General features: G+C 62.9%; 54 protein-coding genes, 1 tRNA gene and 3 pseudogenes. 32 read left to right on the top strand and 26 right to left on the bottom strand.

The features are described 5' to 3' along the window. Nucleotides 1-298: 298 nt before the first annotated feature. Nucleotides 299-1,144, bottom strand: coding sequence for a caspase family protein (locus tag HY852_RS27770; protein WP_291608205.1), 846 nt, complete (start codon nucleotides 1,142-1,144; stop codon nucleotides 299-301). A 411-nt stretch (nucleotides 1,145-1,555) separates the two neighbouring features. Between HY852_RS27770 and HY852_RS27765 the strand changes: the two genes are divergently transcribed. The 4 genes from HY852_RS27765 to HY852_RS27750 all read left to right on the top strand — a co-directional run bounded on the left by HY852_RS27765 (nucleotide 1,556) and on the right by HY852_RS27750 (nucleotide 7,735). Continuing rightward, a complete protein-coding gene (locus HY852_RS27765; RefSeq protein ID WP_291608178.1) occupies nucleotides 1,556-3,289 on the top strand; it encodes a hypothetical protein in 1,734 nt (577 codons plus the stop codon). Between the two features lie 159 nt (nucleotides 3,290-3,448). Further along, nucleotides 3,449-4,174 carry a thermonuclease family protein gene (locus HY852_RS27760; RefSeq protein WP_291608177.1) on the top strand — a complete coding sequence of 242 codons (726 nt, stop codon included), beginning with the start codon at nucleotides 3,449-3,451 and terminating at the stop codon, nucleotides 4,172-4,174. Between the two features lie 78 nt (nucleotides 4,175-4,252). Beyond that, entirely contained in the window at nucleotides 4,253-5,440 is a 1,188-nt protein-coding gene (locus HY852_RS27755) for an aminotransferase class V-fold PLP-dependent enzyme (protein WP_291608176.1), read from the top strand. Nucleotides 5,441-5,611: 171 nt separating this feature from the next. Then, the gene (locus tag HY852_RS27750) at nucleotides 5,612-7,735 is read left to right on the top strand and encodes a S9 family peptidase (protein WP_291608175.1); all 2,124 of its coding nucleotides are present in this window, start codon (nucleotides 5,612-5,614) and stop codon (nucleotides 7,733-7,735) included. A gap of 42 nt (nucleotides 7,736-7,777) precedes the next feature. On the opposite strand, the gene araD is transcribed toward HY852_RS27750, so the two are convergent. Continuing rightward, the gene (gene araD / locus HY852_RS27745; protein ID WP_291608174.1) at nucleotides 7,778-9,514 is read right to left on the bottom strand and encodes an L-arabinonate dehydratase; all 1,737 of its coding nucleotides are present in this window, start codon (nucleotides 9,512-9,514) and stop codon (nucleotides 7,778-7,780) included. A 285-nt stretch (nucleotides 9,515-9,799) separates the two neighbouring features. On the opposite strand from araD, the gene HY852_RS27740 reads away from it, so the two are divergent. Both HY852_RS27740 and HY852_RS27735 read left to right on the top strand, forming a co-directional pair. Next, nucleotides 9,800-10,222, top strand: coding sequence for a response regulator (locus HY852_RS27740; protein ID WP_291608173.1), 423 nt, complete (start codon nucleotides 9,800-9,802; stop codon nucleotides 10,220-10,222). 67 nt (nucleotides 10,223-10,289) lie between these two features. Then, entirely contained in the window at nucleotides 10,290-13,781 is a 3,492-nt protein-coding gene (locus HY852_RS27735) for a PAS domain S-box protein (protein ID WP_291608172.1), read from the top strand. An 87-nt stretch (nucleotides 13,782-13,868) separates the two neighbouring features. On the opposite strand, the gene HY852_RS27730 is transcribed toward HY852_RS27735, so the two are convergent. After that, entirely contained in the window at nucleotides 13,869-14,504 is a 636-nt protein-coding gene (locus HY852_RS27730) for a response regulator (RefSeq protein ID WP_291608171.1), read from the bottom strand. 216 nt (nucleotides 14,505-14,720) lie between these two features. On the opposite strand from HY852_RS27730, the gene HY852_RS27725 reads away from it, so the two are divergent. Further along, nucleotides 14,721-14,978 carry a hypothetical protein gene (locus tag HY852_RS27725; RefSeq protein WP_291608169.1) on the top strand — a complete coding sequence of 86 codons (258 nt, stop codon included), beginning with the start codon at nucleotides 14,721-14,723 and terminating at the stop codon, nucleotides 14,976-14,978. A 21-nt stretch (nucleotides 14,979-14,999) separates the two neighbouring features. Here the strand turns inward: HY852_RS27725 and HY852_RS27720 are convergent, their stop codons facing one another. The 5 genes from HY852_RS27720 to HY852_RS27700 all read right to left on the bottom strand — a co-directional run bounded on the left by HY852_RS27720 (nucleotide 15,000) and on the right by HY852_RS27700 (nucleotide 17,805). After that, a complete protein-coding gene (locus HY852_RS27720; protein ID WP_291608168.1) occupies nucleotides 15,000-15,506 on the bottom strand; it encodes a response regulator in 507 nt (168 codons plus the stop codon). Between the two features lie 172 nt (nucleotides 15,507-15,678). Further along, nucleotides 15,679-15,999 (bottom strand): PilZ domain-containing protein, encoded by a 321-nt coding sequence (locus tag HY852_RS27715; protein WP_291608167.1) that lies wholly within the window; start codon nucleotides 15,997-15,999, stop codon nucleotides 15,679-15,681. Nucleotides 16,000-16,002: 3 nt separating this feature from the next. Further along, nucleotides 16,003-16,878, bottom strand: coding sequence for a protein-glutamate O-methyltransferase CheR (locus HY852_RS27710; RefSeq protein WP_291608166.1), 876 nt, complete (start codon nucleotides 16,876-16,878; stop codon nucleotides 16,003-16,005). A gap of 33 nt (nucleotides 16,879-16,911) precedes the next feature. Next, a complete protein-coding gene (locus tag HY852_RS27705; RefSeq protein ID WP_291608165.1) occupies nucleotides 16,912-17,301 on the bottom strand; it encodes a response regulator in 390 nt (129 codons plus the stop codon). A gap of 30 nt (nucleotides 17,302-17,331) precedes the next feature. Then, on the bottom strand, nucleotides 17,332-17,805 hold the full coding sequence (locus HY852_RS27700; protein WP_291608164.1) for a chemotaxis protein CheW: 474 nt from the start codon (nucleotides 17,803-17,805) through the stop codon (nucleotides 17,332-17,334). 634 nt (nucleotides 17,806-18,439) lie between these two features. Here HY852_RS27700 and HY852_RS27695 point away from each other — a divergent pair. After that, nucleotides 18,440-18,739: an Hpt domain-containing protein gene (locus tag HY852_RS27695; RefSeq protein ID WP_291608163.1), complete on the top strand. Its 300-nt coding sequence runs from the start codon at nucleotides 18,440-18,442 to the stop codon at nucleotides 18,737-18,739. Between the two features lie 141 nt (nucleotides 18,740-18,880). Beyond that, on the top strand, nucleotides 18,881-19,129 hold the full coding sequence (locus HY852_RS27690) for a hypothetical protein (protein ID WP_291608162.1): 249 nt from the start codon (nucleotides 18,881-18,883) through the stop codon (nucleotides 19,127-19,129). Between the two features lie 38 nt (nucleotides 19,130-19,167). Here HY852_RS27690 and HY852_RS27685 read toward each other — a convergent pair whose 3' ends face one another. Beyond that, entirely contained in the window at nucleotides 19,168-19,764 is a 597-nt protein-coding gene (locus HY852_RS27685) for a helix-turn-helix transcriptional regulator (protein ID WP_291608161.1), read from the bottom strand. 333 nt (nucleotides 19,765-20,097) lie between these two features. Here HY852_RS27685 and HY852_RS27680 point away from each other — a divergent pair, with 333 nt between their 5' ends. Next, nucleotides 20,098-21,261 (top strand): hypothetical protein, encoded by a 1,164-nt coding sequence (locus HY852_RS27680; protein WP_367116435.1) that lies wholly within the window; start codon nucleotides 20,098-20,100, stop codon nucleotides 21,259-21,261. 769 nt (nucleotides 21,262-22,030) lie between these two features. Then, nucleotides 22,031-23,239: an EAL domain-containing response regulator gene (locus HY852_RS27675; protein ID WP_291608159.1), complete on the top strand. Its 1,209-nt coding sequence runs from the start codon at nucleotides 22,031-22,033 to the stop codon at nucleotides 23,237-23,239. Between the two features lie 61 nt (nucleotides 23,240-23,300). On the opposite strand, the gene HY852_RS27670 is transcribed toward HY852_RS27675, so the two are convergent. Then, nucleotides 23,301-24,050, bottom strand: a complete 750-nt coding sequence (locus HY852_RS27670; protein WP_291608158.1) for a glucose 1-dehydrogenase — start codon at nucleotides 24,048-24,050, stop codon at nucleotides 23,301-23,303. Nucleotides 24,051-24,143: 93 nt separating this feature from the next. Next, on the bottom strand, nucleotides 24,144-25,580 hold the full coding sequence (locus HY852_RS27665; RefSeq protein ID WP_291608156.1) for an aldehyde dehydrogenase family protein: 1,437 nt from the start codon (nucleotides 25,578-25,580) through the stop codon (nucleotides 24,144-24,146). Between the two features lie 347 nt (nucleotides 25,581-25,927). Here HY852_RS27665 and HY852_RS27660 point away from each other — a divergent pair, with 347 nt between their 5' ends. After that, on the top strand, nucleotides 25,928-26,809 hold the full coding sequence (locus tag HY852_RS27660; protein WP_291608155.1) for a DMT family transporter: 882 nt from the start codon (nucleotides 25,928-25,930) through the stop codon (nucleotides 26,807-26,809). 63 nt (nucleotides 26,810-26,872) lie between these two features. Here HY852_RS27660 and HY852_RS27655 read toward each other — a convergent pair whose 3' ends face one another. Continuing rightward, complete coding sequence (locus HY852_RS27655; RefSeq protein ID WP_291608154.1) at nucleotides 26,873-27,115, bottom strand: transcriptional regulator; 243 nt, start codon at nucleotides 27,113-27,115, stop codon at nucleotides 26,873-26,875. Between the two features lie 99 nt (nucleotides 27,116-27,214). Beyond that, on the bottom strand, nucleotides 27,215-27,424 hold the full coding sequence (locus HY852_RS27650) for a cold-shock protein (protein ID WP_291608204.1): 210 nt from the start codon (nucleotides 27,422-27,424) through the stop codon (nucleotides 27,215-27,217). 346 nt (nucleotides 27,425-27,770) lie between these two features. Between HY852_RS27650 and HY852_RS27645 the strand changes: the two are divergent. The 3 genes and pseudogenes from HY852_RS27645 to HY852_RS27635 all read left to right on the top strand — a co-directional run. Then, nucleotides 27,771-27,881, top strand: a pseudogene (locus HY852_RS27645) (30S ribosomal protein S21); the annotation flags it as partial. Nucleotides 27,882-28,084: 203 nt separating this feature from the next. Beyond that, nucleotides 28,085-28,300, top strand: coding sequence for a hypothetical protein (locus HY852_RS27640; RefSeq protein WP_291608153.1), 216 nt, complete (start codon nucleotides 28,085-28,087; stop codon nucleotides 28,298-28,300). Between the two features lie 347 nt (nucleotides 28,301-28,647). Then, the gene (locus HY852_RS27635; RefSeq protein ID WP_291608152.1) at nucleotides 28,648-28,884 is read left to right on the top strand and encodes a hypothetical protein; all 237 of its coding nucleotides are present in this window, start codon (nucleotides 28,648-28,650) and stop codon (nucleotides 28,882-28,884) included. 226 nt (nucleotides 28,885-29,110) lie between these two features. Here HY852_RS27635 and HY852_RS27630 read toward each other — a convergent pair whose 3' ends face one another. The 8 genes and pseudogenes from HY852_RS27630 to HY852_RS27595 all read right to left on the bottom strand — a co-directional run bounded on the left by HY852_RS27630 (nucleotide 29,111) and on the right by HY852_RS27595 (nucleotide 36,799). Continuing rightward, complete coding sequence (locus tag HY852_RS27630; protein ID WP_291608151.1) at nucleotides 29,111-29,305, bottom strand: hypothetical protein; 195 nt, start codon at nucleotides 29,303-29,305, stop codon at nucleotides 29,111-29,113. Nucleotides 29,306-29,348: 43 nt separating this feature from the next. Beyond that, nucleotides 29,349-29,591 (bottom strand): hypothetical protein, encoded by a 243-nt coding sequence (locus tag HY852_RS27625; protein WP_291608150.1) that lies wholly within the window; start codon nucleotides 29,589-29,591, stop codon nucleotides 29,349-29,351. Between the two features lie 59 nt (nucleotides 29,592-29,650). Then, the gene (locus HY852_RS27620; RefSeq protein WP_291608149.1) at nucleotides 29,651-30,949 is read right to left on the bottom strand and encodes a glycoside hydrolase family 130 protein; all 1,299 of its coding nucleotides are present in this window, start codon (nucleotides 30,947-30,949) and stop codon (nucleotides 29,651-29,653) included. 33 nt (nucleotides 30,950-30,982) lie between these two features. Continuing rightward, nucleotides 30,983-33,268: a glycosyltransferase family 4 protein gene (locus HY852_RS27615; protein WP_291608148.1), complete on the bottom strand. Its 2,286-nt coding sequence runs from the start codon at nucleotides 33,266-33,268 to the stop codon at nucleotides 30,983-30,985. Then, the gene (locus HY852_RS27610; protein ID WP_291608202.1) at nucleotides 33,265-34,203 is read right to left on the bottom strand and encodes a class I mannose-6-phosphate isomerase; all 939 of its coding nucleotides are present in this window, start codon (nucleotides 34,201-34,203) and stop codon (nucleotides 33,265-33,267) included. The genes HY852_RS27615 and HY852_RS27610 overlap by 4 nt, the downstream gene beginning before the upstream one ends. Before the next feature lie 326 nt (nucleotides 34,204-34,529). Then, nucleotides 34,530-34,649, bottom strand: a pseudogene (locus tag HY852_RS27605) (signal transduction histidine kinase); the annotation flags it as partial. Between the two features lie 599 nt (nucleotides 34,650-35,248). After that, a tRNA-Ser gene (locus tag HY852_RS27600) sits at nucleotides 35,249-35,338 on the bottom strand. 330 nt (nucleotides 35,339-35,668) lie between these two features. Beyond that, nucleotides 35,669-36,799, bottom strand: a complete 1,131-nt coding sequence (locus tag HY852_RS27595) for an ROK family protein (protein ID WP_291608147.1) — start codon at nucleotides 36,797-36,799, stop codon at nucleotides 35,669-35,671. A gap of 334 nt (nucleotides 36,800-37,133) precedes the next feature. Here HY852_RS27595 and rplU point away from each other — a divergent pair, with 334 nt between their 5' ends. The 3 genes from rplU to HY852_RS27580 all read left to right on the top strand — a co-directional run bounded on the left by rplU (nucleotide 37,134) and on the right by HY852_RS27580 (nucleotide 38,595). Continuing rightward, entirely contained in the window at nucleotides 37,134-37,514 is a 381-nt protein-coding gene (gene rplU, locus HY852_RS27590; protein WP_291608145.1) for a 50S ribosomal protein L21, read from the top strand. Between the two features lie 92 nt (nucleotides 37,515-37,606). Next, on the top strand, nucleotides 37,607-37,879 hold the full coding sequence (rpmA, locus tag HY852_RS27585; RefSeq protein WP_291608144.1) for a 50S ribosomal protein L27: 273 nt from the start codon (nucleotides 37,607-37,609) through the stop codon (nucleotides 37,877-37,879). Nucleotides 37,880-38,001: 122 nt separating this feature from the next. Next, nucleotides 38,002-38,595, top strand: a complete 594-nt coding sequence (locus tag HY852_RS27580) for a GNAT family N-acetyltransferase (RefSeq protein WP_291608143.1) — start codon at nucleotides 38,002-38,004, stop codon at nucleotides 38,593-38,595. 43 nt (nucleotides 38,596-38,638) lie between these two features. Here the strand turns inward: HY852_RS27580 and HY852_RS27575 are convergent, their stop codons facing one another. Beyond that, complete coding sequence (locus HY852_RS27575) at nucleotides 38,639-39,553, bottom strand: DMT family transporter (RefSeq protein ID WP_291608142.1); 915 nt, start codon at nucleotides 39,551-39,553, stop codon at nucleotides 38,639-38,641. 265 nt (nucleotides 39,554-39,818) lie between these two features. On the opposite strand from HY852_RS27575, the gene HY852_RS27570 reads away from it, so the two are divergent. The 14 genes from HY852_RS27570 (at nucleotide 39,819) to HY852_RS27505 (ending at nucleotide 52,622) form a co-directional block, all read left to right on the top strand. Continuing rightward, a complete protein-coding gene (locus tag HY852_RS27570) occupies nucleotides 39,819-40,298 on the top strand; it encodes a MaoC/PaaZ C-terminal domain-containing protein (RefSeq protein WP_291608141.1) in 480 nt (159 codons plus the stop codon). Between the two features lie 94 nt (nucleotides 40,299-40,392). Beyond that, the gene (locus tag HY852_RS27565; protein WP_291608140.1) at nucleotides 40,393-41,082 is read left to right on the top strand and encodes a hypothetical protein; all 690 of its coding nucleotides are present in this window, start codon (nucleotides 40,393-40,395) and stop codon (nucleotides 41,080-41,082) included. A 132-nt stretch (nucleotides 41,083-41,214) separates the two neighbouring features. After that, nucleotides 41,215-42,255 (top strand): GTPase ObgE, encoded by a 1,041-nt coding sequence (gene obgE, locus HY852_RS27560; RefSeq protein WP_291608139.1) that lies wholly within the window; start codon nucleotides 41,215-41,217, stop codon nucleotides 42,253-42,255. A 163-nt stretch (nucleotides 42,256-42,418) separates the two neighbouring features. Next, nucleotides 42,419-43,561, top strand: coding sequence for a glutamate 5-kinase (gene proB / locus HY852_RS27555; protein WP_291608138.1), 1,143 nt, complete (start codon nucleotides 42,419-42,421; stop codon nucleotides 43,559-43,561). A gap of 185 nt (nucleotides 43,562-43,746) precedes the next feature. Beyond that, nucleotides 43,747-44,337, top strand: a complete 591-nt coding sequence (locus HY852_RS27550; RefSeq protein WP_291608137.1) for an N-acetyltransferase — start codon at nucleotides 43,747-43,749, stop codon at nucleotides 44,335-44,337. A gap of 100 nt (nucleotides 44,338-44,437) precedes the next feature. Then, nucleotides 44,438-45,730 (top strand): glutamate-5-semialdehyde dehydrogenase, encoded by a 1,293-nt coding sequence (locus tag HY852_RS27545; protein ID WP_291608136.1) that lies wholly within the window; start codon nucleotides 44,438-44,440, stop codon nucleotides 45,728-45,730. Between the two features lie 36 nt (nucleotides 45,731-45,766). Further along, nucleotides 45,767-46,390, top strand: a complete 624-nt coding sequence (locus tag HY852_RS27540) for a nicotinate-nucleotide adenylyltransferase (protein ID WP_291608201.1) — start codon at nucleotides 45,767-45,769, stop codon at nucleotides 46,388-46,390. 175 nt (nucleotides 46,391-46,565) lie between these two features. Next, nucleotides 46,566-46,922, top strand: a complete 357-nt coding sequence (rsfS, locus tag HY852_RS27535; RefSeq protein WP_291608134.1) for a ribosome silencing factor — start codon at nucleotides 46,566-46,568, stop codon at nucleotides 46,920-46,922. Between the two features lie 48 nt (nucleotides 46,923-46,970). Further along, the gene (gene rlmH / locus HY852_RS27530; RefSeq protein ID WP_291608133.1) at nucleotides 46,971-47,453 is read left to right on the top strand and encodes a 23S rRNA (pseudouridine(1915)-N(3))-methyltransferase RlmH; all 483 of its coding nucleotides are present in this window, start codon (nucleotides 46,971-46,973) and stop codon (nucleotides 47,451-47,453) included. A 79-nt stretch (nucleotides 47,454-47,532) separates the two neighbouring features. Further along, complete coding sequence (locus HY852_RS27525) at nucleotides 47,533-48,846, top strand: peptidoglycan DD-metalloendopeptidase family protein (protein WP_291608200.1); 1,314 nt, start codon at nucleotides 47,533-47,535, stop codon at nucleotides 48,844-48,846. Beyond that, the gene (locus HY852_RS27520) at nucleotides 48,843-50,201 is read left to right on the top strand and encodes a S41 family peptidase (protein ID WP_291608132.1); all 1,359 of its coding nucleotides are present in this window, start codon (nucleotides 48,843-48,845) and stop codon (nucleotides 50,199-50,201) included. The genes HY852_RS27525 and HY852_RS27520 overlap by 4 nt, the downstream gene beginning before the upstream one ends. A 143-nt stretch (nucleotides 50,202-50,344) precedes the next feature. After that, complete coding sequence (locus HY852_RS27515; protein WP_291608131.1) at nucleotides 50,345-51,541, top strand: divergent polysaccharide deacetylase family protein; 1,197 nt, start codon at nucleotides 50,345-50,347, stop codon at nucleotides 51,539-51,541. 70 nt (nucleotides 51,542-51,611) lie between these two features. Continuing rightward, nucleotides 51,612-52,118: an RNA pyrophosphohydrolase gene (locus tag HY852_RS27510; protein ID WP_291608129.1), complete on the top strand. Its 507-nt coding sequence runs from the start codon at nucleotides 51,612-51,614 to the stop codon at nucleotides 52,116-52,118. A gap of 6 nt (nucleotides 52,119-52,124) precedes the next feature. Continuing rightward, nucleotides 52,125-52,622, top strand: coding sequence for an RNA pyrophosphohydrolase (locus tag HY852_RS27505; protein WP_291608128.1), 498 nt, complete (start codon nucleotides 52,125-52,127; stop codon nucleotides 52,620-52,622). Between the two features lie 140 nt (nucleotides 52,623-52,762). On the opposite strand, the gene HY852_RS27500 is transcribed toward HY852_RS27505, so the two are convergent. From HY852_RS27500 to HY852_RS27485, 4 genes and pseudogenes are all read right to left on the bottom strand, one after another. Beyond that, nucleotides 52,763-53,170 (bottom strand): F0F1 ATP synthase subunit epsilon, encoded by a 408-nt coding sequence (locus HY852_RS27500; RefSeq protein WP_291608127.1) that lies wholly within the window; start codon nucleotides 53,168-53,170, stop codon nucleotides 52,763-52,765. Nucleotides 53,171-53,197: 27 nt separating this feature from the next. Beyond that, nucleotides 53,198-54,628 carry a F0F1 ATP synthase subunit beta gene (gene atpD / locus HY852_RS27495; protein ID WP_291608126.1) on the bottom strand — a complete coding sequence of 477 codons (1,431 nt, stop codon included), beginning with the start codon at nucleotides 54,626-54,628 and terminating at the stop codon, nucleotides 53,198-53,200. A gap of 88 nt (nucleotides 54,629-54,716) precedes the next feature. Further along, entirely contained in the window at nucleotides 54,717-55,595 is an 879-nt protein-coding gene (locus tag HY852_RS27490) for a F0F1 ATP synthase subunit gamma (protein ID WP_291608125.1), read from the bottom strand. Between the two features lie 142 nt (nucleotides 55,596-55,737). After that, nucleotides 55,738-56,380: pseudogene (locus tag HY852_RS27485) on the bottom strand (F0F1 ATP synthase subunit alpha); the annotation flags it as partial.

The following is a 56,380-nucleotide window of genomic DNA, read 5'->3' as shown; positions in this document are numbered from 1 at the left end:
CGCTTGTAACGGACCCGTTGCGTCGATGCTGCGCGGAGAGCCCGGGCTGCCCTCGAGTCAGAGATCTCGGTTCAACCAAAAATTATGCCCCGGCCCACGGAGCATCATTTCATGATGCACTGTGTCCGAGGCATGGAAATTCAGAGATGTGCCCTAAAGCGCGACCGCTTTAGATGGATCCTCGACGCGCTTGAGCTCGTTGTTTGAGCATGATCTGCACGCAAACGCTTTGCGTTTGTCGCGCGGAAAACCGCTACGCACTTTGCGCCAACGCGGCCCTTCGGGTCCGGATCATGCTCTAGCCGCCGGCGCCGAGGCGGACTTCCTCGAGCAGCGAAGACGAAACCGTCGGGACCTGTTCGCCTTCCGAAGCGCGCGAGATCGCCACGCGAGTCTTGTTGAAGACGGCCTCGGCGCTGGCCTGCGTATCGAGGTTGTTGAGCAGCTCGGCGATGAGCACGCTGTACTCGCCCCTGGCATCGTCAACCAGCTTGCCCGGCGAAGCGGAGGACAGGATCAGCGCGTTGTCGGGTGCGTGGATCGGCGCCAGCCCGTGCGAGTAGGTGCGGAACCGGCGCTCATAGGGATTGCGGCGCGAGGCGTCGACCACCGCCAGCTTCGCGCGGGCGCCCTGCTCCTTCATCATGCCGAGGACGGATTCGATCGAGACGCCGTTGCGACGGACGTCGGATTCCTTCCAGATCGTGGCATCGACCGGGATCATGTAGCTCTCGCGGCCGGCCTGCACGCCATAGCCGCCGAAGAACAGCATGACGACGGAATCGTGCGTGATCCTGGACTTCAGCCGGGCAATCGCGCGAACCATGTCGTCCTTGCTCGCGTCCTCGACCATGTCGACGTCAAAGCCGTTCCGGCGCAGCGCGGCCGACAGCGCGCGCGCGTCGTTGATGGACTGGGTCAGCGGCGCATTGGCATCGGGGTAGTGACCATTGCCGATGACCAGCGCCAGACGGGAGGGTTGCTTGGCCCGGTCGGCGTTCTGCTCGGTCGATACCGCCTTCGCGGCATCCAGGGCCCGCATGTTGAGCGCAGCATGCGCGCCGATCGCCAGCGACACCGTGCCGACCAGCGCGGCCACGATGGCGATCGTCCGGCGTGAGATACTCTGCTGCGTTACATGCATCACGGTTCATTCCTGGTCAGGGCCGAAGGCGCGGCTTGCGTTAGTCGCGCGTGAGCTTCCTAGGGTTTCACGGGATGGACGCGGGTGTGCCGCGAGATTGCGTGCAATTTGCGGCGCCGCAACAAACAAACCCTTAACCCGATACGGCCGTCCCGGCAATACGCCGTCCCGATTTTCGGTTAAACCATTGAATAGATTCGACAATTCTGGGGTGTCGAATGGGCGATTTTTTCCACCTTTCGGTTCCGGTCCCGCGCGCTAGGATGCCTCCCGCCGGATTGACGCCGCCGTGACCTTGATCACATTTGTGTTCCTGCCGATAAGGGTAGCTTTTCAAGGACTTGCGCGGTCCGGGAGGGTTCCCTCACCGACCCCCAAATCCAGGCTGCGAAGCGCGCGACAAGGGATTTCATGAGCTTTCACTATTTCGCCGGGGCCGCCTACCGCGCGCTGACGGCCCGGAAGAACGGCCCTTCCCTGTACGAGGTATGCGACCCAGTCCTGCTGAACCAGCGAGGCGGCGATGCGCATCTGATCAAGTTCTACAAGACCGCGCTGGGTAATCCCGCACTTCGGGCGCTGCTGCGCCGGGCGGGATTGCCCGAGCTCTCCGACGGGGCACGGCTTTCGAACCTGCGCGAGGCGTTGATCCGCGCCCGCGACGACGCCGCCCCGGATTGGGAGACCATCGGCCGTCCCGTTGCCGACCTGCTCGACACCATCCAGCTCGAACATCCGAAGCCAAAGCCGGCACTGGCCAACGGATCGGCGCCACAGCTTGGCGACATCGAGAGCGTCATCCGCGCCTGCGGCGACCATCTGCTACGTTCCTACCGCACCAACGGCTTCATTCCGACGTTTGCGGCCTTCAACCTGATCGGCGATCCCGACCTGCGCGGCAGAGAGCTGATCATGGCGCTCACGGGCCTGAACTCGCGCGGCTACAAGAATTCCTCGCTCATGTTCAATCTCGCGCGCGTCTTCATCGCGCGCTCGAACGTGCGCAACCTCATCCATCCGCCATGGACCGGCATCGCCGAGCCGATGTGGGAGCCGGTGCAGATCCGCCACCGCTCGGCCTATTACGACGCCTTCTTCATCGAGGCGCTGCTCTCCTTTCTCGAATCCGGCCTTGCCTCACCGGGCGACATCGCGGCGGGCAAGCGCGCGGTCGCCGACATGGTCGACTTCTGCATCAACATCAGCCGCGAACAGGTGAAGACCGACGACGGCACACGCTTCGATGTAATCACGGCGCTGGCGCCGGCGCCGCATCCGCGCTTTTCGCGCTTCTTCGCGCAGATCAAGCAGGACCTCGGCTTCGGCATCTATGTGCCCGATTGCGATACCACCGCCTGCTCCTTCTCGGCCGCGACCCAGGCGGGATCGACCGATCCGATCCTTTCCCAGCCGCTGCTCGACTTCTACGCCACCTACCAGGTGCGCGCCGGCATCAACGAGCCGCGGGTCACGGTGCCGCTTAACGATAACATCGAGTACGAAGGCGGCGTTGCGACCTGGATCGACAACCTTGCGGGCGAGCGGCCCTATGGCAACGACCTCGACCCGACGCTCAATCTCGACGTCCTCGAGGTCAGCTTCCGCAACTTAAGTCGCTGGAAGGTGCTGGAGACGCCGCAGCGGCTCGCCACTGTCCACCGCATCATCGCCTTCCAGAAGCGCCTCGCGGCCAGCGGCGCGTTCGCCGACCCGCGCTCGCATATCTATTATCTGCCCGAGCTCTACTGCGCGTATTTCGGCCGCTGCTATGCTGCCTTCCGTGCGCTGCCGCCGGCGGCGCAACAGGCGATCGACCCGGGCGGCAGCTTCGAGCTGATCCGCGCCAGGGTGCTCGGCTATGTGCAGGACGAGTTGATCGCGCTCGAGATGAACGTGTTCGACGCGGCGCTGGCGCTGATCGCGCTCAGCCAGCTCGGCGCCGATCCGAAGACCTTCGCCCCGGCCCTGCACCGCATCGTCGGCCAACTCGGCGAGGGCGGCCGACGCGGCCCGTACCTGGCCTATGAATGGAACAAGATGAAGACACCGACTCGCATCCTGGTCGGCGGCCCCGAAGTTACCTCCGCCTTCGTGCTGATGGGCCTGGCATTGGCCAGACGGCGAATGGTTGGCGAAAGCGGATAGGATGGCGAGAAGAGATCGAGGAGAACCGATTCGCTGCTGGCTATTCGTCGCAATGACGCGAAGTTGAAAGCGCAAGGTGCTGCAGCCGCTGGTCTGCCGATCAAAATCAAATCACAATCGGCGCGTTGTCAGGAACTATCTTCATACAACGCGGCCCACATGTCCCGAGAACTCGTCCTGGCGATTTGCATCCTGCTGTCGCCCTGCATTGCCAACGCCACCGATGTCACCGGCACCGCCAAGATCCGTGAGGCCGACCAGGTCCAGATCGGCAATACCCGCATCCGGCTCGGCGGCATCGACGCGCCGGCCGTCGACCAGCTTTGCCTCAACACCAAGGGCGAGCGCTGGACCTGCGGAGTTGCCGCGCGCGACGAATTGATCAAGCACGCCGACAACAAGAGCTGGACCTGTCACACCCGCTCAGTCGATCGGCGCGGCCGCACGATCGCGCGCTGCGAGGTCGGCGGCGAGGACATCCAGAAATGGCTGGTGCGAAGCGGCTGGGCGCTGTCCTACAGACGCTTCTCGCACGACTATGACGCGGACGAGGCCGCGGCGCGCGAGGCCAAGGCCGGGATGTGGCAGGGCGCGTTCATCGCACCGTGGGACTGGCGCGTGCGCAACAAGAAGACGACCATCCTCGGCGCCATCAAGCCGCCGGAGCACGCCCATGCGATCCTTCTTGCCTCGGCTTCGGGACCGGTAGCACCCTCGCCCGACTGCACGATCAAGGGCAACGTCAACAGTGCCGGCGAATGCATCTATCACACACCGTCCAGCCGCTGGTACACGCAGATCAGGATGAAGATCTCTAAAGGCACGCGCTGGTTCTGCTCGGTGGAAGAGGCCGAGGCCGCCGGCTGCCGCCACACGCGACGATAAGGCTTTTCTTGCGCGGCAACGGCGCGTAAAAAGCCTCAAATACCTATCCAGCCTGTCAAGTTTCAGGGAAGAGCAACAATGACCGTTCGCGCGGGCAGGGAATTCTTGGCCATCCCCGGGCCGACCACTATGCCCGACGAAGTGCTGCGGGCGATGCATCGCCCGGCGATCGACATCTATTCCGATCAGATGATCAATCTGACCGACAGCCTTCTGCGCGATCTGTCGAAACTGTTCGCCACCAAGGGCAAGACCTACATCTATATCGCCAACGGCCACGGCGCCTGGGAAGGGGTGCTGAGCAACGTGCTGTCGCGCGGCGACAAGGTGCTGGTGCTCGAGAGCGGCCGCTTTGCGATCGGCTGGGGACTTGCCGCCGCGGCCATGGGCGCCGACGTCGAGGTCCTGAAGGGCGACTGGCGGCGCGCGATCCGTCCGCACGAAGTCGAGGCGCGCCTCAAGCTCGACAAGGAACACAAGATCAAGGCGATCCTGGCGGTGCAGGTCGACACCGCGTCGGGCGCCTACAACGACATCGAGGCGATCGCGAAAGCGATCAAGGCGGCCGGCCACCCGGCCTTGTTCATGGTGGACACGGTCGCTTCCCTCGCCTGCATGCCTTTCGAGATGGACCAGTGGGGCGTCGATGTCGCGATGTCCGGCTCGCAGAAGGGATTGATGACGCCGCCGGGACTGGGCTTCGTCGCGGCCAACGCGCGCGCGCTCGAGGTGCACAGGAAGGCCGGTCTGCGCACGCCCTATTGGGACTGGACCGAGCGCGAGGGCAGCGAGCATTACCGCAAATATGCCGGCACTGCGCCGGTGCATCTGTTGTTCGCGCTGCGCCAGGCCATCGACATGATCTTCGAGGAAGGCCTTCCAAACATCTTTCGTCGGCACCAGTTGCTTGCCGAAGCGGTGCGCCGCGCGGTCACGGTGTGGGCCGAGGGCCAGGTGCTCGGGCTCAACATCGCGGAGGCCGGCGAACGCTCGGACACCGTAACGACCGTGACCGTAGAGGCCGGCCATGATCCCGCGGCACTGCAGCGTTACTGCAAGGAAAAATGCGGCGTGGTGCTGGGCACCGGCATCGGCGATCTGCATGGCCAGGCGTTCCGCATTGCCCATATGGGCCATGTCAACGCGCCGATGATCCTGGGCACGCTGGGCGTGGTCGAGGTCGGCCTCAACGCCCTTAAGATCCCGCACGGCAAGGGCGGCATGGAAGCCGCCATCGCGTGGCTGGGCGAGCAGGTGAGCGCGTAGCCCGTCATCCGTCACCGCTCACCCCCAACCCTCTCCCCGCAAGCGGGGCGAGGGTGTGCACCGCTCACGCGGCTACGAGTATCAGCATCGTCGATAGGCCCTCTTCAATCGGCCGCATTCGATCCGATATAGAGGCAGCCTGACACAAGCAGGATCGAACGAGGATTCGACGTGACCGAACCAGCTATCGAGGCCATTTCCAGCCAGATCAACCCGCCGGTCGCGCCGCGGCGACCCCGTTCCTTTACCCGGCACGGCATCACGTTGAGCGATGACTATGCCTGGCTGAAGGACGAGGACTGGCAGGAGGTGCTGCGCGAGCCGTCGCGCCTCGATCCCGACATCCGCAAATACCTGGAAGCGGAGAATGCCTATACCGACAGCCTGCTCGGCCACACCACGCCGCTGCAAAAGAAGCTCGTACGCGAGATGCGCGGACGCATCAAGGAAGACGATTCCAGCGTGCCGTCGCCCGACGGGCCTTACGCCTATTTCCGCAAGTACCGCGAAGGCGGGCAACACGAAATGTTCGGCCGCATCCCGCGCAATGGCGGTGAGAGCCACATCGCGCTCGATGGCGATGCGCTCGCCAAGGACCACCAATATTTCCGGTTCGGCGGCAGCCGCCATTCATACGATCACAACCTCCAGGCCTGGAGCGCCGACACCAAGGGTTCCGAGTATTTTTCCATTCGCATCCGCGACTGGGCGACCGGCAAGGATCATCACGATGTCGTCGAGGAGACCGACGGCGCGGTCGTCTGGACCAGGGATTGCAAAAGCTTCTTCTACGTCAAGCTCGACGACAATCACCGCCCGCTGCAGGTGTGGCGGCATCGGCTGGGTACGGCACAGGCCGACGACGTGCTGGTCTATGAAGAGAAGGACGCCGGCTGGTTCACCCATATCCATGAGAGCACCAGCGGGCGTTTCTGCGTGATCGCCGGCGGCGACCATGAAACGTCGGAGCAGCACCTGATCGATCTTGCCGATCCGGACACACCGCCGCGCCTGATCGCCGCGCGCGAGAACGGCGTGCAATATTCGGTCGCCGACCGCGGCGATGAATTGTTCATCCTGACCAACGCCGGCGATGCGATCGATTTCAAGATCGTGACCGCGCCGCTTGCATCGCCCGAACGCGCCAACTGGCGCGATCTGATCCCGCACCGCGCCGGCGTCTACATCATCGAGCACGACCTGTATTCGGGACACCTCGTGCGGCTACAGCGCGAGAACGCGCTGCCGGAGATCGTGATCCGCGACCTCGCGACAGGGGACGAGCACAGTATCGCCTTTGACGAGACAGCCTATTCGCTCGGCACCATGGGATCGTACGAGTTCGACACGACGAACCTGCGCTTTTCCTATTCGTCCATGACCACGCCGTCGGAGGTCTACGACTACGCCATGGCGACGCGCACGCGCATCTTGCGCAAGCGCCAGGAGATTCCCTCCGGCCATAATCCGGCCGACTACGTCACCACGCGCATCATGGCAAGATCGCATGACGGCGCCGAGGTGCCGGTCTCGATCCTCCATCGCCGCGGACTCAAGCTGGACGGATCAGCGCCGCTGCTGCTCTACGGCTACGGTTCCTACGGCATGGCGATGCCGGCCTCGTTCTCGTCCAACCGGCTGTCGCTGGCCGATCGCGGCTTCGTCTACGCCATCGCCCATATCCGCGGCGGCGCCGACAAGGGCTGGGGCTGGTATCTCGAGGGCAAGCGCGAGAAGAAGACCAACAGTTTCGACGATTTCGCCGCCTGCGCCCGCGCGCTTTGCGATGCCGGCTACACCAGCGCGAAACGCATCGTCGGACATGGGGGCAGCGCCGGCGGCATGCTGATGGGCGCTGCCGCCAACCGATCCGGGGAATTGTTCGCGGGCATCGTCGCCGAGGTACCGTTCGTCGACGTGCTCAACACCATGCTCGACGACACGCTGCCGCTGACGCCGCCGGAATGGCCGGAATGGGGCAATCCGATCGAAAGCGAGAAGGACTTTCGCACCATCCTGTCCTACTCGCCTTACGACAACATCGCGGCCAGGGAATATCCCGCGGTTCTCGCCATGGGCGGATTGACCGATCCCCGCGTCACCTACTGGGAGCCGGCGAAATGGATCGCGCGGCTGCGCGCTACGATGACGGGCGGCGGCCCGGTGCTGCTGCGCACCAACATGGGCGCCGGTCATGGCGGCGCCTCGGGCCGCTTCGACCGTCTCGACGAGGTCGCGATCGTGTACGCGTTTGCGCTGTGGGCCGTGGGATTGGCCGACAAGGCAGAGGCCTAACGCCCGCTTGGCGCAGCTCCGCCCGGAACGAAGCGCATCAATTCAATAGATCGCCGGTTCGCCGACCGGCGCGCCGAACGAGGTCTCCAGAAAATCGAAATCGCAGCCGTCGTTGGCCTGCTTGATGTGGCGCGAGAACATCCAGCCATAGCCGCGTTCGAAACGCCGCTCCGGCTGTTTCCATGCGGCGCGGCGCCGCGCCAGCTCGTCTTCGGGTACGTCGAGGCTGATGGTGCGTGCAGCCACGTCCAGGGTGATGCGGTCGCCGTTCTCCACCAGCGCCAGCGGTCCGCCGATGTAGGATTCCGGGGCGACATGCAGGATGCAGGCGCCGTAGCTCGTGCCGCTCATGCGCGCGTCGGACATGCGCACCATGTCGCGCACGCCCTGCTTCACCAATCTAGTCGGGATCGGCAGCATGCCCCACTCCGGCATGCCCGGCCCGCCTTGCGGCCCGGCATTGCGCAGGATCAGCACATGATCGGCGGTAACGTCGAGATCGGGATCATCGATCGCCTTCTTCATGGACGGATAATCGTCGAATACGAGGGCAGGCCCGCTGTGCGCGAGAAAGCGCGGATCGCAGGCGGAAGGTTTGATCACGCAGCCGTCGGGCGCGAGATTGCCCTTGAGCACGGCGAGCGCGCCTTCCTTGTAGATCGGGTTGTCTACAATGCGGATCACGTCGTCGTTGTAGACTTCGGCGTGCGCGATGTTCTCGCCGAGGGTCTTGCCGGTGACGGTGAGGCAATCGAGGTGGAGATGTTGCCGGATACGGCTCATCAGTCCCGGCAGGCCGCCGGCGTAGAAGAAGTCTTCCATCAAATAGGTGTCGCCGCTCGGCCTGACGTTCGCGATCACGGGCACCTTTCGGCTCGCCTTCTCGAAATCGTCGAGGGAGATGTCGATACCGGCGCGGCGCGCCTGCGCGATGACATGGATGATGGCATTGGTCGAGCACCCCATCGCCATGGCGACCGCGATGGCGTTCTCGAAGGCTTTGCGGGTCTGGATTTTCTGCGGGGTGAGGTCCTCCCAGACCATCTCGACAATGCGCCGCCCGCACGCCGAGCTCATGCGGATGTGGCCGGCATCCGCGGCGGGGATCGAGGAGGCGCCGGGCAAGGTCATGCCGATCGCCTCCGCGATCGCGGTCATGGTGGAAGCAGTGCCCATGGTCATGCAGGTGCCGTAGCTGCGGGCGATGCCCGCCTCCATGTCGACCCAGTACCTGTCTGAGATCTTTCCGGCGCGCCGCTCGTCCCAGTATTTCCAGGCGTCGGAACCCGAACCGAGCGTCTTGCCCTTCCAGTTGCCGCGCAGCATGGGACCGGCCGGCAGATAGATCGCCGGGATGTTCATGGAGGTCGCACCGAGCAGCAAGGCGGGCGTAGTCTTGTCGCACCCGCCCATCAGCACCACGCCGTCGACGGGATGGCTGCGCAGCAGTTCCTCCGCTTCCATGGCGAGCAGGTTGCGATACAGCATCGTGGTCGGCTTCAGGAGCGATTCCGACAGCGACAGCGCCGGCAGCTCAATCGGAAAACCGCCCGCCATCAGCACGCCGCGCCTGACGTCCTCGACGCGCGACTTGAAGTGCATGTGGCAGGGCTGGGCATCAGACCAGGTGTTGAGGATCGCGATCACCGGACGATCCTTCCACTCGTCGGGCGCGTAGCCCATCTGCATGGCACGCGACCTGTGCCCGAAGGAGCGGAGGTCATCGGGCTTGAACCAGCGCGCGCTGCGCAGCGTCTCCGGCATTTTCTTCTCGGTCATGGCACCCCTCGCGAAAGAGCCAAGGTCATCTCACGGCAAATCCCCGCGGTGCAAGTCTGTTGCAATTTGTGGGGCGCGCACAGCAGCTCTCCGACGGTTGCATCCAACCGCTGCACAGGGCCACGGTTGTGCCGGCTGGGCGAGCGGGCCGGCGACGAGCTGACCGTCGCCGCAACTTCCGCCAGCGCTTGCGGGCGGGCCCGAATTGGAGTGAAACTCCCACGCGGCAAGTTTTGCAGAGATGTCGGATCAAGAGTTCATCATCGGGCTCGGAGCATTGAAATCTTGGCCAACATCCTGATTGTGGATGACGATGTCGCGGTACAAGCGACGATCCGGCTGGTGCTGGAACGGGCTGGACATCGCGTGACGACAGCCAGCGACGGCAAGAAGGCAATCGAGCTGTTCGAAACCGGCGCATTTGACCTGATTTTTCTCGATATTTTCATGCCTGGAATGGACGGATTGGAAACGATGCGGCTGATCCGCCGCCAGCAGCCGGGCATTCCGATCGTTGTCATTTCGGGCCGTCCGATTGCTCCCGACGGCTATTCCGAGCCGGATTTCCTTGCTATGGCCACCAAGCTGGGTGCGATCGCGAGCCTGCAGAAGCCGTTCAAGCCGGCTGCGCTGCTTGCTGCGGTTGAAACGAGCCTCGCCGCCGCGGAACCGACGAAGTCGGGCCCGGGCACGACGCTCATTACATGACCCTCAAGCAAGCCGTTCGTCGCCGGCCGAAACGCGGAAACGACACCTTGTCTCTATGAGGGCCCGGATGAAGCTTGCCACCAAACTAGCCGTTGCAATGATTCTGCTGGTTGCGGTCACGGTCGCCGCCGTCGGCTGGGTGAGCTCTCGCAGCCTGGAACGGGCGCTGCTGCCGCGGGTGGTTGACCGGATCGAAGCCCAGTCGCAGCTTCTTGCCACCGAACTCGAATCCTACGTCGCCGGCGCACGGGGCGACATCGCAAGCTTTCGTTCGACTGCGCTGAACAGCCTGATACAGGCACATCTCGCCGGCGGCCGCGACCCCGTCGAGAAGACGACCGAAAAGACCTGGCACGACCGGGTCGCGACACGCCTTGTGGCCATGGTCGAAGCCAAGCCCGCGTATGCCGCGTTCCGCGTCATCGGCCTCGAGGACGGCGCGCGCGAGATTGTCCGCGTCGATCGCTCGGGAAGCAGCGGCGCAGTGCGGGTCGCACCCGAAAGCGAACTCCAGCAGACGAGCCAGCAGGCGTTTGTCACCGAGACGGGCCGCATGTCTCTCGGCGAGATCTACGTCTCGCCGCTCACGCTCGAACAGGACCGCGTGCAGGGCGCGATGCCCATCATCCGGATCGCCACCCCGGTCTTCGCACCGGAGGGTAAGGCGTTCGGTATCATCGTCGTCGATGTCGACATGCGTGCGGCATTCGAGCGGGTCCGCGCCTCGGTCCAGCCGGGTGAACAAGTCTACATCGTCGGCCGCGACGGCGACTATTTGGTTCACCCCGATCGGGCCCGCGAATTCTCCGCGCACTCGGGCAAGACCCAATGGCAGAACGATTTCCCGTATTTCGCGGCACTCGTGGGAACGCAGCAGAGCATCGGAGAGGTCATTGATGACCGCGATGGACGCCTGGCCGGCGCCGCGCTCGCCTCGACCCTTCTTGCCGGCAAGGAGTGGATCGGGGTGATCCAGGCCGCGTCGAACGCGAGCTTCATGGCACCGGCGCTGGCCATTCAACAGATCAGCGTGGCCGTCGGGCTGATCGCGGTCCTCGGCGCGGCCGTGCTGGCAGTGCTGCTGGCGAGATCGCTGACTCGCCCGATAGGGCAATTGACCGCGGCGGTGGACAGCGTCGGGCGCGACGATGAAAACCCCATTCCCGTCGATGCGGCTGGCGAGACCGGCGTACTCGCACGGGCTTTCGCCCGGATGATGGAGGAGACCAGGACGAAAACCGCGGCGCTGGAGCGCGAGATACTTGAGCATCGCATGACCGAAGCCGCGCGCGATCACCACGCGAGGCGCGAGCGACTGTTCAGCGCCGCCGTGCAATCGTCGGCCGACGCGATCGTCACAAAGAGCCTTGATGGAACCATCACCGGCTGGAATCCGGCCGCCGAACGCCTGTTCGGGTATAGGGCCGACGAAGCGGTTGGCAAGAGCATCCATCTCATCGTGCCGCCCGAGAGAATCGCTGAGACACAGGAATGTCTGCGTCGCATCGCCAACGGCGAGCGCCTTGAACCTCACGTCACCGTACGCTTGCGCAAGGACGGCAGCCGGGTCGAAATTTCGCTCAGCGTCTCGCCAATCAAGAACCCGTCCGGGCAGATTATCGGCGCGTCGAAGATCGCACGCGACATCACCGAATCCAGGAGGACGGAGCGGGCGCTCCAGCGCGAGATCGAGGAGAGGCGACGGATCTTTGAGAGCTCGCAGGACCTGATCCTGGTCCTGGATTCGCACGGTGCCGTGGTGCAGGTCAGCCCTAGCTGCCAAGTCATCCTCGGCCATCGGCCGGAGGAAATGATCGGCCACGCCTGTATCGAATTCATCCAGCGCGACGACATCGACATGGCGCGCGAGGATCTGCGCGCCGCCCGTCGCGGCATGCGCTCCAGAGCCTCCGACACGCGATTCCTGCACAAGGACGGCCATCCGGTGAAGCTGTCCTGGCTCGGCTCGTGGTCCGAGCCGGTCAAGCGTTACTTCTTCGTCGGCCGCGACATGACGGAAAGCCTGCTGGCCCAGGAAAGCCTGCACCAAAGCGAGCACCTGTCGCGCAACATCATCGAGACCGCGCTCGAGGCCTTCGTCCAGGTCGACGACAGTTTCAGGATCCTGAACTGGAACTCCCAGGCGGAAAAGATCTTCGGGTGGCCGAGATCGGAAGCGCTCGGCAAGGAGGCCATCGAGCTCATCGTCGCGGAGTCTGCTCGCGAGACTGTAAGGGCCGAACTGTCGAGAACCGTCCACGACGAGGCAGGAGAGGTTCTCGGTCGTCGCCTAGAGATTACGGCAAGACGCCGCAACGGGAAGGAATTCAGGGCGGAAGCCAGCATTACGGCGCTGAGGCGCCGCGACGGCATGCTGTTCAACGGTTTCTTCCGCGACCTGACCGACAAGATCGCCGCCGAAGAGAGGATTCGCCACTCGGAAAAGATGGAGGCCCTGGGCCAGCTGACCGGCGGCGTCGCGCACGATTTCAACAATATCCTGACGGTCATCACCGGCACGATCGAGATCCTGGCGGATGCGGTAGCCAGAGAGCCGCAGCTTGCCGCCATCACCAGGATGATCGACGAAGCGGCTGCGCGCGGCGCCGAGCTCACCCAGCACCTGCTTGCCTTCGCGCGCAAACAGCCGTTGCAGCCACGCGAGATCGACGTCAACCACCTGATCGTCGACACTGCCAAACTGCTGCGCCCGACTCTCGGCGAGCAGATCCAGATCGAATCGGTCTTCGAAGCCCCGACTTGCGTGGCAATCGTCGACCCCAATCAGCTGACGACGGCAAGCCTCAACCTGGCGCTCAACGCGCGCGACGCCATGCCGGACGGCGGCAAGCTCATCCTGGAGGCCGGCTCCGCCTATCTCGAGGGCACCTATGCGGCGACCAACGACGTTCGGCCCGGACAGTATGCGGTGATCGCCGTCAGCGATACGGGCTCCGGCATTCCGCCAGCCATGCTCGACAAGGTCTTCGATCCCTTCTTCACCTCAAAAGGTCCGGGCAAGGGTACCGGCCTTGGCCTGAGCATGGTGTACGGCTTCGTGAAGCAGTCCGCCGGGCACATCAAGATCTACAGCAAGCCGGGTCACGGAACCACGATCAGGATGTACCTTCCGGCGGGCCAGAGTGCGGTCGGTACCGAAGACGACATTTCGCCGCAGGCAATCGAGGGCGGAAGGGAAACGATTCTCATCGTCGAGGATGACAGGCTGGTGCGCGAGTATGTGCTGACCCAGCTGCATTCAATGGGCTATGTCACGCTGGAAGCGGCAAACGCTGCGGAAGCCCTGGAGATTGTAGGCGGCGGCAAGCAATTCGACCTGTTGTTCACCGACGTCATCATGCCGGGCGCGATGAACGGCCGCCAGCTGGCGGACGAGGTGAAGAAGATCCGCCCCGGATTGAAGGTATTGTACACGTCCGGCTACACCGAAGACGCCATCATCCATCACGGCCGGCTCGATTCGGGCGTGCTGCTGCTGCAAAAGCCCTATCGCAAGTCGGACCTCGCCAGGAGTATCCGCAAGGCGCTGGACGGCTGAGAGCGGCACAGCGAGGACGGCGCGCATCTGCCATCGCTTTAATGGCGCGCTGCATGCGGCGCGCCTTGCGCCGCGCTGCTTGCCTTATCAGGAAGCGCGCTGCGCGGCCGTCATCACGATCCGGATCAGATCGGCGGCGTTGCGGGCGCCGAGCTTCTTCATGATGTTCGCGCGATGATCCTCGATGGTGCGCGGGCTGATGCCGAGCGCGCGGCCCGCCTCCTTGTTGGACGCGCCGGAGGCGAATTGTTCAAGCACCTCACGCTCGCGCCGCGTCAGGGGCTCGCGTCCCGGAAAATGCAGCGAGCCGAATTTCGGCGCCGCATGTTCGGCCTGCCGCTTTGCATAAGCCCCGATCGCCTCGTTCAACCGGGCCACGATCTCGCTGCCACGAAATGGCTTTTCGATAAAGTCGAGCGCGCCGTTCTTGATGGCGCTGACCGCCATGGCGATATCGCCCTGTCCGGAGATCATGAAGATCGGCGCGGGATAATCTTCGCCATGCAGTTCCTTCAGGATGTCCAGGCCGGATTTGCCGGGGATGTGAACGTCGAGAAGAATGGCCGCAGGCGTCCGGGTCCGCGCCACCGAGAGCAACGCAGCGCCGTCGGCGAAACAGATCACCTCATAGCCCGCCGCCGACAGCACCATCGACAGAGTGTCGCGAACGGCCTGATCGTCATCGACCACGAAGATCTCGCCACGTGAGGTTTTCTCCGACATTTCAACCATCCTGAGTGCCGTGGAGCAGATATGCCCACACCGATCGCGCATGTCCTGCGGCGAACATCACGCTCACCGTATTTGTACGGGAGGTGAACTCAACCGACAAGTAGCCGAAAGAGTCCCAGGCCGTGAGCCGGAGAGAAATATGCAGGCAGAGCGCGGGACTCGTCATCGTCACCGCTCGGGATCGCGATGACAGCGAACATTTGATCCTTGCCCGATTTAAAGTTCCTGATCGAGCAGGTCGCAAGCAGCATCGCCCGGCTTGACCAGGCGATCCGGTCGGAGACTGTGTCGGAAAATCAGGACAGCTCCACTGCCATGATCCTGGACGATGTCACGCCCGGCTATCGGCCAGCAAGCGCGACCCTCAATGCCTGCAAGGCTGAGCTTGAGTCCGCAATGCAGTCGCTCCGCGACGCCGGCGTGCCTGAAGATGGAACCGAGATGGAGCTCGTCCTGACCCTCTAGGGTAGAAGACGAGGCCGAAGTTCAGGTGCGGTGGCGCTCAGCCACCGCGTCGACGGCGACGCCGCCCCAGGTGTGGATGGCGGGCAGCCCCATCGCCGCTTTGCCGAGATTGGCAAGGGAAATGCGCAAGGCCGCCAGATCCAGCGGCTTCGGCAGGCTCTGGAGCTCCACACCGAGCGATCGCGCATAGCTACGCGCCGCGCTCCGGCGGGAGCCTTCCATGCCGCTTACGACAATGACGGCGCCGGCGTATTTCGCCTCGGCCATTTCGCGCAGGACATCAATGCCGTCTCCATCCTCCAGCACGAGGTCGAGCGTCACGCAATCGAAATGCGCGTTCTTGATGAGGCTGATGGCCTCGGCACACGAAGCGGCGACGGTCACCTCGTGGCCGGCTTGCGTGGCGGCGACCTTGATCAGGCTTCGCTGGGTGGCGTCGTCGTCGACCACCAGGAGCTGGAGGGGCTGTCGTTCGGCGGCATCGGCTGAGTTCGAGCGGACGAGAGAAGAACGAGTGCTGGTGTGCATTGCTGGCCCTAACGGGTTGGTCGAAGCAAGAATGCACAGCTCGCGCTCAAAGCGAGTAAAACGAAGCGGCGCAATTCCAGCGGTCGTCTTTAGAAATTGTGCAGGATACCAAAAATGCACACCACGATACCGCGGCGGCCGGCGCGATCTGGCCGCGCCACCAAAAGTCCATTCAGCCGAGCAGCGCGTCCTGTCCAGCCATACCGGATCGTTTCTTCTTATTCTTGCCCCTCAGGAACTGGATCTCCATTTCCGAGCCGTTGACCCGGACCAGTTCGCAACGGCGGTAAGCGAGCCCCGTGGAAGACAGGAGGAGGAAGAACTCCTTGAGATTGAGTCCCTGAATGGAGCCTTCCACGGTGAGCACGGCGTCATTATCGGAGATGGCGTTGAGCTTGCAGTCGCGGCGCCACGTCCCGTCGATCCCCATGATGCAGACGTCATAGCCCCGACTGAACGTCACCCGTTCGGTACCTTTGGTTTCTTCGGTCATGTCTCAAGGCCCCGCGACTGCCATCCTGCCTGCGCCGGCCGCAAACGGCCGCGCGGGCATTGCGGCCCGGGCGCCGCTAGGCCGGTACAAGCCGCGCCGGTCAGGAACTGGCTTGAAGGTGTCCGTCAATCCGACCACCGTTTCCGCCGCGCCGAGCACCAGAAAGCCGTCCGGCTCGATCGCCTTGGCGAGGCGGTTGAAGACGTTCACCTTGGTTTCCTGGTCGAAATAGATCAGCACGTTCCGGCAGAAGATGACGTCGAAGGTGCCGATTTGGGAGAAGTCATGCAGCAGGTTGAGCTGCCGGTGCTGAACCATCGCGCGCAACTCGGGATTGATCTGCCAGGATTCTCCGGATTGCTTGAAGTACTTGACCAGCAGCTGGATCGGCAGGCCGCGTTGCACCTCGAACTGACTGTAGATGCCGACCTTCGACTTCTCGAGCACCTCCTGCGAGATGTCGGTGGAAAGAATCTCGATGCGCCATCCGGTCAGCGCGGCCCCCATCTCCTTGAGGCAAATCCCGAGCGAATAGGGCTCCTGCCCCGTCGAGCCCGCGGCGCACCAGATGCGAAGACTCTTGCGGCCCGCGCGCGCGTGCAGGAGCTCGGGCATGATGGTTTCGCGGAAATGGTCGAACGGAACCTTGTCGCGGAAGAAGAAGGTCTCGTTGGTGGTCATTGCTTCGACCACGCTGGTGATCAGAGCCGACGACCCGCCCTGCAGCTTCTGCACGAGTTCGCTGATTCCCGACAGGCCAATCTTGCGTGCGACCGGCAGCAGACGGCTCTCGATCAGGTATTGCTTGTCGGCGGACAAGTCGAGGCCGGACTGATCCCTCAAGAGCTTGCGCAGATATTCATATTCAAGAGGGGTCACGGGTGGCCTCGTGGAAACACTTTCAGAAGATACTCAGGCGAACGCAGCCGTTGCGGGGGAGACCAGCCCAACCTGAGCGAACTTGTCAGCGATGATGTCCTTGTCGAAGGGCTTCATGATGTATTCATTCGCCCCTGCGCTGAGCGCCTGGGCAATGTGCGCCACGTTGTTCTCGGTGGTGCAGAACACGACCTTGGGTTCTTCGCCGCCGGGCATGCGACGCAGATGGCCGAGGAACTCGTAGCCGTCCATGACCGGCATATTCCAGTCGAGCAGGACCGCATCCGGCAGCTTATTCTTGCAGAGCTCCAGCGCCTTCGAGCCGTCCTCGGCCTCGATGACCGCGAAGTCCATGCTCTCCAGAATGCGACGCGCGATCTTTCGCACCACTCCGGAATCATCGACAACCAGGCAAGTCTTCATGGGAGTTCCTCCAAGTGCGTTTTGCCGGCGCTAGGCAGCCATCGGCGTCTTGTGCTCCAGCTGAAGGACGCGATCGACATCGAGGACGACCATCAGCTGGCCGTCGAGCCTGTGGACGCCCCCCGCGAACTCGGCCATGCGCGGGTCGAGATTGACGGGGTTTTCCTCCTTGTCCTCATCCGCAAGGCGGAGGACCTCCCCGATCCGATCGATCAGCAGCCCATAGGACTCCGCGCGCAGATCGACGCCGATCGCCATCGGCGGCTTGCCGCCTTCGGTGTCGGGAAGACCGAGGCGGGCGCGCATGTCGATCACGGTGACGATGCGGCCACGCAGGTTCAAGACCCCCGAGATTTCTCGCGAAGCCAGCGGCACCCGCGTCACCCGCTCCGGGATGAACACGTCCTGAACGCGGGAGATGGGCAGGCCGAACAATTGTTCGCCGATCATGGCGGTGACGTATTCGGACATCGTGCCCTCGGCGCCTTGGCTCCTGCTGCTCATCAATCAAGCCCCCTTACGCCCGCCCGGCTGATCTCGACCGCGATGGGGCGCATCGATGCCACGCGGAAGGAATTGAACGACACCGGTGCGACCGCTTGCGAGATGCGACGGATGTCCACTTCTCGACCGATAATCATCCTGTTTCACGGTCCGGTTAATTTCCTGTTCCGTTCAAATACGGAGGTTAAGAACGCGGGTGGCTCCCGGCGGCACGAGCCGAGCAGACTGCCGACGCCGCGAGGGCCCGGATTTGCGATGTACTTCGCGCTCCGAACGATCGGCGGTCGCAGCCGATGGAAAGCCGCAACGAATGCCCGGGTCGGACCGAACTGCCTTCGACACCAGGCAACTCCGGCTTGCGCAAGGACCAACCGTTCGCTTCTGGCCAAGTTGCTTTAGGGTGAACGAGTCCTTAACAGCGCCACGGCTCTCCCAACGTCGCCACGCGAAGCCGCAGCGGCAGAAACGGCTTAAGCGGACCGTAACGGAGAGGGCGTAGGCATTTCAGACAGGATCGGACGGACCACTCATCCACACCATGGCTCACCCGGCTCAACTTGCTGCATTACCGCCTGCCCCGCTCGACGCGCCGGCGGACGTCGAGCCGGCGTTCGATCCGGCAGCGTTCGAAGAATTGACGTCCGAGGTCGGGCGAGAGGGCGCCGCGGAAATCGGCGAGGTATTCAAGAGCGAGACCGAAGCCCGCCTGCAGCGATTCCGCCTGATGTCACCCGGTCAACAACGAAGCAAGGTCGAAAGAGAAGCCCACTCGCTGAAGAGCGCGGCCGGCAGCGTCGGCTATCGTCGCCTGGCAAAGCTGGCGTTGCAGCTGGAGATAAATGCGGCGCAGCTGACCGGGTCCGAATATCTCGATCTTCTTGAACAAATGGATGCGGCTTTCGCTGCGGCAATGACGCAGGAAGAGCACCGCTGAGCTTTGCGAAGAGCCGGTAGGCCGCTGCGATCCCGAACTGCACGCTTGCGGAAAAAGTCCAGCCGTACTTCTACGGTTCGGAATTTTCACCCATGGCTAATCCTGCGTGACCGATAGTTGCGCGAGGACCAGGAGGGTTTCATGTTTACTTATGAAACAGCGGATCAGAAAGAGGTCCGGCGTTTCCGTATTGCGCAATTCAACGGCAGGCCGGCTACGGTCAGATGCGGCGAGAAGACGGTGACCGGGTTTGTGCGTTCGGTACAGGAACAGGACTCGAGCATTCCGTTGCGCTGGATCATCACGATCATCCCGAGCCCGCCGAAGGAATACGGCCGTGACTTGCGGGCCGCTGCGCGCGTTCGCCCTTTCGCCGACGACTATTGCTGATAGCGCGTCGCTCCGGCTTCGACCGCGGCGGCAGGCGATCAGTCGATCGGATGCAACAGCGCGGCGCGGACCAGATCTGCCGTATTGCGCGCACCCAGCTTGCGCATGGCCTCGGCCCTGTGACTTTCAAAGGTCCTTGGGCTGATGCGCATCCGCAGCGCACCTTGTTTGTTGGAGTAGCCCTCGCTGATCAACCTCAGCACCTCGCGCTCGCGTTTGGTCAGAGGCCGATGACCCGGGGCGGATGAGACGACAGATCCGGCGGCACGGCTACTGGCTGCACCGGCTTTCGTCTCGTCTGCCGTGTTGCCGTGCTTGTGCGCACCAACGATCTGCTTGACCAGCGCGCAGACCCGCTCGGTCTGGGCCAGGGCGTTGTCCACCACGTCCTGCAGATAGGCCTTGTCGCCGGTGGCCGCGAGCAACCGGTCACTGTGATTCTTGATCTCGCCCATATAAAGCAGGAGCGCGGTCAGGGGTCCGTTGAGTTGGCGCGCAATAGCGGCAGAGGTTTCTTCCGCCACCCGTGCGCGCAGCGCCTCCAGTCGCGCGACTTCCGACTCGTCCCGAGGAGCAGCGCTTTCGCCCGCGCGCGGCGCGCGCGAATCGACGGCAGATTGATCTCGATGCCCCATGTCCCTGATTCTTAATAGAACCGGGCTCGGTCCGCGCTCTCATTCTTGCTCCGTAAGATTACGGAGGCATCTAACAAGGCGCACCACCCAGCCAGCTTAGGCACAATTTTTGCGCGTATCCACGCGAAGCGGCGCCCCTGGCGGTTGCAATAGTGCCGCACTGCAGCTGTTGCGACGCATACGCAAGAATTGGCAACACCAGATCAGGGACTTGCCGTCGCGCTTACGAATTAATTAACGGCGGCTTGCTTTTCTAATCAACTGTCGCGAGCGCGCAAATGCCTCAGTCAACCGGCGATCAGCCGATTCGGAAAGTTGCACAAGCTGCGTGCCATGGTTGAAATCGGCCAAGTCTGGGATTTCCTGCAGAAGCTCTCGCCGCTGATGCGGAGCTGCCTGCTCAGCGAGCTCGAAAGGCTCGAGCTGTGCGGCGTCGATATGCCGGGCTCGGCTGATATCCAGGCTCGGCTGCGCGCGGAATTCCGCAAGGATGGATCGACACAAGACCGCGCCAGCACTCCGTCGCGTTACTTCTTCGCGCCACTAGAACACCTGCTGGTGGATGGGGCCCCGGAGAACGCCAATACGGGGCGCATCGCGCGCAGTTCGCTCGCCCCGATCTGGGAATGGATCTGTCGCGATTTGCTGCCTACCATGGCAAGCGACTACATCAAGGCCATCAACCAACAGATCACTGCCAACAACGACAAAGAGGCGCTCAAGGTCGCCTCGGCCTTTTACACCAAGGTGGTCAAGGTTCTCGACCACGCACTCGCTTCGCCTGACGGGATAGAAACGATCCGCAGCAAGCTCGCAAAATATACCGCGTCCCGTACCGTTGTGGACGACGTGGCAAAGATATTCTTCGCGCTGCGCGCGCGCGACGCCCTGGCGAAGTTCACTCAGCAGTTGCCGCCGAAGATCAACAAGTTCAACGAAGGCGAGATCGCCAAGATCACCTCGCTCCTGGATTCGCTCAAAAAGGCCGACCCGGATGCGCTTCCCTTCGCGCTGACGCTGGTAGCAAAACGCCTGAAGGCGCCATGGCAGCTGATCCGTCTCGCCACGAAGGCATCGCGCAGCAAGAATGCAGCCGATGTTGCCGCAACTCCCTATGCAATTGCCGTCTCGATGGCGCTCGACCAGCTCGAGGACAAGCGCCTGGCGTTGCGGATTGCGCTGAAGAACAATCGCCCGGTTGTTGCACAAGCGCTGCTGATCGACATCTACGATACGGAATACGCGTTGCGGGTTCGCATCGACCAGCTCGAATCATCGCCCTGGGGAGAGCGCCTGCAGCAGACTATGGACTCGATCGCAGTGCTTGTCGAAGCCGAGGTCAGCCGCTTCCCCGAAGAGGTCGGTCATATCCTCGACTCACGCCGCCTGCGCAGCCATGAATCGCTGAAGGGCCGGCTCACCTACCTGGCATGGAAGGGACGCGATGCCGTCCAGGGCGGCGCGATCTATTGCCGGAAGCTGATCGGTCAGCACTGACGTCCACCGCGACATAGACCGGACCCGTACGGCCGGATCGAGCTCTGTCTAGAGGCGCTCTGCGCGCTCCAGTACGAGAAACCGGTCGAGAAATCGACCGGAGAGCACGAACCAGAACCACCAGTACACTTTCCGCCGCGTCGTCATGGAACCGATCCTCAACAGGAGGTCACTTCGAGCTCGCGACGCATAGCGCTGTTTCCGTGCGCCGCGTGTGACATGACTCACATTCCAGGCGTTTAACGCAGGCCAGCGCCGCGCAAGAAAGCCGAGCCGGGCTCCGCAGGTGTATCGACAAATAATTCCTGAGCTTGGCGGGACGACGCCACAGGAGAGGCGCCGTCCGATCCCACGCCGACGGCATCGGGCAGGTGATCAGTATTGGCTGCCCGCCTCGCAACTGCGCGAGGTCAGTCGCATCCTCGAGCACACGGCCTGGGGATTCACACTGGGTTCGATGCGGGCTTTGACGAAGGGAGATCTGGCAGAGCACGAGAAACGCGGGAGCGAGATTAACGGTGGTTGATCGCGCGGCTCACGAGGCTGCCATGGAGTTGGCCAAACGGTAAGCGCCTGACAATCGCCTGCACTGTCCAGCGGTTACATGCCCCTCGTCCACTCCGTCCGGCCTGTCTGATCAATTCTGCTGCAAATTTTTGCGCATACTGCGCGCTTTAACGTTACCGGAATAATTCAATTGCGGCACGACGCTCACCACATTTGAGCCTGCCTCGCCGCTCACAACGTTGAAAAGCGGGAGAGGTGAGCGATGGACAACGGACTAAGCGCCGGAACACGAATCGTGAGCTTCGGTCGCCGAAAGGTGACGGCTCGCGCCTGCATCGCCGACAGCAAGAAGCATCTCCGCGCGTTCCTCAGCGATATTCTCGAAGATCTCGGTTTCGTCACCTGCGAATGCGCGGGGATAGACGAGCTCGGGACCATTTTGGAAACCGAGATTCCCGACCTCGTCCTTCTTGGCATCGCGGTGGACGGATTGCGACCTGCGAGATTTCTCGAGACGTTGGTACGCCACGACTACGGCGGAAAGATTCTTGCCATCGGCGCCCCCGACTCGATCGTCGTCAAGGCGGTGAAGCAGGTCGGCGAGGAATATGGCCTTGCCATGCTGACGCCACTTACGACGCCGTTCGACGCCGAGACATTGCGCGACCGCGTTGCGCTGCTGTTGCCGGAGGAGCCCGCGCCAAGTCCGGCCCTGCATGTACAGGAGGCACTGCATGCCGGCTGGCTCGAACTGTGGTTCCAGCAGAAGATCGACGCGCGCAGCCTGGTCCGCGCCGGAGCCGAAGCGCTGGTGCGGGTGCGGCATCCGACCTGGGGCGTAATTCCGCCGGCCTTCTTCATTCCTGCGGAGCACGATCCGCATCTGCTCGATCTGTCGAAGTTCGTGGTCGAACGGGCGATTCAGGATTGGCATTATTTGCTCGACCGGCAGAACCCGACCGATATTTCGATCAACCTCCCGACTTCCTTCCTCAGGAGCCGTCAGGCCGTACGGGATCTCTGCAATAGTGTGCCGCGGCACCCAGCCTTCGGCGGGCTGCTGATCGAGATTGACAGTGCCGAAGCGCTCGAAAACCTGCCTCTGCTTGTCGAGATCGCAAAGCAGATGAGCCTGCACAATATCGGGCTCTCGATAGACAACGTCGGCGCCGATTGGCCGACGCTGGCAGGACTCGATTTCTTTCCCTTCGTCGAACTCAAGGTCAATCGACAGTTCGTCACCGGTTGCGGCCATGATGGATTGAAGCGGGCTGTTTGCCGCCAGATTGTCGAAATGGCCGCCAGTCACGGCGCCCGGGTTGTCGCCGAAGGGGTCGAAAGCCACGCCGATCTGGTCACCGCCAATGAAGTCGGCTTCGATGTGCTGCAGGGCCACCTATTCGGCAAGCCGATGGCACTGAAAAAATTCGCCCGGTCGTCTTTGGCTTGGCCATTGCTCACGCCGAAGTGAGCCATGCGGCGCATTGCAATGCGAGGATCCGCCCTGCGCCGCGCCAACACCGACATCCCCGTCAGACGGTCCGGCCGCCGTCGACCGGCAGTTCGACGCCGGTGATGAACTCGGCTTCGTCGGAAGCGAGATAGAGAGCCGCGTTGGCGATGTCGGCGGGGCGCGACATCCGCCCGAGAGGAATCGTGGCCAGGAACTTGGCGCGATTTTCCGGTGTGTCGGGCATGCCCATGAATGCCTCGAGCAGTCCGGTTTCTCCGATCACGGGGCAGATGGCGTTCACGCGGATCTTCCACGGTGCCAGTTCGACTGCGAGGGATTTCGAGGCCAGGTTCACGGCGCCTTTGGTCGCGTTATACCAGGTCAGTCCCGGCCTAGGGCGCAGGCCGGCGGTCGATCCGACGTTCAGGATGACGCCGCCGCCCGCATCGCGCATGACCGGCGCGGTCACGCGGACGAAGTGGAAGATCGACTTCACGTTGACGCGGAAGATGTGATCGAAGGTCGCTTCGTCCACTTCGAGAATCGGCCTGTTCTTGTGGGTGGTGCCGGCGTTGTTGACGAGGATGTTCGGCGTGCCAAGCTTTGCCTTCGTCTCGTCGACGACGCGCTGAACATCGGCTGCCGCCCCGACATCCGCCGTCAGAGCGATCGCACCCTGGCCGATCTCCTTGGCCACGCGCTCGGCGGCGTCGCCGCGGATGTCGACAACGGCGACTTTCGCGCCCTCCTGGGCGAATCGCTTTGCAATGCCCTCGCCAAAGCCGCCACCGGCTCCCGTGACAATGGCAATCTTGTTCTGTAGCCTCATGATCCTATCCTTCCATCTTTCTTATCCGGCCTGCCCAAGCGGGCCGGCGGCTCGTGGCCGACGCCAGGCCAGACGTCATGTTCAGACGTCATGTCAGACGCCGTGCCGGATCGTCACGGTCTTCAACGCGCCGAAGCCGTAAAGCGCCTCGAAGCCCTTTTCGCGGCCGTGACCCGAGCCTTTCATCCCGCCGAACGGCAGCTCGATTCCGCCGCCGGCGCCGTAATTGTTGACGAACACCTGGCCTACCTGGATCTTGCGCGAGAGGCGCATCGACCTGCCGAGATCGGCAGTCCAGACACCGGCCACCAATCCGTAAGGCGTGCAGTTGGAGATCCGCACCGCATCTTCCTCATCGCGAAAGCGGACCGCCACGAGAACAGGTCCGAAGATTTCCTCCTGGGCCAGGACATGGTCGGGCGGCACGTCTCCGATCAGCGTCGGTTTCACGTAATAGCCACCTTCCGGCAGATTGGTGCCGAAGGAGCCCTCCGCCAGGACCTTCAGGCCGTCGCGTCGTGCAATATCGAGATAGCGCTCGACCCGCGCCTTCTGCGTCGCATTGACGACAGGCCCGAGATCGAGGTCCTGGCTCGCCGATCCCACCCGTGTTGCCTTGAAGCGCTCGGCCAACTGACCGGTGAAACGCTCGTAGACGCTATCTTCGATCAACACTCGGGAGCCGGCGCTGCACGTCTGCCCGGCATTCTGCACGATGGCCTTGACGATGATGGTTCCCGCTTCGTTGAAGTCCGCATCCGAGAACACAACCTGCGGGGACTTTCCGCCAAGCTCGAGCGTGACAGGAATCGTGTTCCGGGCCGCCGCCGCCTGCACCAGGATGCCGACCTCACGCGAGCCGGTGAAGCTGATGTGGCCGATGCCCGGATGCGCCGACAACGCCGCGCCGGCTTCTTCGCCGAGACCGGTGACGACATTGAAGACGCCGGCCGGGAACCCTGCCTCTTCCGCGAGCCTCGCCAGGCCGAGAGCCGTCAGGGAGGCGTCCTCGGCCGGCTTGAGAACAACCGCGTTGCCCATGGCGAGCGACGGCGCAACCGAACGCCCGAGCATCTGAAGAGGATAGTTCCACGGCACGATATGAGCCGTCACCCCGTGCGGCTCATAGAACGTCATGACCGTGAAGCCGTTCTGGAAGGGAATCGTCTCGCCGTGCACCTTGTCGGCGGCGGCGCCGTAATACTCGAAAGAGCGGGCGCAAGCCGCGACGTCACCGCGCGCCTGGGTTATCGGCTTGCCGACGTCCTCACTCTCCATTTTCGCCAGGTTTTCGGCATCACGGCGAATGAGTTCGGCCATCTTGAACAGGAGACGGCCTCTGGAAACGGCATCCGTCTTTCCCCATGCGCCTTTGACGGCGGCATGACCCGCGGCAACGGCGGCGTCGATTTCCTTGGCGCCGCCGCGTGCGATCTCGGCCACTTTCGAGCCGTCCGAAGGATTGATGACCGGCAGGGTGGCGCTGGGAGCGACCCAACGCCCTCCGATGTAGTTCTGATGCACGTCCATTTGCGCCCTCCGTTCTGGCGGCCCCTAACTTTCGGCCGCCGCTATTTCGCCGCGCTCGACCACATACGTCGCTTCCACAAGCGTCGTCTACCGCCCTTTGTACACCCGCCAAGGCCGAGATCACATCGGTATGGATCTCCGAGGAACGTCGACGGGCGCTGGTATTCACAGACCTAGAAAAACGCCTTGTTTCGGGGAAGCGATGAATGTCCCGGCGAAGGGACGCCGCCCCATACTAGCGAAAGTCGGCAATCACCGTTCTTCGAAACGTTCTCGGCTCATGCGCCACGGCTTGTGCGCGCGCGTGTTCCCTACCGTGCGCGCGGTTTTGTTGCTAAGCGACCGTTATGAATGGGGCGCGGCGCGAAAAGACGATTGGCTTCCTCTGCCTTGGCGTGGCGGCTTCCGGTTGGGCGTTCAACTGGCCTTTGATGAAGCTATTGCTGCAAGAGTGGCCGCCGCTGTTCGCGCGCGGTCTCGCCGGCGTGGCCGCCTCGCTCATCCTCGGCATCATGGCCGTGAGCCAGCGGCAATCGCTCAAGGTCCCGCGCGAGGCCATCCCCAGGCTGTTATTCTCCTCCTTCACCAACGTCGTCGCATGGATGGGCCTTGGCACCATGGCGATGAAGTTCGTCACCGTCGGCGAAGGCGCCCTGATCATCTACACCATGCCGATCTGGGCGATGCTGTTTGCCTGGCCTTTCCTGCATTTGCGTCCGACGGTCCGGGACGTCATTGCGCTTGTCCTGGGCATGGCGGGCGTCACTCTGATCTTGGGAGGGAGCGGCTATGCATTCGACGCCGGCAAACTCATCGGCGTCGTCCTTTCGCTCTCCTGTGCGATGCTGTTCGCGCTCGGCAATGTCCTCAACCGGAGTCCGCTGCCGATGCCGCGATTGGCGATTGTGGTGTGGCAGGTCGGCCTCGGCTGTCTCGCGATGCTGATTCCCGGCATCCTGTTCGAGCGGCCGAACTATGCGGCGATCTCACCGCTCGGCGTCGCCTGCTTCGTCTACATGACGCTGGTGCCGATGGGTGTCTGCTATCTCGCCTGGTTCGAAACCTTGCGCCGCTTGCCGACGGTGTCGGCTTCGACCGGCATGCTGCTCGTACCGGTTCTCGCCATCATCGCGGCGGCGATCGTTCTCGGCGAGCCCTTGGGAATGAGAGAAGTAGCGGCAGTGGCACTCACGCTTGGGGGCGTCACGTTGGCGCTGCAAAGAGCATGAGGTCGCGCGCAATGGGGGCACTTCCTCGGCCGGCTCCTCGAGCCGAGCCGTCTGAAGCACCGGCTATCCCGAAAGCGCCCGTTTGCGCTTCTTCCTCGTCGGGACCGGCAAAGGGGCCTGAGTTTTCACGTCCTCGGCCTCCTTGGCTTGTCTCAAGGCGCGCAGACGTTCCATGTTCTTGCGAACGGCGATTGCCCTTTGCTCGATATCGGCCATCGCTCGCGCGCCTTCTTCCGAGGCCTGACGTTGCCGGTTGGCGCGCGCAATGCGTTCAGGGGACAGTTCAGCTGATTTCTTGCCGGCCATCTTGTCATCCCAATCCGCAACAAAGCAAAGCCCGCTCAATCCCCGGATCGAGCGGGCAGCATCGCCATTTCAGTACATCCGTGAAACGGCGCGAACGGCTCAAGCCAGCGACAGATTTTCCGCGCTTACCTTGCCCCGCATCTTGTCGGTTTTGAGGTCGAAAGTGACCTTCTGGCCCTCGGCGAGGCCGGAAAGACCCGCCCGTTCAACAGCGCTGATGTGAACGAACACATCACTCCCGCCATCGTTCGGCTGGATAAAGCCAAAACCCTTCTGACCGTTGAACCACTTGACAGTACCTGTCGGCATATTCTTCTCCAAAGCATAGTTCGCGTGATCGTCACGCGAGTTCAGATTCAACTGGTCGATGTCTTCGGGAAGGAGCCCGCAGGCGCATTCAAAAAGGCACAGCGGCTAATCGAATGGTTGCAATCTATAGGTTCCGCTAGCAGATTACAAGTGCAGGAGGTAAAATCTGCTTCAACGCGGGCACATGAGACCGTTCGCCTCCGTCCTCAATTACCAGATTGCTGCGGCGCAGAATCCGCCTCCCGGACAGTCTTCATCTCCGCCGGGACGGTGCCTGAACAAACCTTCCGCGCTCCTGACTGCAACGGGCCCGCTGCAGGAAGAACTTCGACAGTTTGCGCCGACAATTGACGGGGCAACACGCGTGCAGAGTTTCGCCACAGACAATAATGTCGAGCAGGCGCTTCTAGCATTGAAGAAGATGATGCAACGCGAAGGCGTCTTCAGAGAAATGCGCCGGGCTGCAACGTTCGCGACCACCGGCGGCACCTAATGCGATGTTGACCGCCTTTGGCAGGCAGAATGTGGAAGTGTCAGGAAACCGCCCCAAATCGCGCCGCACCTTAGCCACAGCGGTCGCGGGAGATTCGGAGCTCTATTCTCTCGCCATTGCCATCAAATGAGCGCAGTCTTGGGTCGAGTGCAATATGGAGACCTGTCGTGAGAGGCAACATCTTCAACAGCAAAGGTATCCACGTTGCCGTCGTGGATGGCCAAACCATTCTCGATCTCAACGGTCAAAAGCTCTACGAGCTCAAGGGGACCAAAATTTACCGGCTCTCTGGTGAATTGGTCGGACACCTAAATGAAGCGAGCGGCACGGAGAGGCGGCTTGATCGGTCTACCGATCGACTGTTCTCGACAGGGAGCACCTGATGCGAAGGGAGAGTGGCTGGATGCCGCTTTGACGTATTGGGCCTCTTTTGGCATTGCAGGTTCGGCGGTTGGATTGTTGCCACGCAATAGTGGGTTGATGCCGGTGAACTGAAACAGGGCATAGGCGTTAACCTAAAAGACTGGGAGCTTGAGAAGGCCAAGACGGGACGATGCCCGCAAAAAGGCTTGGCGACGTCAATCAGGTCAAGAGTTTCCCTGTCGGGGATGCCGCAGAAACTACCCAGAGTAGGCTGCTTCTCACTATCCCGATGAGGGCCCCTGTCGGTGGCCGCACCAGCAAGACGTCCGCGGCGCTAAGTCGAGTCGCGGTCGAAAGGAGTAAGCAAATGAGCGGTTCTTTTTCAGAGCGAAAGACACAGTCCCCGGCGGAGCGTGAAGCCCAGAAAGCGTTCAGACAGCAAGATGCCAAAGAAGCCTTGTCGGAGTATCAGCGCGCCCAAAATGCATTCCGTGAAAACTTTCAACGGCTAAAGGCCGAGCGATTGGCGCGCGAAGCAGCGTCGAATGATATTCCCCGAAGCGGGAAGATACCCCCCAAGTCGGCGCGTCGGCGCATTCCCTAGGCTTCCGACGAATGGGCACGCCTGGTAGATCAAGTTCCGTCAGCAACCGAACGCGCCGTCCGTAATGGGCAGGCAGACTCCGCTGAATCGGTTGAAAATGACTCCCTATCGGACATTGGCAGAGTTAGTCCTGGAGGCGTTAGGGGAGTTGGCGGTGGCTGTTGGCGTCCCACCGCGTTCCTGCGATAAAATGTCCGCCGGTCTCGCCTTCCAACTCGCTTCAGTTTCATCGTGAGACGGGGTTTTCTCCGGCGATTGCGCGGTCCAGGGCGTCGATCAGCGCTTGAATCTCGACGAATTTGTTGCGTGCTCGCTCGGCCGTGTCACGCTCAAATGGAGCGGCCAGCACTTTCGCATGCGTGTCTCTGTCATCAATCATGCGATCACGGGCTTTCTTCAATGTTTCAAGTCGCTCGCTCATCTGGGCTCCTCTGTCAATAATCTTCTCGATTGCAACCACGGACTTAGTCGAAGGCAGCCGGAAGCTCGCCCTTCCGGAAGAAGACTGTAGGCTCATCGTCGTAGTCGCCCATTTCGGGGTCGCCGGTGGACGAGAACGCGACGACGGCGAGTTTGCTCAATGCCAGTCTCTCCGCTGTCCGGAGGGCGCCACTTTCCGATTTGCAGACGATCGGAGAGTCCGGCTTCAGATTTCCGCCCTTGCCGGCGTTGAATGCCTGCACGACGTAGGTTGTTTCGCGGGCCATCACGATTCCTTCGACCTGTTAAGAAACACGGTTGACGTCAACGATTGCGAAACCCGCGCTCAGCGTTGCATCGCTTCCATGAGCGCCGAAATCTTGATGGTCGCGAAATTGGAGAAGGTGTCCGACACGGCATATGGCAAGATGATCTGGCCGTTGTGCCTCATCGCACCGCACGTGTAGACGACGTTAGGGACATACCCTGCGCGCTCGGATGGCTCAGGCCGCAACAGCGGCTCACGCGAACGCGCCAGCACCTTGGAGGGATCGCGCTTGTCGAGCAGCGCCGCGCCGATCGAGTATTTGCGGACCGGGCCAACACCGTGCGTTAGCAGCAGCCAACCTTCATCAAGTTCGATCGGCGACCCGCAATTGCCGATCTGGACGAACTCCCAGGGAAATTGCGGTTTCAGAACGGCCTGACCGCCTTCCCATGTGTAGAGGTCGTCTGAATAGATCAGATACAGGTTCTCATTATCCTGCCGCGCGATCATGGCATACTTGCCGCCAATCTTGCGCGGGAATAGGGCCATGCCCTTGTTGCGCGCCGCAGCACCCCGCAAAGGCGCCAGTCGAAACGATACGAAATCACTGGTCTCGATCAATTCGGAACGGATCGCGCGTCCGTTGTAGGCAGTATAGGTCGCGTAGTAGGTTTTCCGATCGCCATCGATGAATTGGACAAAGCGCGCATCCTCAATGCCGTTCGATTGGGATTCGGTAACGGGAAAGATGACGCGCTCGCTGAGGTCTTCTTCGGGTTTGAAAATCAACTCGACACGCTCGCCGTCCGGCCCGGATACGCGATGGCAAATCCGGGGAACCGACGCGAGGCGAGCCGTCGGATCAACGGTCAAGCTGCCGTCGGCTGCGATTGTTCCGGTTCGAAACGTCAGTGACGACACATGCCCTTCGCCTATGGCACGGAGACTGAGAATGTAGCGCACGCCGCCCTTCGGTGCATCCGATTGATCGGGGTGCGGCACGATGCTGGGGTTAAACAAGGCAGAGGCTTCGAACGAATACTCATTGAGAAAATAGGCGCCGATCAGCTGGCGCTGGATCTTTGAGAAGACTCCGTGCGCTGCGAAAGCTTCTTCCATCTCATCCGCGCGGGCCTCGAACCTCTCCAGAAGGTTACGATGTCGACCCTGGAAATTATCCAGGACGTCAGCAAGCTGAGTGGCAACGGCTTCTGAATCGAGTGCGAAAACCCGGTCGACGATATGATTTGCGCGCAGTTTGTCGGTCGGGTTCAGATCGCGCGGTTCAGTCGCCGGCTTGAACGGCCGCACGATTACCCGCGCGGGGTCGGGGCGCAGATGAAGCGCCTGCCGGTTCAGGAAGGTAGCTTGTGACACGGTGTCCTCGGCTCGCTGGCTTAGAAGGTGAAATCAGGCGCCCACAGCGCGCAAGGAAGTGGGCTTTATCAGGCTGGTGTTGACGCGCGCAAGCTGGCGAATCTCCGCAAGTCCCAGCAGATAGCAGACAACCGACTCGCCCCCGCGGTTTTCGTTGGCGCGATCGGGGTGCAATCCATCGCGGCAACTCCCGGTGTGCGGATCGACCAGCGCCACTGACAGATCATTGCTGCCGAGAAACCAGGCGAAGGCGCGAGTCGCCATGGCTTTCCACTCTGCATCGCCGTCCGCGCGCCACGCCGTAAGGCAGGCAGCGATCGTCGCCGTTGCTTCCACCGGCTGCTGATCGAAGGCACGGGGATGTTGCCGCTGTTCGCCGAAGCCAGCGGTGCCGACCGGCCGGAAATGACCTGCCGTTGTGGTTTGTTGCGTCATTAGCCAGCGCAGAGACCTCGATCCGGCATCGAGGTAGCGCGGCGTCTGCGTCGCCATGCCGGTCAGCATCAATGCCTGCGGCAATCGCGCGTTGTCGTAAGCCAGCCCTTCCTCGAACCACACCCAGTCCGGCGTCTCGACCGACGCCAGACAGGACATCAACCTGTCGGCAAGAGAATGCCGGACTTCCTTGGCGTGGAGATCGTCCGGAACTGCAGCGCAATAGGCGTCCAAACCCAGCAGCATGAACGCCCACGCTCGGGGTGAGCGAAAGCTCTCAGCGGTCGACAATGCCTGGGCGAACAGATCAGTAGCCCACCTGCGCCGCGACGGGCTTGCGTCTCTGCGCGCGGACTCACCCAAGGCCCATAGAGTTCGCCCGTGACTGTCTTCGGAGCCCCTGTCTTCAAGCCAGGTTCGATTGAAGCCCATGAAGTTGCGAAATTGCCGGGTCTCGGGGTTCCATGCATGCTGCACGAAGGCTGCAAAGCGAGCCGTCAAGACTTCCGATAGGGGCTGTTCGCCCGGATTATTGAGGGCGCAGGCCAGCAGCAATGCTCGGGCATTGTCGTCGACGCAATAGCCGTGCGAACGATCGGGCACCGAATGCACCGCGTGCTGGAACAGGCCGATATCGTCGCACATCGACAGGAAATGGCCGATTTGCATGTCAGGCGGCGCGGGGCCACGTGGCTCCGGCGAGCCCGTGTCAGCGCGCGCAAAGACCTTAAGCCGGTGACCCTGCCGCGCATTCTCGAACACGGACATGTAATGCTCGGCCGTGCGTTCCCACGTCATCATTCGGCTCGCAGCATAGGCGCGCCGAGACATCGCCTGCCGGCGAGCGTCGTCGGTGAGCAATTTTGCGATTTCGCTGCCGATCGCCCCTGCATCGCCGAAAGGGACCAGAACCCCGCATCCGTCAGCAAGCAGCTCGCGTGCGTGCCAGTAAGGCGTCGAGACGACCGGCTTCCCCAGTCCAAAGCTGTACGCCAGGGTTCCCGACGTCATCTGGGCCTCGTTGAGATACGGCGTGACATAGACGTCGCACATTGAGATGAATTCGAGCAGCGTGGCCAGATCGACGAACCGGTCGAGGAACACCACGTTGTTGTCGATTCCAAGTTTACGCACCCGCGCCATCAGGCCCTCGCGATAGGCCTCGCCCTGGTTTCGAACCAGATTGGGGTGCGTTGCGCCGAGCACGACGTACACCGCATCCGCGCAGCGTTTCAGAATTGACGGCATGGCGTCGATCATGACTTCGATGCCCTTGTTGGATGATAGCAGGCCGAATGTCAGAATGACCGACTTTCCCTCAAATCCGAGCCTGGCCTTCGCCGCATCGGACCCGACAAATGCGACATCGGGAATGCCGTGGGCGATCACCTCGATGTTGTCATCCGGCACCAGATAGACGTCACGCAACAGCTCGCGGCCCTTGTTGGCCATCACCACGACTTTCGACGACGCATCGATGATGCGCTCCATGACCGCGCGTTGCTTGGCCGTCGGATTGGCCAGCACGGTATGGAACGTCGTCACCACCGGCATGGTGAGGCGCGACAACAGCACGAGGATATGGGCACCGGCTTCGCCACCGAAAATCCCGAACTCGTGCTGGAGGCACACGGTGTCGAACTGGCCGGCATTCAGGAAATCTGCGGCGCGCGTGTATTCTTCGATATTGCCGTCGTTGATCTGAAAAGCGACCGCCGGAGGATAATCATAGGCTTGACCGCGATCGGTCATCGCCACGATGCAGGTCTCCAAATCCGGGCGTGAAATCGATATCGCCTTCTGCAGGTCGGTCGTAAAGGTTGCAATTCCGCATCGGCGAGGCAGCGAGTTGCCGATAACGGCGATACGGCGGAGCGGCGTCATGTCTGTGCCTCGATAATCTTGCTTGATTTCGGAGAATGCGCGGCGGCGGACGTGCCGGCAGAATTGATCGTTCGTCCTGCGCAATCCTGCAGCAGGGACGCAATGGGATCCGGTCCCGGATAGGCGATCAGGCCGCTCATCCCGTCCGGACCAACCTCGATGCCGGAGCTATCGGCCTCAACAAAGATCACGTCGCCGACGGTCGTATTCGTCAGCCCGATGCGCCCGTTCCCCTCAATTACAAGGATCCAGGTTTCTCGATCGGTGTCGAGTGCCCAATGCGAATTCGCCTGAAGATCGATCCGCTCGAGTACGAAATGTGGGCTCGCGACGAGAACGCTCCGAGTGTCGGTGAGACGTCGTGGACCCGATTGAGTTTGGGGCGGCCCGGCATCGGAAGCGGCCACGGCGCTATCTTCGTGCAGCTCGCGGTGCCGGCCAAAATCGAACAGGCGGAATGTCGTGTCGCTGCGCTGCTGGATCTCGGCGAGCACTATGCCGGCGCCGATGGCGTGGATTGTGCCGCCAGGGACGAAGATGATGTCGCCTTTCGCAACAGGACGCCATTGCGCGAGAGCGGCAATCGAGCCGTCCCTGATCGCTGCGCGCAATAGTTGCGTCGTGAGATGTCGCTTTAGTCCCAGCGCAACCCGCGCGCCCGGGGCTGCCGAAAGGATGTACCACGCCTCGGATTTCCCGTTCGGCAAACCGATTGAGTGCGCGAATTCATCATCTGGATGAACCTGGATCGACAAAGGTTCGCTGGTAAACAAGAGCTTGAGCAGCAAGGCGGAGCTTGGTGCATCTTTGTCGACGCGCTGAAACCACAATTCCCCGACCGGGTCGCCAGAAACATCAATGCTGCTCCATGGACTGAGATCGGCCATCCCCCACGGTTTGCGCGCAACCTGCACGGAGGCATGTTCAATGGCCATCAATGTCCTTACCCGTGACGCGCATGTCGACGCGACATGCCGTTGGTCGATACTGTCGGTACGATCTGGCGTGGCTAAAGTGTCGCGCTCGCGACAGGCGCTGTTACAGCGATCCGATTACATCATCTATCAGATGGCTACTCAGGCGTCGGATAGCAACCTTTGCGCGTTCATAAAGTCTGTCGCGCCTCATTTGCAGAAAATACGCGGAATGATTGAGCGATGAACGAGCTTCCAGGCATCGCTTGCGACATCAGAGGCTTGCGTCGATTTCGATATGTTCGTTGCCGGATGTGGCCTCCTCTTGTTGACAATCGTTGTCTGGCTCAAGTCAGCCTAGGGAATGTCGGCGGCAAAGGCTCTCGCACGAGCTCACTTAGATCCAGGGTCTCGCCGCTTTTCTCGATGTCCGAGACCAGAACCTCGACGAAGGGATGCTGGCGGTTCACCGGGCGCCTCACAATTCTACTCGCGTCGCCGACCAACTTCGATGTCAATCAGGACAGATATGGAAGCACAAGCGTCGCTGCGAAATACAAGCTGCTATTGCATGGCCATAGCGGCGCATGGCGCTACGCTCTATTCGGCCGCCCTCCGTATCGGCCGCTAACTCCCGCGAGTCGTTCGTCTCGACTCTCAGCAACCGCGACAGATATTTCTTAGCTTCGCTGCGGTTCGGGCGTCTTCCGCAATGAACGGGTCTTTGTATGCAGCCCGCGATGCGTCGTTTTCGACTGCGGCGGGCTTCTTCGCTTTCGGAGGAAACGCAGCATCATAACAGGCGAGACGTCCGCCCGTGCTCTCGATCGCGCGGCAGTCCGGCTCTCCGGCGAGAGCGCCTTGCGCGAATGTGCCGAGCGCCAACGCGACAAGAAGCGTCTTCATGCAGTTGCCTTTCCGGGCAGCGTTCACGGCGGAGTATCCGATAGGGACGACGTTAACAGGATCTCGTTCTTTCCGTCCGAGAGCGAAGATGGGCTGGAGTATGGGCTGCCAAACAGCCAACTTGAGGAAGCGCTGATAAATAAGGACTTTTCGGCCAGAATGGCGGAGAGGGAGGGATTCGAACCCCCGATAGGCTTGCACCTATGCCGCATTTCGAGTGCGGTGCATTCAACCACTCTGCCACCTCTCCTAAGGGGCCAACAAGGGTGCGAAGCACCTGTGGTCGGGCCGTGTTCTAGGCGAGGATGGCGGGTCAGACAAGGGTGCGAGCACGAAGAACCACTGCCAGCCCCGGACAACAGCTCATCGAGCTCCGCCTGCGGCGCCGTTCCCGATGGCCCGCGCAGGCACCGCGGGGTGGGACCGCCAGACGCGGTATAAAAGCTGGCGGTCCCGTGCCGCATCATTAAAATTCTGGCCGGGAAGGGCGGCTTCGCCGGTCAGGTGAGGCGACCAGCCGACGGTAGCAAGTCGTTCGCAATGGGCAACGCAAACCCAATCTTAACCTAACCAGTCAAGGTTACTCCTCCTTGGGTTGCCTGACCTTCCTCTCCTTCTTGCCGTTCTTGCCGTTCTTCTCGTCCTTTTCGGCTTCCCTGCGCCGGTTGGTAAATCGCGCATTGCCGAGTCCGGTGCCGATGGTCAGCACGCCCCAGCGCAGAACGTCCTGCATGAACGGCACCTCGGAAAGCCCCTGCACCACGCCGTCATTATGCATGACGATCGCCGTGTCATGTCCGCCGATCTGCGGTATGCCCTCGGCGAGACTCGCGGGCAGGTTGAACCTGCGGCTCTCCCAATTGCCCGGCAGGTTTTGCGCCCCTTTTTCGATGGAGCCGTCCTCGTTGATCACCCCCGGGCAGGCGATTCCGATAAAAGGCGCGAGCTTGAGTCCCTCGGCATTGGCCTGATCGATCAGGCCTTTAAGCATTTTGACAAGCCGTTTTACCGCGGCTTCGCGCGTCGGCTCGTCATCGGCATGGCGCCACAACTCCGATTTCCACACTGCGGCCTTGGAGAGGTCGTCGGCCTTATCGAAGCGCGTTTCGACGACGCCGCAACGAATGTTCGTGCCGCCGATATCGACCGCGAGAATGCTGTCGTGGGCCTCGAAGATCCATGACGGCGCCAGATGCAGGGCCCCGATCAGCCCGGCTTCGTCCGGATGGAAACGGATCGGCAGCACGTCGATGGCGAAGCCCTCGGACTTCAGGATGATTTCGGCCCGCGCGATGGCGAGTTCTCCCAGCCGGCTGTCGCGAAAGCCCCCGCCGACGACGATCCGCTCAGTCTTCGCCCAGGCCTTGGTCTTGAGAAAGCGCCGCGTGACATAGGCGAGTTCCTGCGCAAACTCCTCGATCGCGCTGTGCACGACGGCGGAGGCCTCCGTGTCGTCGCTGATCAGGATGGCATCGAGGATCTTCTTGCTGATGTTCTCCGAGGGCTCGTCGCCGAAGGGGTCCTCACCGGTCTTGCGCAGGGGTTTGCGCCACCGTTCGAGGATCTCCCGGAACGCGCCCTTGCTGGCGCGGTCGCCCAGGAAGCCGTCCTCGTCCTTCAACTCTATGTTGAAACTGTCGATGTCGACCGACGGCAGGCGGCTCGCGCCGTGATGCGCGATACCGGTCGAAAGTGCCAGTTCTTCCGCCATGGGTACCCTTGCCCCCTTGGATGCGGGGGGACAACGGCGCCGGGACATCGTTGGTTGCAGCATGAGGACGATATTCCGACAGCGAGCCGGGCGGGCGAAGATCGGCCAAATCCTTCGAATTTTGGGCATTTTCAACCCGGTTTTCCTTGACTCGGGCTGTTTCGCCGCTATAAGTCCCCGATCCGGCGCGGGAGCTCTCGCGCCGCTTGTTTTTGCGCGGGCCGTTGGATGGAACCCGTCCCGCCCCGCGCAGAAATCGCAACCCATAGCGACTGACAAAAAGCCGACCCGGGGGTCAACCCGAGGCCGGGATCGAACACGAAGGAATAGAACGATGTTCGCAGTCATCAAAACCGGCGGCCGGCAGTACCGCGTCGTTCCGGATGATGTACTTGAGATAGGCAAGATCGCCGGCGATGTCGGCACGATCGTGCAGCTGAGTGAAGTCCTGGTGGTCGGCGGTGACACGCCGGTGCTGGGTACCCCGACGATCAAGGGTGCGTCGGTTGCGGCAGAGGTGCTGCAGCACAAGCGCGGCCCCAAGGTCATCGCGTTCAAGAAGCGCCGCCGCAAGAATTCGCGCCGTAAGCGCGGCTATCGCGACGAGCTCACCGTGCTGCGCGTCACCGAGATCCTGACGGATGACGCAAAGCCTTCGGTCGGACCTCGTCCGAAGAAGGAAAAGGTGGCGAAGGACGCGACCGCGGAGAAGTGATCACGCCAATTCACGAATTGATGCGTGAGAAGAATTGAAATGATTCCTTCAAGGAATTGATCTAGAGATACGAAGAGTTTCGGAGACGGGCCATGGCTCACAAAAAAGCAGGCGGTTCATCGCGTAACGGCCGTGATTCCAAGGGCAAGCGCCTTGGCGTCAAGGTGTTTGGCGGCGAGCGTGTGATTCCCGGCAACATCATCGCGCGTCAGCGCGGCACGACCTGGCACCCCGGCCTTAATGTCGGCATGGGGACCGACCACACCTTGTTTGCGAAGGTCGAAGGTCATGTCGAGTTCCATGCCAAAGCCAACGGCCGCACGTTCGTATCGGTTCGTCCGATGACGGAGGCTGCGGCCGAGTAGACGGTGGATCATCGGAGTCCGCCGGGTCCTGACCAACCGGCGGAGTCCAGAATAGGGCTCCAAGGGGAGGCGGGAAACCGGCCTCCCCTTTTCATTTGACCAAGTTGTTGACGGAGCCCGACATGTTGCAGGACCTTTCGACCCCGACCTGGCGCGAGGCGAGATCCAACATCCTCGAGACCGAGCGCTTGATGCTGCGCCGGCCGACGCTGGCCGACGTCAAGGTCATCGCGCGTCTTGCCAACGACCGTCGCATTGCCGAGAACACCCGTCGCCTGCCGCATCCCTATTCGCAGGATCATGCGGTGGATTTCGTCCGCGCGACCGCCCACTGCCGCGAAACCGTGTTCCTGATTGAGCACGACAACGCGCCGATCGGCTTAGTCGGCCTAGACACTACCGATCCGGAAGCGCCGGAACTCGGCTATTGGCTGGGGGTCGAGTTCTGGGGTCGCGGTTTCGGCACCGAAGCCGCGCGTGCGGCGATCGACTTCTTCTTCGAGGAATTCGACAACGACCATCTCCACGCGGGCGCGCGCGTGACCAATCCGGCCTCGCGCAACATCCTGGAGAAGTGCGGCTTCCAGTGGAGCGGCGTCGAACTGCATCGCTTCGAGGCGCTGGGCTCGTCCACGCCGGTCGACCGCTTCCGCCTCTCGCGTGGCGTCTGGTCCTCGCTCAAGAGCTGGGGCAATTCGACGCGGCGAGCGCGCTAATCCTCTCAACAACATCGTCCCCGCAACGGCGGGGACGATGAACTCACACCGGCGGACTGACCTGCGTGTCCTCGCGGCCGAGGTCGCGCTCGCGCAGGAAGATGTAGAGCCCTGCACCGATGATGATCGCAGCGCCGATGATGGTGGCGGCCGACGGCACGTCTGCGAAGACGATGAAACCGAAGATCACCGCCCAGACGATCATCGAATATTGATAAGGCACCACGACGCTGGCCGGCGCCAGCTTCAACGACCGATTGACGCAGAACAGCGCGGCCACCGACGTCAAGCCCGCCATCGCAAACAGCGCGAGGCTGCCCGCGGTAGGGGTGACCCAGTGAAATGCGGACAGGGCGGCGCCGAGCAGGAACGTGCCGGCGAATTGCGTCGATGCCATCACGATATCCGGCGTCGCGCGCAAATGGCGCGTGATCAGCATCAGAAGCGCAAAGGACAGGCTGCCGCCGAGCGCGATCAGGGCTGGCCAGCTCACCGTCTGCGTCGACGGACGCAACGCGATCAGGACGCCGCAGAAGCCGACCAGGATCGCCGTCCAGCGCCGCCAGCCGACATGTTCGCCCAGCATGATGGCCGACAGCGCGGTCACGAAAATGGGACCGGCGAGATAGTAGGTGATGACGTCCGCGAGCGGCAGGTAGACGGTGGCGAGAAAGAAAGCTGCGACTTCCACGGTCGACAGCGCCACGCGCAGGAGCTGAAGCCAGGGGCGCTCGAGGTGAAAGAATTCGGCGCGCTGCTGCCAGATGATCGGCGACAGCACGGCCAGCGCCGCGCAGGCGCGCAGGAACAGAAGCTGGCCCACCGAATAGGTCGCGACGATGAACTTTCCCATCGCGTCGCCAAACGAGAACATGAAGATCGACAGCAGCATCAGCGCGATGCCGGCGAGCCGCGCGGAGCGTTCATCGTAGCTGGAGACTCTTGCGAAGAGAGACATTGATCGATCTGCTCGAAGACCCCGTCATGGCGAGCGAAGCGACGCATCCAGAATCCCGACGCGGCGAGAATTCTGGATTGCTTCGTCGCTCGCGCTCCTCGCTATGACGGAAGGAGGGCGAAAATCCAGTCCAGACTGTTGTGTCCGAAGCTGTTTTAGCGACGCAGCCGCACGGGACAAGCCTGTATCTACCGATTTGAACGGATTGTCGCGGCACGAACGGCGCGATATCGATAGCTCATCGCTCCCCGGAAAAGCCACCTTCATGACCGAGTTCGATCCCGCGCAGCACCGCATGATCCCAGAGCAGCGCTGGTTCGAGGATTTTGCCCTCGGCGAGCGCTTCGTCCTGCCGGGCCGCACCATGACCTCGGCCGTGTTCGCCGCGTTCCAGACCGCGAGCGGCGACACCCATCCGGTGCACTACGACCTCGAATATTGCCGCGCCCGCGGCATGCCGAACCTGCTCGCGCACGGCTTCCAGACGCTGATCCACACCGCGCCCGGCGCGGGGCTGTTTCCCTTCCTGGTTGAGGAATCGCTGGTCGGGTTCCTGGAGCAATCGAGCCGCTTTCTGAAGCCGGTCTTTGCCGACGACACGATCTATCCCGCGCTCGAAATCACCGAGCTCGTGCCCGGCCGTTCGACCGGGGTCGTGACGATGCGCAGCACGGTTTTCAACCAGCGCAAGGAGCTGGTGCTGGAGGGGATGCAGAAATTCCTGATCCGCCGCAGGCCGGCGTGAAGGCACAGGAAAAGAAGCCGATTGCAGGAACTCTTGTCCGGCCCTGCCCGTCCGGGTAGGTTCCCATCAACACAATCTTGGCGGGAATATTGTCATGCCGATGATCGGTTTTGAAGCTCGCATTACGTCATGGCCTTCCGGCAGTCGGCCGATGACGTGGCGCGACCTGCTGCTTTTCGTCGGATACCTGCCGTTCCTGGTCTCTGCCATACCGGCCCAGGCGGATCCGTCCGGGACCGCGTCGCATGGGCTGGCCGTCGTCATTAACGAGACCCCGTCCAATGCAATGGGTGAGCGGCATCCGGGCTCGGTGTCGTGGCGCATCGATCGCGCCAGGACCGCAGGGCGGCCGGATGAGCTCGTCATTCACGCGGACATCGAGATTCCGGACATGAAGATGACCGCGATGTTGGATATCCGGCGCAATACCGACAAATCCCTGCCGGCCAGCCACGTTATGGAAATGAAGTTCACGCTGCCGCTCGATGTAGCAGGCGGCAAAGTGATTAGCGCGCCCGGCGTCATGATGAAATTCACGGAGCGAGCGCGCGGTACTCCGCTCAGCGCTCTTACTGTCAAGGTTACCGAGGGCTTCTTTCTAGCTGGCCTATCGAACGTCGACGTGGATCGCGCGCGCAATCTCCAACTCCTGAAAGAGCGAGCGTGGTTCGACATTCCCATAGTCTACGCCAATCAGCACCGTGGTATAGTGGCGGTCGAGAAGGGATTTCATGGCGAGGACGTATTCAACGAAGCAATGACCGCATGGGAGCAATCGAAGTGAGGGGGGACGGTAGTGGCCCAGGCGGCCCGAAACGCCACGCCGGATTCACAAAAGGCCGAAAATTAAAGCTTTTCGCTAATGTTGCCGGCATTGCGGGTTGCCGCACCGACCGCCCTGCCCTACCTATGGCCCATGAAGTTCCTTGACGAAGCAAAGGTCTATGTCCGCTCAGGCGACGGCGGCAACGGCTGCGTGGCGTTCCGCCGCGAGAAGTTCATCGAGTTCGGCGGACCGTCCGGCGGCAATGGCGGCCGCGGCGGCGACGTCGTGATCGAGGCCGTCGACGGGCTGAACACGCTGATCGACTATCGCTACCAGCAACACTTCAAGGCCCAGAAGGGCGGAAACGGCATGGGCAAGGACTGCCATGGCGCCAATGGCAAGTCGATCGTGCTGAAAGTGCCGGTCGGCACGCAGGTGTTCGACGAGGACAGGGAAACGCTGATCCACGACTTCACCAAGCTCGGCGAGAAGTTCGTGCTGAGCGAAGGCGGCAATGGCGGCTTCGGCAATGCGCATTTCAAGTCCTCCACCAACCGGGCGCCGCGCAACGCCAATCCCGGGCAGCCCGGCGAGGAGCGCTGGATCTGGTTGCGGCTCAAGCTGATCGCCGATGCCGGCCTGGTCGGCCTGCCCAATGCCGGCAAGTCGACCTTCCTTAGCAAGGTCAGCGCGGCGAAGCCGAAAATAGCTGATTACCCGTTCACTACCCTGCATCCGCAGCTCGGAGTCGTGAACGCCGATGGGCGCGAATTCGTCCTTGCGGACATTCCCGGGCTGATCGAGGGCGCCCATGAAGGTGCGGGCCTTGGTGACCGGTTCCTGGGTCATGTCGAGCGCTGCCGCGTACTGCTGCATCTCGTGGACGCCACGTCCGAGCACGCCGGCAAGGCCTACAGGACCATACGCAAGGAGCTCGAGGCCTATGGCGGACAATTGGCCGAGAAGATCGAGATCGTCGCGCTGAACAAGATCGACGCCGTGGATGCGGAAGAGATCAAGAAGCAGAAGGACCGCCTGAGGCGCGCCGCGAAGAAGACGCCGCTGTTGATTTCGGGCGCGACCGGTCAGGGCGTCAAGGAAGCTCTGCGCGCGCTGGCGGACGTGATCGGTGAGGCACCGGTAAGCGCCAAAGCCAAGAGCGCGGCCGAGATCGAGCCCTGGACCGCCTAGCCGACGCCGCGCCGACTCGTCTCGCGAAGCCGGCACGATGCCGCAGCATGCCGGCCTTCGCAGCCGACCTGCCTTGCGTCGGCCCTCGTCCTGCTGCAAAAGAGCATCGGCGCTTGCGGCTTTCAGCCTGCACCGCCGCTTCCCGTCATAAAGCCAGCGCGCCATGGTCCGCCCCGAACTCACCCAATTCCGCCGCATCGTCGTCAAGGTTGGCTCGGCGCTGCTGGTCGATTCCAATGCCGGGGAGGTGCGCTCGTCCTGGCTCGCGGCACTCGCCGACGACCTTGCCAAGCTGCACCATGAGGGGCGCGAGGTCCTGATCGTATCTTCGGGATCGATTGCGCTCGGGCGCAGCCGCCTGAAGCTGCCGCGCGGGCAGCTGAAGCTCGAAGAGAGCCAGGCCGCCGCCGCGGTCGGCCAGATCGCGCTGGCGCGCATCTGGTCGGAGGTGCTGGGCGACCACGGCATCCGCGCGGGGCAGATTCTCGTCACGCTGCAGGATACCGAGGAGCGCCGCCGTTATCTCAACGCGCGCTCGACGATTGCAAAGCTGCTGGACTGGCGCGCGGTCCCCGTGATCAACGAGAACGACACGGTCGCTACCAACGAGATCCGCTACGGCGACAACGATCGCCTCGCCGCACGCGTCGCCACCATGGCAAGCGCCGATTTGCTGATCCTGCTCTCGGACATCGACGGCCTTTACGACGCACCGCCCAAGAACAATCCGGGCGCGAAGCTCATCCCGGTCGTCGAAAGCATCACGTCCGAAGTCGAGGGCATGGCGGGGGATGCGGAATCCGAGCTGTCGCGCGGGGGCATGCGGACCAAGGTCGAGGCGGCCAAGATCGCGACCACCGGCGGCACGCATATGCTGATCGCATCCGGTACGATCGAGCATCCGCTGCAGGCGATCGCGAACGGTGGCCGCTGCACCTGGTTCCTGACGCCGGCCAATCCGGTCACCGCGCGAAAACGCTGGATCGCGGGCTCGCTGGAGCCGAAGGGCACCCTGACCATCGACGCCGGAGCGGTTGCGGCGCTGCGCGCGGGCGCGAGCCTGCTGCCCGCCGGCGTGATCCGGGTCGACGGCCAGTTCGCCCGCGGCGATGCCGTGATCGTGCGCGGCCCTGACACCCGCGAGGTCGGTCGCGGCCTTGTGGCCTACGACGCCGAGGACGCCGACAGGATCAAGGGCCGCTCCTCGCCGGACGTGATGATAATCCTTGGCATCAGCGGGCGGTCGGAGATGATCCACCGCGACGACCTCGTGGTAGGCGGGTCGCGGCACGGCGATCCGGCTTGAACCTCACCAATCCGGGCCTAGCATGGCGGCGGCCGCGATCGGCATCGGTACGTCAGCGTCTCTGATTGCTTCCGCTGTAGATCATATTAGATACTATTCGCAGCCAAATAAGAGGTCGGCAGGGCCAGGTATTACGGCGCAGTTAAACAATCCCCTCGGGGAAGCTGCAACGGCGAGCGCGCCCAATGAACCGTACGAAGTCATTTGCCACTCCGATCGTAGGCGCCATCGCCCCGGCTGACGCCGAGCGAGCGGTCGCCGTCCTCACCCTCGCCTTCGTTGCCGATCCGGTAACCCGCTGGACGTATCCCGACCCAGCGCAGTACCTCACCCAGTTCCCGATCCTCGTGCGCGCGTTCGGGGGCGGTGCTTTCACGGAGGGGACCGCGCGTCATGTCGAGGACTATGCGGGGGCGGCGCTTTGGCTCCCGCCGGGCAAAGAGCTTGACCACGCGGCGATCGAGGCAAGCTTGCCGCCAGGTCGAGAGGGCGAGTTTGCCGCCGTCTTCGAAGGGATGGCTTCCTACCATCCGCAGGAGCCGCACTGGTACCTGCCCCTGATCGGCGTCGATCCGGCCCGTCATCGCAACGGCTACGGCGCAGCTCTCCTGCAGGACACTCTTCGCCGGTGCGATCAGGATCACGTTGCGGCCTATCTCGAATCCACCAATCCGGCCAATATCCCCCTATATCAAGGGCATGGCTTCCAGCTCCGGGGGACCATCCAGGTGGGATCGGCACCGCCGCTCTTTCCGATGCTGCGCCCCGCTCGCTGAATGATCCGGTCCGCGGGCCCGTCGGCGCCATGCCTCCGGCACCTCGCCAAACCTTCGATTTCCGTGCTAGGACATGACCTTATCGGAGGTTCAAACCGCCATGGCCGCGCCCCTCAAAGCCCTCGACGGCAACGCCGACCTGCAGGCCCTGATAACAGATCTCGCCGTTCGGGCGAAAACGGCGGCGCGGGTGCTCTCGCTTGCGCCGGCGGAACAGAAGAACCGCGCGCTGGAGGCCATGGAGTGCGCGATCCGCGCCAGCGCCTCGGCAATCCTCGCCGCCAATGCCGAGGACGTTGCGGAGGTGCGCGCCGGCGGCGCCACCAGCGCGTTCATCGATCGCCTGACGCTGACCAAGGCCCGCGTCGACGCGATGGCCGACGGCATCGCCATCGTGCGCAACATTCCGGACCCGGTCGGCGTCGTCACCGAGAGCTGGCAGCGGCCGAACGGCATGACCATCGAGCGCGTGCGCGTGCCGCTTGGGGTGGTCGCGGTGATCTTCGAGAGCCGGCCCAATGTCACGGCCGATGCCGGCGTGCTGTGCCTGAAATCGGGCAACTCAGTGATCCTGCGCGGCGGGTCGGACAGTTTCCGCTCCTGCCGCGCAATTCATGATTGTCTCGTGCAGGGCCTGCGCGAAGCCGGACTGCCGGAAGCCTCGATCACGCTGGTGCCGACGCGCGACCGCGCCGCGGTCGGGTTGCTGCTCTCCGGCCTCAACGGCTCGATCGACGTGATCGTGCCGCGCGGCGGCAAGAGCCTGGTTGCGCGCGTCGAGGCCGAAGCGCGAGTCCCGGTGTTTGCGCATCTGGAGGGCGTCAATCACGTCTATGTCGATCACTCCGCCGATCTCGGCATGGCTAAATCGATCGTGCTGAACGCCAAGATGCGGCGCCCCGGCGTCTGCGGCGCGGCGGAGACGCTGCTGGTCGATCGCGCCGGCGCAGAAAAGAGCCTGAAGCCGCTGGTTCAGATGCTCATCGATTCCGGCTGCGAAGTGCGGGGCGACGAGGCCGTGCAGCGCGCGGACAGTCGCGTGAAGCCGGCCACCGACGAGGACTGGGACACCGAATATCTCGACGCCATCATCGCCGCCAGGATCGTCGATGGCGTCGACGGCGCGATCGCGCATATTCACCGTCACGGCTCGCATCATACCGACGCGATCGTCAGCGAGGACGCGGCGGCTGCGCGCAAGTTCCTCAACGAGGTCGATTCGGCCATCGTGCTGCACAACGCATCGACGCAATTTGCCGACGGCGGCGAATTCGGCTTCGGCGCCGAGATCGGCATTGCCACGGGCAAGTTTCACGCCCGCGGCCCGGTCGGCGCCGAGCAGTTGACGACATTCAAGTACCGGGTCCACGGCACCGGCCAGACGCGGCCTTGAGATGACGCGGGGCGCGCCTTGAACGAAGCGTCAGCCGTGCCGATCTCGGCGGCACAAGCCCTTCCGCCTTATACGGACGGCATGCGCATCGGCCTGCTCGGCGGCTCCTTCAATCCGCCGCATCGCGCCCATCGCGCCATCAGCCTGTACGCGCTCAAGCGCTTGAACCTCGATCGGATCTGGTGGCTGGTCACCCCGGGCAACCCGCTCAAGGAACACGGCCGGCTTCGTGATCTGCAGCATCGCTTGGAAGCTGCGCGCGCTGTTGCCAACGATCCGCGCATCGACGTGAGCTGTCTCGAATCCGTCATCCGGACGCGCTACACTATCGATACGATCAACTACTTGCGCCGCCGCGCAAGAGGACTGCGCTTCGTCTGGATCATGGGCGCCGACAATCTCGGGCAATTCCACCGCTGGCAGGACTGGCAGCGCATCGCCGCCCAGGTGCCGATCGCGGTGATCGACCGTCCTCCGCAGAGTTTCCGGGCATTGGCGTCACCCGCCGCCCAGGCGCTTTCGCGCTACCGCCTGCCCGAGGGTGAAGCCGGAAGCCTCGCAGACCGGCCGCCGCCGGCCTGGATTTTCCTCACCGGACTGAAGCTCTCGCTCTCGTCCACCGGCCTGCGGAACCCCGATGGCACCTGGAAGGCGACTTAATGAGGAAGGCACGGAACACTGGAATATTGAAACCTTTAACCCCACATGGCTAGTATAGCCCGTGAGCGCCGAAGATTCGGTGCTCGCGATACAGCGAAAGGAATGGTCCCTGGCCACACCTGTATTGTCCAAGTCTGTTTTACCGAACACGCGTAAAACATCGACCAAAGCCGCCTTGAAGGCGCAGCCTGACGCCGACAAGACGCTGAACATGATCCTCTCCCGCCTCGACGACATGAAGGCGGAAGAGACGGTCACCATCGACCTCCGCGGCAAATCGGCATTTTCCGACTACATGATCATCACCTCGGGCCGGGCCAACCGGCACGTCGGCGCGATCGCGGAAAACGTCACGAAGTCGCTGAAGGAAACCGGCATCAAGAACATCCACGTCGAGGGCTCGCCCAATTGCGACTGGGTGCTGATCGATTCCGGGGATGTGATCCTGCACGTCTTCAGACCCGAGGTCCGCGAATTCTACAATCTCGAGAGATTGTGGGCTCAGGGCCCTGGAGCGGCGAAGGTCGTCTAGAGGCGCGGCCGATTCCGAATCGGCGGGCGCGCATGGTACGTTGCGCGGATGCGCATCGTCGTCATTGCGGTCGGCCGTCTGAAGCAGGGTCCGGAGCGGGAGCTTGCCGAACGCTATCGCGGGCGGTTTGACGATATCGGCCGCAAACTCGGCTTTCGCGAGCTCACAATTTCCGAAATCTCCGAAAGCCGCGCGCGCGATCCTGCCGCGCGGATGGCCGAAGAGGCGGCGACAATTTCGGCCGCAATACCCGACAGATCCGTCGTGGTTGCACTGGATGAGCGCGGCAAGAGCCTCGACAGTTCCGTATTTGCCCGGAAGCTCGCGACCTGGCGCGACGAGTCGGTGGGGAGCACAATTTTTCTGATCGGCGGGGCGGACGGACTTTCGCCCGAATTGCGCGCTAGGGCACAGCTTGCAATCGCATTCGGCTCCGCGACCTGGCCGCACCAGATGGTTCGCGTCATGCTTCTGGAACAGCTTTACCGTGCCGCGACCATCCTGGCGGGGCATCCCTATCACCGCGCCTGACAGCGCAAACGAGCACCGCTTTCGACAGATGCAACCGGCGCGGATCCTTTCCTCAAGCCCCGACAGGCCCGGCCCCCGTCTGTCTGCGGTCCCGCTTTCATTCGTGCTGCTGGCCGGATTTGCTGGCGCCGACCTCGTCGCGGCGCAGACGCCATTGCCCGCACCGCAGGCCGTGGCCGTCTCGCCAGAGGCGCTTAAGCAACGCGAGCAGGAACTCGAAGCCACCCGCGCCCAACAGAAGAGCGCCGCCGAATCGCAGACCAAGCTCAAGGCGGACATTGCCGCTCTCGGCCAGGACCGCAGCAAGCTCAACCAGCAATTGATCGACGTCGCGGCTCAGGTGCGCGGCATCGAAAGCAAGGTCAGCGACACGGAAGCGCGACTCCGCACGCTCGACGGACGCGAGCAGCGGATGCGCGACTCGCTCAATTCGCGCCGCTCGGAGATCGTCGAAGTGCTGGCGGCCCTGCAGCGCGCCGGACGGCGGAGCCCGCCTGCCCTGCTGGTGCGCCCCGAGGATGCGCTCCAGTCGCTGCGAACGGCGATGCTGCTTGGCGCGGTCGTGCCCGAACTGCGGGCGCGGGCCGAAAGTCTCGCCACCGACCTCGGCGAACTGGTGAACCTGCGCAAGCATATCGCCGGCGAGCGCGATCAGCTCGCTGCCGACCGTGACAAGATCAGGGGTGACCAGACAAGACTTGCGGCCCTGGTCGCCGAACGCCAGCGCCAGCAGGCTGCCGTCGAGAAGGATCTGGAGGCCGAAAGCGCCCGCGCCATTGCGCTGTCCAAGCAGGTCGGCGATTTGCAGAGCCTGATTGCCAAGATGGAACAGGACCTCAAGAGTGCCGCCAAGGCCGCCGCAACCGCCAGCCAGCAAGGCGCCCCGAACACAGTTAACGGCAAGCCCAATCTTGCCGCCTTCAAGGATCGCTCGAGGGTCAGCCCGGCTATTGCCTTCGCCTCCGCCAGGGGGCTACTGCCCCTGCCCGTTAACGGTACCAAAATCCGGGACTTTGGCGGTTCTGACGGGGTGGGCGGCGTACAAAAGGGCATTTCCTTGGCGACGAGGCCCAGCGCCCAGGTCACAACGCCGTGTGATGGCTGGGTGGTTTATGCCGGCCCCTTCCGCAGCTACGGACAACTCTTGATCCTCAATGCGGGGGGCGGGTATCATGTCTTGATCGCCGGGATGGAGCGTATTTCGGTCAACATCGGACAGTTTGTGCTTACGGGAGAGCCGGTCGCCACCATGGGGTCGACATCCCAGGTAGCTTCCATTCTCGCAACCAATGCGAGTCAACCCGTGCTCTACGTCGAGTTCCGTAAGGACGGCACTCCAATCGATCCAGGCCCATGGTGGGCGGCAAGTGAAGGCGAGAAGGTTCGCGGATGATGCGCAAGACTTCAGTAATTCTTCTCAGCGCGGCCACTGGTGCGGCATTGACGCTGTTCGTGACCCAGCCCCGTGCGGTGCTGATGGGATCGAGCGCCCGCGCCGCGACCGCGGACACGTATCGCCAGCTCAACCTGTTCGGCGACGTGTTCGAGCGTGTGCGCAGCGACTATGTCGAGAAACCCGAAGACACCAAGCTCATCGAGTCAGCGATCAGCGGTATGCTCACCGGCCTTGATCCACATTCGAGCTACATGGACGCGAAGAGCTTCCGCGACATGCAGGTGCAGACCCGCGGTGAATTCGGCGGGCTTGGCATCGAAGTCACGATGGAGGACGGCCTGATCAAGGTGGTCTCGCCGATCGACGACACGCCCGCTTCGCGCGCCGGCATCATGGCCAACGACATCATCACCAATCTCGACGACGAGGCGGTGCAGGGACTTACCCTGAACCAGGCCGTTGAGAAGATGCGCGGTCCCGTCAACACCAAGATCAAGCTGAAGATCATCCGCAAGGGCGCGGACAATCCGATCGAGGTGACGCTGGTGCGCGACAATATCCGCGTGCGCTCGGTCCGCGCCCGCGTCGAAACGGACGACATAGCCTATATCCGCGTCACCACCTTCAACGAGCAGACCACCGAAGGCCTGAAGAGGGAGATCACCAATCTGACGAACCAGATCGGCGACAAGCTCAAGGGCTACATCATCGACCTGCGCAACAACCCCGGCGGACTGCTCGAAGAGGCGGTCACCGTATCCGACGCCTTCCTGGAGCGCGGCGAGATCGTGTCCACCCGCGGCCGCAACGCCGAGGAGACCCAGCGACGCTCGGCCCATGGGGGCGACCTGACCAAGGGCAAGCCGATCATCGTCCTGATCAACGGCGGCTCCGCGTCGGCTTCCGAAATCGTCGCCGGCGCGCTGCAGGATCACAAGCGCGCCACGCTGGTCGGGACCCGCTCGTTCGGCAAGGGTTCGGTGCAGACGATCATCCCGCTCGGCAGCGGCAACGGCGCGCTGCGGCTCACCACTGCGCGCTACTACACGCCGTCGGGCAAATCGATCCAGGCCAAGGGCATCGTGCCGGACATCGAAGTGCTGCAGGACGTGCCGGATGAGCTGAAGTCGCGTACCGACACCAAGGGCGAGGCTTCGCTGCGCGGCCATCTGAAATCCGACGGCGACGAGAAAACGGGTTCGCAGTCCTACGTCCCGCCGGATCCGAAGGACGACAAGGCGCTGAAGATGGCCGGCGACCTGCTCCACGGCATCAAGAACAGCGCCTCGGTTTCCCCGACCCCGGGCAGCGACAAAGCCGGCAGCGACAAGCCCGCCAAGGCGGCAAACTAGGCCGTTGCGGCAGGAAGATTTCCCGAAAGGGCGGCCACCGGGCCGCCCTTTTTCGTCGGCCGCCGCTCCGAGCCCGCCAATCCCGGCCTGCCCCGGCGCGACCCGCCCGTGGTATCGTCCGTTGGGTTGATTCGGGACTGCGCATGTCAGACACGGCAGACGATCTGAGCGCCCCGCTCGGACAGGGCAGATTACGCCGCAGGCGACTTCTGCGCTCGCCGTTTAGCGGGATGCAGGTGCTTGCGTTGCTGCTCGGCCTGTTCCTCGCCACCTTCGCCGGGTTTGCGATCTTTAACGACAATCCGCTTGGCGGCGAGCCGATTGCAAGGATCACGGTGCGCCTGGACACGGTGACCGAGCAGAAGCCGTCCGCTCCCGACGAGCCCCAGGCCAAGGACGTTCGCAAGCAGGAGGCCCCCAAAGAGGCCGCGGCCGGCGAGCAGAAGACCATCACCATCATCGACGGCTCCAGCGGCGCGCGCCAAAGCGTGGTCATCGGCGGGGGCGACAAGGACGTCTCCGGCGCTCGCTCCGTGATGTCGGGGCTCGACCAGCGACTGCTCGAGAAGTCGCGCTACGGCATGATCCCGGTGACGGCAGACGGCCTCAAACCGTTCAACGTCTACGCCGCCGAGGCCGACCGCGCCAAGGCCGCGCGAATGCCCGTGGTCGCCATTCTCATCGGCGGGCTCGGTGTCGGCGCCGCGAAGACGACCGATGCGATCATGAAGCTGCCGCCGGCCGTGACCCTGGCATTCACCCCCTACGGCTCCGATCCCGGCAAATTGGCCGAGCGGGCGCGGGCGCAACGCCACGAGATCTTCCTGCAGATCCCGATGGAGCCCTACGATTTCCCGGACAACGATCCCGGCCCGCAGACCCTGCTCACCACGCTTTCCGGCGACCAGAACGTGGACCGGCTGTACTGGCATCTGAGTCGGCTGCAGGGTTATGCCGGGATCACGAATTTCATGGGGGCGCGCTTCATTGCCACCGATGCGGCGATGCAGCCGATCGTTCGTGAGGCGGCCAAGCGCGGGCTCGGCTTCTTCGACGATGGCGCCACGCCCCGCAGCGTCGCGCCGCAACTTGCGGTCGCCCAGGCGATGCCGTTCGGCAAGGGCGATATCAACATCGATGCCGTGCCAACCGCCGCCGAGATCGACCGCGCGCTGGCCAGGCTGGAATCAATCGCAAAAGAGCGCGGGGTCGCCATCGGCACCGCCTCGGCCCTGCCGATCTCGATCGATCGGATCGCCGCCTGGACCAAGTCCCTGGAAAGCCGGGGCACCATGCTGGTCCCATTGACAACCGCGATGCTGAAATCAAAATCCGGCTAGATCAACGGACTGGTACGGAAGCGGCCTGCGAGGGCCCGCCGGCCTGAGAAGACGCAAGAGGTTTTGCCGAATGGCGCGCTACGAAGACCTGCCCTACCGGACTTGCGTTGGCATGATGTTGATCAACAAGGAGGGCATGGTCTTCATTGGACGCCGCGCCGGCGGCGTCGAGCATGTCGACGACACCCACGTGTGGCAGATGCCTCAGGGTGGTGTCGATCCGGGCGAGGATACTTGGGAAGCCGCAAAGCGCGAGCTTTATGAAGAGACCAGTGTTCGCTCGGTCACGAAGCTCGGCGAGATCGGAGACTGGCTGACCTACGATATTCCGCGCACCGTCGCCGGACGAGCCTGGAAGGGCCGCTATCGCGGTCAGCGCCAGAAGTGGTACGCGATGCGCTTCACGGGCAAGGACAGCGAGATCGATGTCGCTCATCCGGGTGGCGGCAACCACAAGGCGGAGTTCGTGACCTGGCGCTGGGAGCCGATGAAGAACCTCCCCAATCTCATCATTCCGTTCAAGCGGCCGGTCTACGAACGCGTGGTCAAGGAATTCGCCTCGCTCGCCGGCGTCTAGCGTCAGATGCCCGAGGCACGGCCCTATCGCCCCAATGTCGGCATCGCGCTGTTCAATTCGGCAGGCGACGTGCTGATCGGACGTCGCTTCAGGGACGACGGTCCCGAAATCATCCTTCCCGGTCTTGAATGGCAGATGCCCCAAGGCGGGGTCGATGAAGGCGAAAACCTGCGCGAAGCGGCGATGCGCGAGCTGTGGGAGGAGACCGGCGTGCGAACGGCCGCCTATCTCGGCGAGACCGATTGGCTCAGCTATGAATTCCCGCCCTACCATGGCCCGCCGCACCGACTGGCGAAATTCCGCGGCCAGCGTCAGAAATGGTTCGCACTGCGCTTTACCGGGCGCGATGACGAGATCGATCCTTTGACCCCGCGCAATGGTCAGCCGGCGGAATTCGATGATTGGCGCTGGGAACGCCTCGACCGCGTCGCCGACCTCGTGGTGCCCTTCCGCTGCGAGGTATACCGGACCGTGGCGCGGAGCTTTGCGCACTTCGGACGATAAGCGTGCACCATCGTCGCGATCTTTATTGGACCCTACCGCGGCAGAATGCCGCTTCGCCAAAACAGGTGCCATAACGTTTCAGCGCCCGCCACGGAGTGACGAGCGCTGAATTCATTGCAGTTTGGTCCAGCAGTGGCGGGTTAGTGCATCGCCGTAGCGCTGAGCTGGGTCTGGATGCTCTTGTAGTGATCGAGCCTCTCGATCGCGTGGTCGAACTCGGAGCCTTCCTTCTCGGAAAGCTTGGCTTCCATCTCGGCGATCGTCTCGGCGAACTGCGCCCGATCAAGATCGTCCAGCGAGTGCGCGACATCGGTGAGCACGGTCAGGCCCTTGTCGGAGACCTCGGCAAGACCGCCCAGCACGATGATTCTCTCATGCTTGCCGGCGGTCCTGACCGTGAGGATGCCGGGCCGAAGTGCCGCAATGACCGGCGCATGCCCCGCCAGCACGCCGAAATCGCCCTCAAGCCCGGGGATATCGACCTGATCGACTTCGCCGGAGTAAGCGAGCTTTTCCGGCGAGACGAGATCGAAGTGGAAGGTGGCCATGGTCTTTCCGTTCTTTGCGCCGCCAGCTTACGCCGCTTCAGCAGCGAGCTTCTTGCCCTTCTCGACCGCCTCTTCGATGGTGCCTACCATGTAGAAGGCCGCTTCCGGCAGGTGATCGTACTTGCCCTCGCACAGACCACGGAAGCCCTTGATGGTGTCGGCGAGCTCGACGAACTTGCCGGGCGAACCGGTGAAGACCTCGGCGACGTGGAAGGGTTGCGACAGGAATCGCTCGATCTTGCGGGCGCGCGCCACCGTCAGCTTGTCCTCTTCCGACAGCTCGTCCATGCCCAGAATGGCGATGATGTCCTGCAGGGCCTTGTAGCGCTGCAGAACTTGCTGGACCAGACGCGCGGTGTTGTAGTGCTCCTCACCGACAACGAGCGGCGACAACATGCGCGAGGTCGAGTCGAGCGGGTCGACCGCCGGATAGATGCCCTTTTCCGCAATCGAGCGCGACAGCACGGTGGTGGCGTCCAGGTGGGCGAACGAGGTCGCCGGCGCCGGGTCGGTCAAGTCGTCGGCCGGCACGTAGATCGCCTGCACCGAGGTGATCGAGCCCTTGGTGGTGGTGGTGATGCGCTCCTGCAGCGCGCCCATGTCGGTGGCGAGCGTCGGCTGATAGCCGACGGCCGAAGGAATACGACCGAGCAGCGCCGACACTTCCGAGCCGGCCTGGGTGAAGCGGAAGATGTTGTCGACGAAGAACAGCACGTCCTGGCCCTGGTCCCGGAAGTACTCGGCAACGGTGAGGCCGGAGAGGCCGACGCGGGCACGCGCGCCCGGCGGCTCGTTCATCTGGCCGTAGACCAGCGCGCATTTCGAGCCTTGGCCGCCGCCCTTCTTGTTGACGCCCGACTCGATGAACTCGTGATAGAGGTCGTTGCCTTCGCGGGTGCGCTCGCCGACGCCGGCGAACACCGAGTAACCGCCGTGCGCCTTGGCGACGTTGTTGATCAGCTCCTGGATCAGCACGGTCTTTCCGACACCGGCGCCGCCGAACAGACCGATCTTGCCGCCCTTGGCGTAGGGCGCGAGCAGGTCCACGACCTTGATGCCGGTGACGAGGATTTCCGCCTCGGTGGACTGCTCGGTGTATTCCGGCGCGGGCTGGTGGATCGGGCGCCTGGCCTCTGCCTTGACCGGGCCGGCTTCATCGACGGGGTCGCCGACGACGTTGATGATGCGGCCCAGCATGCCCTCACCGACTGGCACCGCGATCGGCTCGCCGGTATCCGCCACCTCCTGGCCACGGACCAGGCCTTCGGTGGTGTCCATGGCGATCGTGCGCACGGTGGATTCACCGAGATGCTGTGCGACCTCGAGCACGAGGCGGTTGCCGCCGTTCTTGGTCTCCAGCGAATTGAGAATGGCCGGCAGAGGGCCTTCGAACTGGACGTCGACGACCGCGCCGATGACCTGGGTGATGCGACCGATCTGGTTGGCTGCTGTAGCCATTTACTCTGTCTCCTTCGATCCGAATTCTCGACCACGGTCTGCTTGACCGGGATATTGCATAACCTGTGACCTGTGCCTTCCGCGTTCCTCAGACGGCCTCGGCGCCCGAGATGATCTCGATCAGCTCCTTCGTGATCATCGCCTGGCGCGTGCGGTTGTAGATCAGCGTCTGCTTGCGGATCATCTCGCCGGCGTTGCGGGTGGCGTTGTCCATCGCCGTCATCTGCGCGCCGTAGAACGAAGCGTTATTCTCCAGCAGAGCGCGGAAGATCTGGACCGCGAGATTACGCGGCAAGAGGCGGGTGAGGATTTCGTCCTCCTCCGGCTCGTACTCGTAAGACGTCGCCGCGGCGGCGCCGGTGGCGGGCTCTTCGACGACCAGCGGGATGATCTGCTGCGCGGTCGGGATCTGCGCGATCACCGACCTGAAGCGCGAGAAGAACAGCGTGCAGACATCGAACTCGCCGGCGTCGAACCGTGCCAGCACCTTCTTGGCGATGTCTTCGGCATTGGTGAAGCCCAGCTGGCGCACCGCGCGCAGATCCATGTGTTCCACGATCTGGTCGTCGAAAAGGCGGCGCAGCTGTTCGTAGCCCTTGCGGCCGACGCAGAAGAATTTCACTTCCTTGCCCTGGTTCATCAGGGACAGCGCGCGATCACGCGCAAGGCGCACGATCGCGGAGTTGAACGCGCCGGAGAGACCGCGCTCGCCTGTGCAGACCAGCAGCAGGTGTACCTGGTCACTGCCGGTGCCGGCGAGAAGCGCCGGAGCGCCGGGCGAACCCGCAGCGGCACTGGCGATGTTGTCGATCACGGCGGCCATCTTGTCCGCATAGGGCCGCGCCGCTTCGGCGGCAGACTGGGCGCGGCGCAATTTCGAGGCCGCCACCATCTGCATGGCCTTGGTGATCTTCTGCGTCGCCTTGGTGGAGGCGATGCGGACCCGCATATCTTTCAGTGACGCCATTCTTCGTTCACCCCGACGGTCCGGTCCCCTGGCCTGACCGCTAGCCTATCCATTCGTCACGCCCGACCCTGCGCCGGGCATTCACGTCTTGTCTGTGCCATGCGAGAAGGCGTGAGCGGCCGGGCAAGCCCGGCCACGCGCATCAAGCAAACGAGTTGGCGTAACCCTCGACCACCGCCTTGAGCTTGGCCGCGGTGTCGTCGGAGAGATCGCGGCTGTCGCGGATGGCATTGAGGATTTCGACGTTCTTGCCGCGCAGCAGCGACAACAGGCCGTCCTCGAAGGCACGCACCTTGTTGACCGGCATCGGATCGAGATAGCCGTTGGTGCCGGCCCAGATCAGGCAGACCTGTTCTTCCATCTTGAGCGGCGAGAACTGCGGCTGCTTCAAGAGCTCGGTCAGGCGCGAACCACGGTTGAGCAGGCGCTGGGTGGCGGCATCGAGGTCGGAGCCGAACTGCGCGAAGGCCGCCATTTCGCGGTACTGCGCGAGCTCGCCCTTGATCTTGCCGGCGACCTTCTTCATCGCCTTGGTCTGCGCCGAGGAACCGACGCGCGACACCGACAGACCGACGTTCACCGCGGGCCGGATACCCTGGAAGAACAGGTCGGTCTCCAGGAAGATCTGGCCGTCGGTGATCGAAATGACGTTGGTCGGAATATAGGCCGACACGTCGTTGGCCTGGGTCTCGATCACAGGCAGCGCGGTCAAGGAGCCGGCGCCGTTGTCGTCGTTCATCTTGGCGGCGCGCTCCAACAGGCGCGAGTGCAGATAGAATACGTCG

Source organism: Bradyrhizobium sp., assembly GCF_016213215.1.
In the GTDB taxonomy this organism is placed as follows: Bacteria; Pseudomonadota; Alphaproteobacteria; order Rhizobiales; family Xanthobacteraceae; genus Bradyrhizobium.
This window is presented reverse-complemented; position numbering and strand designations above follow the sequence as displayed.

Bases quoted from the DNA above. Each gene is read 5' to 3' on its own strand.
- araD (WP_291608174.1), bottom strand. From the start codon at position 9,514: ATGACCGAGAAGAAAATGCCGGAGACGCTGCGCAGCGCGCGCTGGTTC.
- HY852_RS27650 (WP_291608204.1), bottom strand. From the start codon at position 27,424: ATGCCGACAGGTACTGTCAAGTGGTTCAACGGTCAGAAGGGTTTTGGC.
- HY852_RS27570 (WP_291608141.1), top strand. From the start codon at position 39,819: ATGACCGAGTTCGATCCCGCGCAGCACCGCATGATCCCAGAGCAGCGC.
- HY852_RS27565 (WP_291608140.1), top strand. From the start codon at position 40,393: ATGCCGATGATCGGTTTTGAAGCTCGCATTACGTCATGGCCTTCCGGC.
- HY852_RS27680 (WP_367116435.1), top strand. From the start codon at position 20,098: ATGGTTGAAATCGGCCAAGTCTGGGATTTCCTGCAGAAGCTCTCGCCG.
- HY852_RS27610 (WP_291608202.1), bottom strand. From the start codon at position 34,203: ATGGCCATTGAACATGCCTCCGTGCAGGTTGCGCGCAAACCGTGGGGG.
- HY852_RS27665 (WP_291608156.1), bottom strand. From the start codon at position 25,580: ATGGACGTGCATCAGAACTACATCGGAGGGCGTTGGGTCGCTCCCAGC.
- HY852_RS27660 (WP_291608155.1), top strand. From the start codon at position 25,928: ATGAATGGGGCGCGGCGCGAAAAGACGATTGGCTTCCTCTGCCTTGGC.
- HY852_RS27635 (WP_291608152.1), top strand. From the start codon at position 28,648: ATGAGCGGTTCTTTTTCAGAGCGAAAGACACAGTCCCCGGCGGAGCGT.
- HY852_RS27500 (WP_291608127.1), bottom strand. From the start codon at position 53,170: ATGGCCACCTTCCACTTCGATCTCGTCTCGCCGGAAAAGCTCGCTTAC.
- HY852_RS27705 (WP_291608165.1), bottom strand. From the start codon at position 17,301: ATGAAGACTTGCCTGGTTGTCGATGATTCCGGAGTGGTGCGAAAGATC.
- HY852_RS27765 (WP_291608178.1), top strand. From the start codon at position 1,556: ATGAGCTTTCACTATTTCGCCGGGGCCGCCTACCGCGCGCTGACGGCC.
- HY852_RS27595 (WP_291608147.1), bottom strand. From the start codon at position 36,799: ATGGCGGAAGAACTGGCACTTTCGACCGGTATCGCGCATCACGGCGCG.
- proB (WP_291608138.1), top strand. From the start codon at position 42,419: ATGGTCCGCCCCGAACTCACCCAATTCCGCCGCATCGTCGTCAAGGTT.
- HY852_RS27720 (WP_291608168.1), bottom strand. From the start codon at position 15,506: ATGCACACCAGCACTCGTTCTTCTCTCGTCCGCTCGAACTCAGCCGAT.
- HY852_RS27580 (WP_291608143.1), top strand. From the start codon at position 38,002: ATGTTGCAGGACCTTTCGACCCCGACCTGGCGCGAGGCGAGATCCAAC.
- HY852_RS27490 (WP_291608125.1), bottom strand. From the start codon at position 55,595: ATGGCGTCACTGAAAGATATGCGGGTCCGCATCGCCTCCACCAAGGCG.
- HY852_RS27715 (WP_291608167.1), bottom strand. From the start codon at position 15,999: ATGACCGAAGAAACCAAAGGTACCGAACGGGTGACGTTCAGTCGGGGC.
- HY852_RS27545 (WP_291608136.1), top strand. From the start codon at position 44,438: ATGGCCGCGCCCCTCAAAGCCCTCGACGGCAACGCCGACCTGCAGGCC.
- HY852_RS27625 (WP_291608150.1), bottom strand. From the start codon at position 29,591: ATGGCCCGCGAAACAACCTACGTCGTGCAGGCATTCAACGCCGGCAAG.
- HY852_RS27670 (WP_291608158.1), bottom strand. From the start codon at position 24,050: ATGAGGCTACAGAACAAGATTGCCATTGTCACGGGAGCCGGTGGCGGC.
- HY852_RS27755 (WP_291608176.1), top strand. From the start codon at position 4,253: ATGACCGTTCGCGCGGGCAGGGAATTCTTGGCCATCCCCGGGCCGACC.
- rlmH (WP_291608133.1), top strand. From the start codon at position 46,971: ATGCGCATCGTCGTCATTGCGGTCGGCCGTCTGAAGCAGGGTCCGGAG.
- HY852_RS27735 (WP_291608172.1), top strand. From the start codon at position 10,290: ATGAAGCTTGCCACCAAACTAGCCGTTGCAATGATTCTGCTGGTTGCG.
- HY852_RS27550 (WP_291608137.1), top strand. From the start codon at position 43,747: ATGAACCGTACGAAGTCATTTGCCACTCCGATCGTAGGCGCCATCGCC.
- HY852_RS27505 (WP_291608128.1), top strand. From the start codon at position 52,125: ATGCCCGAGGCACGGCCCTATCGCCCCAATGTCGGCATCGCGCTGTTC.
- HY852_RS27685 (WP_291608161.1), bottom strand. From the start codon at position 19,764: ATGGGGCATCGAGATCAATCTGCCGTCGATTCGCGCGCGCCGCGCGCG.
- atpD (WP_291608126.1), bottom strand. From the start codon at position 54,628: ATGGCTACAGCAGCCAACCAGATCGGTCGCATCACCCAGGTCATCGGC.
- HY852_RS27515 (WP_291608131.1), top strand. From the start codon at position 50,345: ATGTCAGACACGGCAGACGATCTGAGCGCCCCGCTCGGACAGGGCAGA.
- HY852_RS27615 (WP_291608148.1), bottom strand. From the start codon at position 33,268: ATGACGCCGCTCCGCCGTATCGCCGTTATCGGCAACTCGCTGCCTCGC.
- rpmA (WP_291608144.1), top strand. From the start codon at position 37,607: ATGGCTCACAAAAAAGCAGGCGGTTCATCGCGTAACGGCCGTGATTCC.
- HY852_RS27630 (WP_291608151.1), bottom strand. From the start codon at position 29,305: ATGAGCGAGCGACTTGAAACATTGAAGAAAGCCCGTGATCGCATGATT.
- HY852_RS27655 (WP_291608154.1), bottom strand. From the start codon at position 27,115: ATGGCCGGCAAGAAATCAGCTGAACTGTCCCCTGAACGCATTGCGCGC.
- HY852_RS27575 (WP_291608142.1), bottom strand. From the start codon at position 39,553: ATGTCTCTCTTCGCAAGAGTCTCCAGCTACGATGAACGCTCCGCGCGG.
- obgE (WP_291608139.1), top strand. From the start codon at position 41,215: ATGAAGTTCCTTGACGAAGCAAAGGTCTATGTCCGCTCAGGCGACGGC.
- HY852_RS27510 (WP_291608129.1), top strand. From the start codon at position 51,612: ATGGCGCGCTACGAAGACCTGCCCTACCGGACTTGCGTTGGCATGATG.
- HY852_RS27700 (WP_291608164.1), bottom strand. From the start codon at position 17,805: ATGAGCAGCAGGAGCCAAGGCGCCGAGGGCACGATGTCCGAATACGTC.
- HY852_RS27690 (WP_291608162.1), top strand. From the start codon at position 18,881: ATGTTTACTTATGAAACAGCGGATCAGAAAGAGGTCCGGCGTTTCCGT.
- HY852_RS27520 (WP_291608132.1), top strand. From the start codon at position 48,843: ATGATGCGCAAGACTTCAGTAATTCTTCTCAGCGCGGCCACTGGTGCG.
- rplU (WP_291608145.1), top strand. From the start codon at position 37,134: ATGTTCGCAGTCATCAAAACCGGCGGCCGGCAGTACCGCGTCGTTCCG.
- HY852_RS27730 (WP_291608171.1), bottom strand. From the start codon at position 14,504: ATGTCGGAGAAAACCTCACGTGGCGAGATCTTCGTGGTCGATGACGAT.
- HY852_RS27760 (WP_291608177.1), top strand. From the start codon at position 3,449: ATGTCCCGAGAACTCGTCCTGGCGATTTGCATCCTGCTGTCGCCCTGC.
- HY852_RS27770 (WP_291608205.1), bottom strand. From the start codon at position 1,144: ATGCATGTAACGCAGCAGAGTATCTCACGCCGGACGATCGCCATCGTG.
- HY852_RS27675 (WP_291608159.1), top strand. From the start codon at position 22,031: ATGGACAACGGACTAAGCGCCGGAACACGAATCGTGAGCTTCGGTCGC.